Here is a 56,137-nt window from a genome sequence, read left to right as displayed (position 1 = left end):
CGGCACCAACGTCGCGTTGCTCGTGGGCGCCCGCCCGCGCACGAAAGGCATGGAACGCGGTGACCTGCTGGAGGCCAACGGCGGCATCTTCAAGCCGCAGGGCGAGGCCATCAACGCCGGCGCCGCCGACGACGTCAAGATCCTCGTCGTCGGCAACCCGGCCAACACCAACGCGCTGATCGCCCAGGCCCACGCGCCCGACGTGCCCGCGGAGCGCTTCACCGCGATGACCCGGCTCGACCACAACCGGGCGCTCGCCCAGCTCGCCAAGAAGCTCGGCGCCCCGGTCTCCGACATCAAGAAGATGACCATCTGGGGCAACCACTCGGCCACCCAGTACCCGGACATCTTCAACGCCGAGGTCAAGGGCGGCAGCGCCGCCGAGGCGGTCAACGACCAGAACTGGCTGGAGAACGAGTTCATCCCCCGCGTCGCCAAGCGCGGCGCGGAGATCATCGAGGCGCGCGGCGCGTCCTCCGCGGCCTCGGCCGCCAACGCCGCGATCGACCACGTCCACGACTGGGTCAACGGCACCCCGGAGGGTGACTGGGTCTCGATGGGCGTTCCCTCCGACGGCTCGTACGGCGTACCCGAAGGGCTGATCTCGTCGTTCCCCGTGGTCTGCCGGGGCGGCGCCTACGAGATCGTGCAGGGCCTGGAGATCAACGACTTCTCCCGCTCCCGCATCGACGCCTCGGTCGGCGAGCTGACCGAGGAGCGCGACGCCGTCCGCAAACTGGGCCTCATCTGACCGGCACCCGCCGTTCCCGAGTGCCGCGAAGGCCACCCTCGCTGCGTCCAGTGCAGTGAAGGTGGCCTTCGCGGCACTCATCTCGGGGCGAAAGCGTCCCCAACAAAGCCCCGGCGTATAGGGTGTTATACATTTGTGCCGGGTGCGGCTGTCGGCTGTCACGATGGACAGGACGGACAACCACCGGACCGCCGGACCGGACGCCATGGACACGACGCCAGCGCAGTTCACGCCCTACGGCCCCTCCCACTGGGCCGTACTCGCCGTGTTCGCCCTCGGCTGTGCCGCACTCGTACTCACGGGCCGGGCCCACCGGCACTCTCCCGCCGAGCGGCACCTGAGCCGCACCTTCGCCGCCGTCCTGCTCACAATTCACGTCGGCGCGCTCATCTACACGTTCGTCTCCCGTGACTGGGGCCCGCTCGACACGGTGCCGCTGCACCTGTCCGACCTGGCCGGATTCGCCGCCGCCTACGCGCTGTGGAGCCACGCCCGCTGGGCCTACGCCCTCACCTACTACTGGTGCCTGTCCCTGTCCACGCAGGCGCTGGTCTCCCCCGTGCTCGCCAGCCCGGACTTCCCGCACCACGAGTTCCTCGCGTTCTGGGCACTGCACCTGCTGGTCGTGTGGGCCGCCGTCTACCTCACCTGGGGTGTGGGCCTGCGCCCCAGCTGGCGTGACTACCGCGTCGCCGTCGGCCTCACCGCCTGCTGGGCCGCCGTGGCGATGCTGTTCAACACCGCCACGGGCACCAACTACGGCTATCTCAACCGCAAGCCGGCCACCGACTCGCTGCTGGACCTGCTGGGCCCCTGGCCGTGGTACCTGCTGCCCGAGATCGCGCTCATCCTGGCAGCGTGGGCGCTGCTCACCTGGCCGTGGACCCGGACGCGGCGCGACGGAGCTCGACCGCGAGCGCGGTCTCCTCGTCGACCAGGTCGGCGTTGAGCTGCGCCCCGGCCGCCGCACCCGCCGATGCCGCCGCACCCACCTGAGCCATCAGGTCGGTGACGTTGCCCGCGGCCCACACCCCGGGCACCTCGGTCCGGCCCCGCGCGTCCACCACGAGGTGCTCCCCCACCCCCGCCGGATGCGCCACCGGCCGCAATCCCAGCGAGGCCAGGAAACCGGCTCGCGCCACCATCCTCGGCGCCACCGCCAACGCCTCCCGCTCGACCACCGTGCCGTCGCCCAACCGCACCCCGGTCAGCCAGTCGTCGGTGACCTCGACGGCGACGACCTCGCCCGCCACCACCGCGACGCCCCGCGCGGCCAACTGCTCGACCTCCTCCGCCGTCGGCGATCCGGTGTGGGCCAGAAACGTCACGTCGGCGCTCCACTGCCGCAGCAGCAGCGCCTGGTGCACCGACATCGGCCCGCTGGCCAGCACCCCGATCGCCTGGTCCCGCACCTCCCAGCCGTGGCAGTACGGGCAGTGCAGCACATCCCGCCCCCACCGCTCGCGCAACCCCGGGATGGAGGGCAGCTCGTCGCTCAGCCCCGAAGCCACCAGCAACCGCCGCGCCCGCACGACGTCGCCGTCGGCCAGGGAGACGGTGAAACCCTCACCCTCACGGCTCGCCGAGACGACCGTGCCGGAACGCACCTCGCCGCCGTAGCCGGTCACCTCGTCGCGGCCCCGCCGCAGTAACTCACCCGGGCCCATGCCCTCCCGACCCAGCAGGCCGTGGACTCCGGCGGCCACGGCGTTGCGGGGTTCACCCGCGTCGATCACCAGTACCGAGCGGCGCGCCCGCGCCAACATGAGCGCGCCGTTCAGCCCCGCGGCGCCCCCACCGAGCACCACCACGTCGTACCGTTCGTCCTGTCCGGTCATCGCGACCACCTCCGCGCCTCAGCCTGCCTTCACCACCAAGACGGGAGCAAAACATTTTGCCACTGTGGCAAGATGGGGGCATGGACGACGACCTCGGGCGAACCCTCGACACCGTCGGTCCGCGCCTGCGGGCATTGCGCACCGCCCGCGACACCACGCTGGCCGAACTGTCCGAACGCACCGGCATCTCCGTGAGCACCCTGTCCCGGCTGGAGTCCGGAACCCGCAAACCCACGCTCGAACTCCTGCTGCCACTGGCCAAGGCCCACGGCGTCACACTCGACGAACTCGTGGACGCCCCACCCACCGGTGACCCGCGCGTGCACCTGCGCCCGGTCACCCACCAGGGCATGACCATGGTGCCGCTCACCCGCCGCCCCGGCGGCATCCAGGCCTACAAACTCGTCATATCCCACGACCCGGCACGCGACATCGGCCCGCAGACCCACGAGGGCTACGAGTGGCTCTACGTCCTCAACGGCAGGCTCCGGATGATCCTCGGCGAACACGACGTCGTGCTCGCCCCCGGCGAGGCCGCGGAGTTCGACACGCGGGTACCGCACTGGTTCGGCCCCGCGGACGCGGGCCCGGTCGAGATCCTCAGCCTGTTCGGCAAGCAGGGCGAACGTGCCCACCTGCGGGCCAGGCCCGCGACCTGACGGCTCAGGCGCCCCAGCTCCCGGTCACGGCCGGTCCGTTCGCCCTGTCGCGCCTCCGAGTGCCGCGTCGGAGGCCGAGTCCGCCCGCCGTCGGCGCTGGCGGGACCGCTTCGAGGGCTTCGACGGCGCGGGCGGTACGATCCCGCCGAGCTCACCGCCGCAGTCGTTCATCCGCAACACGAACGGCCGGGTCTCCGTGTAGCGGATCACCGACACGGACGCGGGCTCGACCACGATGCGCTGGAACAGATCGAGATGCTGCCCCAGAGCGTCAGCCAGCACCGCCTTGATCACGTCACCGTGCGTACACGCCAGCCACACAGCATCGTCACCGTGTTCGGCGGTGACCCGGGCGTCGTGGTCGCGCACCGCCGCGACGGCCCTGGCCTGCACCTGCGCCAGCCCCTCTCCGCCGGGGAACACCACCGCCGAGGGATGCGCCTGCACCACCGGCCACAGCGGTTCCTTCGCCAGCGACTTCAGCTCCCGGTTGCGCCAGTCGCCGTAGTCGACCTCGGACAACCGGGATTCCGGCCGCAAGGTCAGGCCCCGGTCCTTCACCAGCGGCGCCACGCTCTGCCTGCACCGCAACAGGGGCGAGGTCACCACATCGGCGAGGGAAACCGTCGCCAGCCGCGCGACCAGCGCCTCGGCCTGCGCACGGCCCGTGTCGTCCAGACCCACGCCCGGCGTGCGACCGGCCAGCACACCCGAGCTGTTCGCCGTCGACCGGCCGTGCCGCAGCAGGATCACAGTACCCACGACGCCACCCTACGGGTTCATTCCGGCTCCCCCACCACCGTGGGGCCCGCGTTCGGGTCGAGCACGCCGGCGTAGACCAGCACCAGCACCAGCACACCGAGCACGACCCGGTAGATCACGAACGGAAGGAAGCTGTTCTTCTTGATGTAGGCCATCAGCCACGCGATCACGGCGTAACCCACACCGAACGACACCACGGTGGCCAGCACCGTCGGCCCCACGCCGGGAGCATCACCGGCACCGATGTCGGTCAGCTTGTACACGCCGGAGGCGAGCACCGCGGGCACCGCCAGCAGGAACGCGTACTCGGCCGCCTCGGCCCGCTTGTAGCCCAGCAGCAGGCCACCGGTGATCGTGCCGCCCGAACGCGACACGCCGGGGATGAGCGCCATCGCCTGCGCGAATCCGTAGACCAGGCCGTGCGGCACGGTGAGCTGATCCAGCTCCCGCTGTTTGCGGCCGACGCGGTCGGCCAGCAGCAACAGCAACCCGAACACGATCAGGGTCGTCGCCGTCAGCCGCAGATCGCGGAACACGCTCTCGATGCGCTCCTCGAACAGCAGTCCGAGCACGGCGATCGGCACCGACCCGATGATGATGAGCCAGCCCATCTTCGCGTCCGGGTCCGAGCGGTACTCGCGCTTGCCGAGCGAGAGGAACCAGTGGCGCAGGATGCGCCAGATCTTGCGGCTGAAGTACAGCAGCACCGCCAGCTCGGTGCCGATCTGGGTGACCGCCGTGAACGCGGCACCCGGGTCCCCCCAACCCGCGAACGCCGCCGTCAGGCGGATGTGCGCGCTGGACGAGATCGGCAGGAACTCCGTGAGCCCCTGCACCAGCCCCAGCACGAGAGCCTCGAACCAGCCCATCAGGCCACCCCCGCCCGCTCCAGCGCCGCCACCGCGGTGCGCAGCACCCCGGCACCCGCCGCGGGGTCCGCGAACGGCGCCACGCTCAGCGTCGTGACCCCGGCCTCGGCGAACGCGGTCATCCGCTCGGCGATGCGCTCCTCGGGGCCCAGCAGCGACGTCGCGTCGAGGAACTCCAGCGGCACCGCCGCCCTCGCGCCGTCGTAGTCCTTGGCCAGATAGCGTTCCTGCACCTCGGCCGCCGCATCGGCGAAGCCCATCCGCACCGCGAGCCGGTTGTAGAAGTTCCTGTCCCTGCTGCCCATTCCACCCAGGTACAGCGCCGCATAGCCCCGGACGGCGTCGGCGCACGCCCGCCAGTCCTCGCCCGGCACCAGCGGCACCGTCGGCGCGATGTCGAGATCACCCACCGAGCGGCCTGCCCGCTCCGCGCCGGTCCGCAGGTGGGACAGCTGGGCTTCGGCGTGCTCCGGGGAGAAGAACACCGGCAACCACCCGTCGGCGATCTCACCGGTCAGCTCCAGGTTCTTCGGCCCGATGGCCGCGAGGTACAGCGGAAGCCGTTCCCGCACCGGATGCACGGTCAGCGCCAGCGCCTTCCCTGGCCCGTCCGGCAGCGGCAACCGGAAGTGCCTGCCCTCGTAGCGCACCTTCTCCCTACACAACGCGGCGCGCACGATGTCGACGTACTCGCGCGTGCGGCCGAGCGGCGCGGTGAACCGCACCCCGTGCCAGCCCTCGGACACCTGCGGCCCCGACACCCCGAGCCCGAGCCGGAACCGGCCGCCGGAGAGGGTGTCCAACGTGGCGGCCGTCATGGCGGTGGCCGCCGGTGTCCGAGCCGGAATCTGCAACACCGCACTGCCCACATCGACCGACGACGTCTGCGCCGCCACCCATGCCAGCACCGTCGCCGCGTCGGAGCCGTACGCCTCCGCGACCCACACCACCGAATAGCCGAGCGTGTCGGCCTCCCTGGCCAGCGCCAGATTGGCCGCGTCGTTGCCCGCGCCCCAGTACCCGAGATTCAGACCCAATCGCACGGACGCCGACACTATCGGGCGGTAACGCGCCACCCGACACGACATGGTCCCGGACCCGGCCGCGTGACGGTTAGGCTCTGGCGCTATGGAAAGCCGTCAGCTCGGCACATCCGGTCTGCGGGTCTCCCGTGTGGGGCTCGGCACGCTGTCCTGGTCGACCAGCTCCGACGCCGAGGACGCCGCCAACCAGCTCGCCGCGTTCGTCGACGCGGGCGGAACCCTCGTCGACACCGCCGACATCTACGGCGACGGGGAGGTCGAGCTGCTGCTCGGGTCTCTGCTCGGACACCTCGTTCCCCGCGACAGTGTGGTGCTGGCCACCAAGGCCGTCGCCCGCAGGACGAACGGACCGTTCGGGGGCGGCGCCTCACGGGGAGCACTGCTGCGCGCGCTCGACGGCTCCCTGCGTAGGCTCGGAGTCGATCACGTGGACCTGTGGCAGCTGCACGCCTGGGACGGCGCGGTCCCCCTCGAGGAGACCCTGTCCGCCGTCGACCACGTCGTGCGCAGCGGCAAGGCCCGCTACGTCGGGGTGTGCAACTACACGGGCTGGCAGCTCGCGACCGCCGCCCCGGGATTGAAGGAAGGGCGGATCGTGTCGATCCAGTCGGAGTACTCGCTGCTCGAGCGCGGCATCGAGCGCGAGGTCGTTCCCGCGGCCGCGCACCACGGCATCGGCGTGCTGCCGTGGGCACCGCTGGGCCGGGGAGTGCTCACCGGCAAGTACCGCACCGGCACGCCCGCCGACTCGCGCGGTGCGTCGTCCGACTACGCCGGATACGTCGAGCAGCACCGCACCGAGCGGGCCTCCCGGATAGTGGAGGCCGTCGTCACGGCGGCGGACGGGCTCGGAACGTCGCCGCTGTCGGTGGCGCTGGCGTGGGTGCGGGACCGGCCCGGTGTCGTGGCGCCCATCGTGGGCGCCAGAGACAAGACCCAGCTCGCGGGCTCGCTGGCCGCCGAGTCGCTCACCCTGCCCTCGGCGATCAAGAACGCGCTCGACGACGTCAGCGCCGTCGAGTTCGGCTACCCGGAACGGTGGCTCTCGTGAGGGCCCGGCGTGACGTGCGGACTCTCGCCGTCGCACTCGGCTGCGTGGCCGCGGCCTCACTGGCCGCGTGCGGCAACGACGGCGAGGTGAACGACGAGCTGCAGGTCGTGGCCGACCCGAGCGCGGCGAGCCCCGCCCGGGCACCGGAGCCGACCGCGACCCCGGAGGGCACCGTGTTCGGGGCGGACCAGGGAGCGGTCACCGACCTCGCCACGGATCAGGAGACCGGCACGCTCGCCGTCGCGGTCACCGATCCCCCTCGGGTGCTGCTCTATGACCTCGCCGACCTCGCCGGCCTCCAGGGCGACGAGCCCGGGCGGCCCACGACGGTGGAGCTGCCCGCGCCGGCCGGAGACCTCACCGCCTCGCAGGGCACCCTGCTCGCGTCCGTGCCCGGCGCCGACGTCCTCGCCCGTATCGCGCTGCCCTCCGGGTCGCTCGACACGACCGACGTCCGGGGCGGACCGACCGGTGCCGCCGTACTCGGCGACCGCACCCTGGTGAGCCTGCGGGAGCGCCGCGGCGTCGCCGTGGTGGAGGACGGCCGCGTGACCACCACCGTCGAGGGCGGCCTCAACAGCGCCGACGACGTCGTGGTGGCCGGCGGCGAGCCCGTCGTCCTCGATCGCCTGCGCACCGCCGTGTTCGCCGTCGACCTCGACGAGCAGGAGGTCGGGGAAGGGCTTCGAGCGGGCCAGGGCGCGACGAACGTGGCCACCGACGACTTCGGCCGGGTCTTCGTCGCCGACATCCGGCGCGGCGGTCTGCTCGCCTTCTCCACCGACCCGCTGATGTTGCGGCAGCGCTATCCCGTGCCCGGCGGTCCCTACGACCTCGCCCACGACCCCGAGCGCGACCTGCTGTGGGTGACGCTGACCGCGCGCAACGAAGTCGTGGGCTTCGACGTTCGCGGCGGCGAACCCCGGGAACGCCACCGCTACCCCACCGTCCGGCAGCCCGATTCGGTTACCGTCGAACCACGAACCGGTCAGGTCGTGGTGGGCTCGGCGACCGGGGAAGGGGTCCAGGTGATCACTCCATGACGAACGCGGAAGCGGTGGTCGACGGCGACTGGGAGTACCGCCGGGTGCAGCTGCCGCCCGGCGTGTCGCGGTTGTCCGCCACGGTGCAGCTGTCGATCCAGGCGGAGTTCTCGGGCTGGGAACTGTCCAACGTCCGGCTCTACTCCGACGGCACGCGGAAGGTGTGGCTGCGCAGGCGGCGCTCACTCGCCTCGGCGGCACTGCTGCCCGGCCTCATCACCTGAGGCGTCACCGAGGCGACACTCCCCGCAAACCCCGCCACGGGTGTCAGTGGCACGGGTGACAGCGACTTGACACTACTCCGTTCGATCGAACTATTGTTCGACTTACGGGAGTAGTGCGGGGAGTACACGTGAACCAACCAGCATCAGTGCCGGGACCCTCGGACCCACCGTGGCCGTGGTGGCAGCGCGACGAGAGTTCCACGCCGACCCGGCCGGTGTGGACGCGAGCGCGGGACGCGCCCGAGGGATTCCGGCCCGTCGACCCGCCCCGCTGGGTGTGGGTCGACCTGCGGGCGGCACTGCGCAAGGACGCCTTCACCTTCACCGACGAGGACCCGGGCGGGCTGCAGTACCGCTACGAGGCCAAAGGGCTGCTGCGCGCGTGGATGCCCGCGGTCGACGGGAGCGCGCTGGCGCTGGTGACCTACCAGCTGCTCACGGCCGACCTGGCGTGGCGTACCACCGTGACGGCCTTCGTGCCCGCACACACCGTGCGGTTCCGTTCCCGGACCGGCCGGGAGACCCGGTGACGCGCCGCGTCACCGGAACCGCTCGACGTCTCCGGAGCCCTCGCGCACGATCTCCGGCACACCCTCGGAGAAGTCGACGACCGTGGTCGGCTCCACCCCGCAGTCCTCGGAGTCGAGCACCACGTCCACGACCGAATCGAGGCGCTCCTTGATCTCCCAGCCCTGCGTCATCGGGTCCTCCTCGCCCGGCAGCAGCAGGGTGCTCGACACGATCGGCTCCCCCAGCTCCGCCACGAGTGCCTGGGTCACCACGTGGTCGGGGATGCGCACGCCCACCGTCTTCTTCTTCGGGTGGGCCAGCTGGCGCGGCACCTCCTTGGTGGCGGGCAGGATGAACGTGTAACTGCCCGGCACGGCGGCCTTGATGGCGCGGAACACGGTGTTGTCCATGTGTACGAACTTCGCGAGCTGCGCGAAATCCTGGCACACGAGGGTGAAGTGGTGGCGCTGGTCGAGTCGTCTGATGGAGCGGATGCGATCCATACCCTGCTTGTTGCCGAGCACGCAGCCCAGCGCGAAGCAGGAGTCGGTGGGGTAGACCACGACGCCGTCCGACCGCAGGGCGCGCACCGCCTGCGCGATCGCGCGGGGCTGCGGGTTGCGGGGGTGCACGTCCAGATATCTCGCCACGACCGACAGGCTAGGGGCTCGGTCCGGGGAAAGCCACCAGCCGGGTATGCCCGGGCGATTCGCCGAGTTTGGCAGAATACGCGCCCATGACCGGACGACCGCAACGCCCCACGGTGGATCTGTCCCGGCGGCGGCTGATCTCCGTGGCGCTCATGACCGCCGTCGGGCTGACGATCTTCGTCGTGGCGATGTTCACCACCGAGCCGAACTGGCTGATGTGGTTCTTCGGCGTGCTCATGCTGCTCAGCGCGCTGGCCTTCTGGACGACCTACGTCGTGTACCGCCGCAGGAAACGCGCGGCCGAACGGTGAGTCGCGTCGTCGCACCCGCCGACGGCTACGCGAACCGCAGACACGACGACGCAGACTGCGGACACGGCTACACGGGCTGCGGACACGGCGTTCAGGCGCGCCGCGACGGGCGCACCCGCCGGTACAGGCGGCGCGCGTGGTTGAGCGGGGGCGAGTCGTCGGAGGCTCGCCGGACCGCGTCGAGAACTCCGGCCATGCCCGGCCGGGGTTCGTCAGGTGGCGGGGGCCCGTCGGGCGGCCGGAGCTCCTCCCTCGCCAGCGTCGCGATGGTCTCGACGGCGGCCGCCAGCATGCGGCTCTGGTCCGCCTCGGCCGGTTGCGCGTCGGGGTCGGGCGGTTCGGGCAGCAGGTCGTCGAGGTCTCCGACGACGTGGTAGCCGGAGTCGGTGATGTCGCCGACGAACCGGGTCGCGGCGCGCCTGGCCCAGTCGTGCGCGTCGGCGGGCAGGGCCAGGCGGGGTGACTCGCGCCGCGCCAGGATCGTCGCGGCGACGTGGTCCTTGACGAACTCGGCGTAGCGTGGCCAGTCGAGATCGTCACCGAGCGCGACGTTGACACGCCGCAGCAGTTCGGTCTCGGCGAAGCCGAGCGACTGGTTGTGCCTGCCCACGTCGGTGTGCAGGTGCCGGGCGTCGACGCCGAGCACGGCGGCGAAACGTTCCCACAACACCCGCGTGGAACCGCCCCGGCGGGGCACCGTGACGACGTGCACGCGCTCGGGCGGCAACGACGTGCCCCAGGTGCGCAGCACCCGGGGAAGGTCCTGGAAGTCCCAGAACCCCCGGCTGACGTCGGTCAGCTCGGGTGAGCGCAACGCCGCCAGCAGCTCGTCGAACGAGGTCGTGTGCCGGGTCTTCACGTTCTCCTGCCACACCGACGGCACCTGGCGGGCGAAGTCACGCACCGTACACACCACGTGGATCTCGGCGAAGTGCAGCGCCTCCCGCACCTGCCGCGCCTCGTCCGGGCTGGCGGGAGCGAGCAGCTCCGTGGAGAACACCGCGTCGCCATGCCAGCTGCGGAGGCGCTCCACCAGCGACGACCACGAACCCACGACACCGGGCTCGTGCCACTGCCGGTAGCGCCCGGCATGGACGTCCATGGCGGCCCGGTGCTGCGCCGCCGGGTCCTGGCCCGGATAGAGCAGCCCGCCGTCCGCGAGGGAGTCCCGGTGCAGCCACATCAGCTCCTGGAGCATCGTGGTGCCCGTCTTCGGCAGGCCGACATGGAGGTACAGGCGTCGGCTCGCCCGTGTCGTGGATGTCGCGGTGGTCATGGGCACGGCATCCTATCGCCACCGCTACCCAAGCCACTTCATGTCACTCGGTGGGGTGTTGCCCTATAGTGCGAGCCTCACCCTGCTCGACTGCGGATTGTTACGCAGGTGGGGTCATGGTTCACACCACCGAGGAGGAACTCGCATGTCGCATGAGCCGACCGTCGCACTCGAGCAGGGCGTCACGGTCTGGCTGACCGGGCTCTCCGGAGCCGGGAAGTCAACCGTGGCCTCGACCATCGCCTCGTCGGTCCAGGCCACCGTCGAGGTGGACGTGCTCGACGGGGACGAACTGCGCGGCACCATCTCGTCCGACCTCGGTTTCTCCGCCGACGACCGGCACACGCACGGTGTCCGGGTGGGTTACATCGCCGAGCTGCTGTCACGGCACCGGGTGCTGACGCTGGTGCCGGTGATCGCCCCGTACGCACGGACCCGCGCTGCCGTGCGCGACCACCACGAGCGCAGGGGCACCGCCTTCGTCGAGGTCCATGTGAGCACACCACTGACCGAGTGCGCGCGCAGGGACCCGAAGGGCCTGTACGCGAAGGCGGCGGCGGGCGAGATTCGCGGGCTCACCGGAGTGGACGACACCTACGAACGCCCGGCGGAACCGGACCTGCGGGTCGACACCAGCGCCCTGACTCCGGGCGAGGCGGCCGAGGAAGTGGTCGACCTGCTGCACCGCCGCGGTCTGCTGTCCACAATGCATTCGACCGCACGGGACGCGGCGGTACTGTAGGGCTTTCGCGCCGAGTGCCGTGCGTGCGGCCCGCCGGACCCGCCCCGGCGGGCCGCACGTCCACCGGTCAGAGCCCGAAGAAGTGCGCGACGGCGTTAGCCGCCGTCTTGATCTTGTCCCAGATCCAGGCCGCACCGTCTTTGATCTTGTTCCAGATCCACTCGAGCTTCTGGACCAGCCACTCCGCCGCCTTCTTCACGAAGTTGACGACGGCGGCGACCACCGCGCTGAACCCGTCAGCGATCTTCATCAGGAACGGGCGTTCGTCCGGGTGCGCCAGCCCGCGATCCATGATCTTCTGGTAGAAGGCGTGGTTGGCCGCGAGCAGTCTGTCCCCGCTCTTCTTCTCCTTCTCCTTCATCGACGCGATCCATGCCGCGTCGTCGAGACTCTTGGCGTCCTTGAGTTTGGAGATCTCCTGGTGGATGTCCTCGTCGGTGTCCGTGACGATCTGGTGGAGTTGCTGGCCGGACTCCTTGGCCAGTTGCGTGGCAGGATGATCCGGGTGTGGGAGCGGAGTCGCGGTGGCCGAGTGCAACGTCGCCAGCGCGCGGTCCACTTCGTCGTCCACATCGGACAGTGAACCGAACGGCTCGGGAGAACGGTCGGGGCTGTTCCCGCTGATCGCGGCGAAGCTTTCCGGGTCGCCCACGAGGGCGCTTGTGGCGTTGAGCTTCGCCTCGTGAGCGGCGACGAAGGCGTTCCAGATTTCATCGGACACGGTGGGTTTCGTATTAGTCACGGTGCGTATTTGTACCCAAGGCGGGCCCGGCGACGCGAGAGATGCGCCGCACTCTCACTCAGCCGTGCCCGCGATTGCTCTGTCCGAGGGAGCGGCGAGAGGTCCGGACCAACGCGGCGTGAAATCGCACCCGGTCAGCCCAGCCGGTCGGCCTGGAGCAGCGTCCGCTCGGTCAGCACCCGCGCGAGATGCCGCCGGTAGGCGGTCGTGGCGTGGGGCTCGTCGGCGGGGCTCGTGCCCTCGTCGGCCAGCTTCGCGGCCTCGGCGATCGGGGCACCGTCGGCGAGCGCCCGCTCGGTGACCCCGGCCCTCAGCGGCGTGCCACTCATGTTGATCAGTGCGACCGCGCGGTCGCACACCGCGACACCGACGACGGCCCAGTCGATCGAGCGGCGGGTGAACTTCTCGAACCCCCAGCCCAGGCCGGTGTGTTTCGGAACCCGGATCTCGGTGAGCAACTCGTCCGGCTCGCAGGCGGTGGTGAACGGGCCGGCGAAGAACTCGGTGGCCGCCACACGCCGCTGCCCCGAAGGTCCTCGCAGCACGAACTCCGCGTCGCAGGCCAGCAGGGCGGCGGGGAGGTCGGCGGCGGGATCGCCGTGGACGACCGAGCCCCCGACGGTGCCGCGGTGGCGTACCTGCGGATCGCCGATCACCCCGGCGACGTGCGCGAGCAGCGGCACGTGCTCGGACAGGAGCGAGTCACGGCTCAGGTCGTGGTGCCGGGCCAGCGCGCCGAGCACCACGGCGTCGCCGTCGTCGCGGACACCGGCCAGCTCCCGCAGTCCGCCGATGTCGACGACGATCTCGGGCGCGGCCAGGCGCAGCTTCATCAGGGGCAGCAGCGAGTGCCCGCCCGCGAGCAGCTTGGCGTCGTCGCCGTGCTCGGCGAGCGCGGCGAGTGCGTCGTCCACAGAGGACGCCCGTTGGTAGCGCAGTGCGGCGGGAATCACTGCTGCACCTCCTGGCCGGAGGCGTCCATCACCGCGTTGACGATGTTGTGGTAGCCGGTGCAGCGGCAGAGGTTGCCCTCCAGCCCCTCCCGCACCCGCTCACGCGAGGGCGCCGGATCGCGCTCCAGCAACGACGCCGCTGCCATGATCATCCCGGGAGTGCAGAAACCGCACTGGAGGCCGTGCTGGGCACGAAACGCCCGCCGCAGCGGGTGCTCGCCACCGTCGTTGCCCGCGAGCCCCTCCAGCGTCGTGACCCGCTGCCCCTCGGCCTGCGCGGCCAGCACGGTGCAGGACTTCACCGACTCGCCGTCCAGCAGCACGGTACACGCACCGCACGACGTGGTGTCGCATCCGACGTTGGTGGCCGTGAGGCCCGCCTGCTCGCGCACGAAGTGGACGAGCAGGGTCCGGTCCTCGACCTCGCCGGACACCGTCCGGCCGTTGATCTCGATGGTGACGCGCAACGCTGTCAGTCCGCCTCTCGTACTCGCGTCAGTGCCTCCCACACCCGCAGCGGGGTGGCAGGCAGGTCGATATGGGTCACGCCGAGGTACGCCACGGCATCGACCACCGCGTTCTGCACCGCCGGGGTGGAACCGATGGTGGCGGCCTCGCCGATCCCCTTGACCCCGAGGGGGTTGCGGTCGGTGGGCGTGGCCATGTCCGCCAACTCGAAGTCCGGCAGGTCGGCAGCCGTGACGAAGGAGTAGTCGGCCAGCGTGGCCGTGGTGGGGTTGCCGTCGGCGTCGTAGTGCATGACCTCCAGCAGCGCCTGCGCCACCCCCTGCGCGAGGCCGCCGTGCCGCTGCCCGGTGAACGTGACCGGGTTCAGCACGGGCCCCGCGTCGTCCACGGCGACGATGCGCCGCAGCACGACCTTGCCGGTCTGCGTGTCGACCTCCACCACAGCCAGGTGCGCGCCGAACGGGAACGTGGGCGCCACCTCGTCGAACCACACCTCGGCCGACAGCGCACCGGGCTCGGCGCGGCCCGCCACGTCAGCCCAGCTCACCGTGCCCCCGGAGGCCACGCCCCTGACCCGCCACACGCCGGTGGTGGTGTCCAGTTCGAGATCGTCGGCGGACGCCTCCAGCGCGTCGGCCGCGACGCGGCGCGCCCTCTCCACGACCTCGTCGGCGGCCTTGCGCACCGCCGACCCGCCGAACTGCAACGACCGGGAGCCCATCGTGCCCATGCCCCGGGGGACCTCGTCGGTGTCCCCGTGCCGCACGGTGATCCGGTCCATCGGCACACCGAGCCGGTCGGACAACAGCATCGCGAACGTGGTGTCGATGCCCTGGCCGTGCGGCGACACTCCCGTGTACGCGGTGACGCTGCCGTCGGGGTTGATGTCCACCCTGCCGCTGTCGCCGCGATTGTCGCCGCCGGTGATCTCGACGTAGGCCGACAGTCCCAGCCCGAGCGCCACCGGGTCGCCGTCGGCGCGGCGGCGGGCCTGCTCGGCGCGCAGATCGTCGTAGCCGCCCGCCGCGAGCACCGCGTCGAGCGCGGTGGCGTAGTCACCGGTGTCGTAGGTGGCGCCGGTGGGCGTGGTGTGGGGGAAGGCGTCCGGCGGGATCAGGTTCCTGCGGCGCACCTCGGCCGGGTCGAGACCGGTCTCGGCGGCGAACAGGTCCATCGCGCGCTCCACCGCGGCCGTCGCCTCGGGCCGGCCCGCGCCCCGGTAGGCGGCGACGGGGGTGGTGTTGGTGACCACCGCGCGGCTCATCGTCTCCACGACCGGGAACCGGTACACCCCGCACGCCATCAGTTCGGTCAGCACCGGCAGGTACAGCGCGCGCGGATAGGCACCGGCGTCCTGCACGACCTCCACCCGGAACGCCAGCACCGTCCCGTCCCGGCGCCCGCCGATGGTCACCGTGTTGCGCTGCGCCCGCCCGTGCGTCATCGCGACGAGGTTCTCGCTGCGCGTCTCGGTCCAGCGCACCGGCCGCCCGCACCGGCGGGCCGCCCACGCGAGCACCACCGGCTCGGGATCGGCACCGATCTTGGCGCCGAAGCCGCCGCCGACGTCGGGCGTCACCACCCGCACGGTGGCCGGCTCCACACCGAGGCCCTTCGCGAGCGCCGACCGCGCGAAGTGCGCGTTCTGCGTGGACAGCCACACGGTCACCCGGCCGTCGTCACCCCAGGCGCAGGCCGCACCCCGCGTTTCCAGCGGCGCGGGAGCCACCCGCTGGTTCTCGATCGTCCTGGTGACGACGACCTCGCAGTCGGCGAAGGTGCCGTCCGCGAAGTCACCGCCGTGGGTCTGCGCCACGTTGCCGTCGAGTTCCGGGTGCAGCACGGTGTCCCCGGCCAGGGCCGTCCCGACGTCGGCGACGACGTCGAGCGGTTCGTAGTCGACATCGACGAGTTCGGCGGCGTCGGCGAGCTGGTACGGATGCTCGGTGAGCACCAGCGCGACCGGCTCACCCACGTACCGGACCACCTCGCCCGCCAGCCACGGCTGGGCCACCGGCCCCGCCTTCGCCTCGGCCAGATCCAGGTCGGCGGCCGTGTACACGCCGACCACGCCCGGCGCGGCCTCCGCCTCCGTCGTGTCGATGCCGGTGATGGTCGCGTGCGCGATCGGGCTGCGCACGAACACCGCGTGGGCGGCGCCGGTCAGCGCCTCCTCACGCAGGTCGTCGAGGTAGGTGCCCCCGGTCGAGAGGAGTCTGTCGTCCTCGACGCGGGCCACCCTGGTGCCGACGATGCTCACTCGTCTCGCCTCCGCTCCGTGCTCGGAGCCGATCATGCCGAATCGGCGGGCACCCGCGCCAACGCGACACGGCCCGCGGCCGCGGCTCACCCGCCCGGCAGAGACGAACTCCACCGAGTGCGACACCGGGATTGGCCCGGCCGGGGGGTTGCGTCAGGTGAAGGCGGCGTCGGCGAACCGGCCGTGCAGCCGCCACACCGTCGCCGCCTGTGCCTCGGCGCGAGCGAGCAGCTCGTCGAGCTCGTCGGGGTCCAGCCGCCCGTCGCGGGCGGCGCGAGCCCGGAGGCTGTGCCACAGTGCCGACTTCAGCGTCACCTGCATGGCGAGTCCTTCCAGCTCCAGCACCGGGCTCGACGGCGACGACGCCAGTACCCGCCCGTTGAACTTGAGCCTGCCGACCTTCTCCGCGGCCCACGCCGCCGTCGCCTTGTACGCCCGCACCGGCACGTCCAGCTCTCCCATGATCCGGCGCACGGTTCCGAGGTCGGCGGCGAGTTCCTCGGCGATCCCGGCCAGCTCGGCCGCGTGCGGGGAGTTCCGCTGCTGCGAGGCCAGCCGCCGGGCCAGCTCCGCCCCGCCGAGCGCGGCGGCGTGATGATCGTTGAGGTACGTGGCGAGAACGAGGTCAGCCGAGTCGACACCGAGCATGGCCGCCGGATACCCCACGCGCGGCGATCGACACCCCGCGCTCAGCGCGGCTCGGCGTACAACGCACGATGCAGGGCCCGCATCATCGCCCCGTAGCCCGTGCCCGTCACCCCGCCCCGCGCCAGGGCCGCCTTCGCGGCGTTCGCGCCGGGCCCCCCGTGTACCGCTCCACCGGGGTGAGCCGAGGCCCCTGCCAGGTACAGGCGATCCACCGGAGTGTCCGATCGCCCCAGACCCGGCACCGGCCGGAACACGAGCTGCTGGTGCAACGCGGCCGTGCCCGCGTTGATCGCACCACCCACCAGACTCGGCTGCCACCGGTGCAGATCGGCGGGGCCCAGCACGTGCCTGCGGCGGATCCGCCCCGTGAACCCCGGAGCGTGGCGTTCCACGATCTCCTCCATCAAATCCACGAACCGGCGCAGCCGGTCGTCGTCCCACGCGAGCCCCTGCGGCACGTGCGTGTACGCCCAGGCCACCTCGGTGCCCTCCGGCGACCGCGTGGGGTCGGTGGTGCTCATCTGCCCGAGCACCAGCATCGGCTCTCGGGGCACCGCACCCGAGTCCAGCTCGGCGCTGTAGCGCGTGAGCCCGTCGAGGTCGTTGTCGAGGTGTACCGTGCCCGCGCCCGCCGCGGCCGGATTGCGCCACGGGATCGGACCGGACAGCGCCCAGTCGACCTTCACCGTCGCGTCGTCCCACTCGAAACCGTCCAGGTCGGACAGCAGCCGGGCCGGAAGGTGATCCGGCCCCACCAGCTCCCGGTACAGGATCGGCGCGGGCACGTCCGCCAGCACCGCCCGCTTCGCGCGCACGAACCCGCCCTCGGCGTCCCGCACCCCGGCCGCCCGGCCCCTGGCCACGAGCACCCGGGTCACCGGGCGTCCGCATTCGATCCGGCCGCCCCTGGTCCGCAGCCGGGCGGCCAGCGCGTCGGCGAGGCCGCCCGCACCGCCCTCGGGAACCGGGAAGCCGACGTCCTGTCCGAGCATGGACAGCAGCCAGCCGAACACCGAACTCCCGGCGGCCCCGGGGCCCAGGTCGCTGTGCAGTGCGTTGCCCGCCAGCAGCAGCCGGGCGCCGTCACCCCGGTACGTCTGTTCCCCGAGCGCGCGCACCGGCATCGCGAGCATCCGCGCGAACCTCACCCCGTCGGCGGCTCCGAGCGCCCGCGCCAGCCGCAGCCCAGGCCGCACCGGCGGAAACGGGGTGAACAGGGTGTCCAGCAACGGGTCGCGCACCTGCCGCCACTGCGCGAACTGGGTGCGCCACGCCTCGCCGTCCCCCTCGGCGAACGCCGACACCGACGCCACCGTGGCGTCGAGATCACGCGACAGCACGGCCACCCGGTCGTCGGGCAACACGTGTGCCAGCACCGACGGCGCGTGCCGCCAGCGCAGCCCGTACCGCTCCAGGTCGAGACCGCGGATGACCGGTGAGGCGGCCGACAGCGGGTAGAACGCGCTGAACACGTCGTGCCGGAAACCCGGCTCGGTCAGCTCCGCCGTGCGGACGGCACCGCCGATGTGGGGCGTGGCCTCCAGCACCAGCACGTCCCAGCCGGCGTCGGCCAGCAGGTTCGCGGCCACGAGGCCGTTCTGTCCCGCGCCGACGACGACGGCGTCCACCGTGTCGCCGGGGGTTGAGTTCGAGGGCGCCGCGTTCACGGCCTGTGACGTACCCACTCGCCGGGACACTACACCCGGCCTCCGCACCGTCCCCGCGTTTCCCCGCGACGCGCAGCGGGGATCAGCAGGGGTGTGACGGTCGGCGGAACGGTGGTGGTGACCGGGGCGAGCGGTAACGTCGGGACGGCGTTGCTGCGGAGCCTGGCGCGCGACAGTGGCACCTCCCTCATCGGCGTCGCGCGGCGGGTTCCCGAGCCGGGCACCGAGCCCTACCGGCACGCCGACTGGGTTCCGTGCGACCTGGGCGCCCCGGAGGCGCCGGACACGCTCGACGCCGCGTTCGACGGAGCGACCGCGGTGGTCCACCTGGCCTGGGCGATCCACCCGCGACGAGACGACCCGCCGCTGTGGCGCACGAACACCGTGGGTACCCGCACGGTGTTGCGGGCCGCCGCGCGCGCCGGGGTGGGGCAGCTCGTCGTGGGATCGTCGGTGGCCGCCTACTCCCCCGCGCCCCGGTGGTCCCGCGTCAGCGAGGGCTGGGCGACCGGCGGCATCGCGGGCAGCGCCTACAGCCGGGGCAAGGCGTGGCTGGAGCGGGAACTGGACCACTTCGCCGTCCGGTATCCCGGCATCGCACTGAGCCGGGTGCGGCCGTGCGCGGTCCTGCAACACGACGCCGCGGGCGAGTTCGCTCGCTGGCTACTGGGCGTGGCGCTGCCCGGCCGCTGGACCGGGCGGGCGTGGCTGCCGCTACCGCTCTGGCCGCATCTGCGGGTTCAGGTGGTGCATGCCGACGACGTCGCCGCCGCGATCCACACGATTCTCGACCGGCGAGCCACGGGCGCCTTCAACGTGGCCGCCGAACCCGTACTGCGGGCCGCCGATCTCGCCGCCGCCGCGGGCAGTCCCCGCGTGGTCGTGCCCAGGACGGTGCTGCGCGCGGGCAGTGGCCTGGCGTGGCGCACCGGACTGCATCCGCTGCACCCGGGCTGGCTCGAACTGGCCGATCGCGCCAGCCTCGCCGACACCACGCGCGCCAGGACCGCGCTGGACTGGGTGCCGGCCCACGACGCCGCCGAGACGGTCAGCGGCCTCGCCGCGGGCCTGCGCGACCGGGCGGGCACCGCCAGCGACGCACTGGCACCCGAGACCGCCGCGCCGCTGTGGCGGCGCTGGTGCTCGGTGCCGTGGGGAAGGCCCAGCCACCAGTCCCAGGACTGAACCGGTTCGCCCGTTCACCCCGGCGTTCCGGCGGGACCACCGCGCTCCCGCGAGGTCCGCCCGACCACCATGTCCTGCAACCGTGCCAGCGCCTCGGCATTGCGGGGCCGCAGGTATGCCGCCTGCACCGCGTCCGGCAACGCCGCCGCCGGGCCGCTGACGGCCTCCTCGGCCAGTGTGACGCGCGTAGCGTGCTCGCCCCCGGCGTCGAGGGTGATCCGCACCCGCGCCCGCCCGAAGAACCAGGCCCGCGCGGCCAGCTCGAGCATCCGCCCCGCCGCGACCGCCGTGACCACCGAGACGTCCGGCACGAGCAGCGGCCACATCCCCGCCTTGTGGTGAATGCGGGTGCCCTCGGCGGGAAAGCCCTCGTCGACGTCCCGGACGTGGGCGTTGCCGACCACCCAGCCCGCGTACGTCCACCCGTCGGACAACACGGCCCACACCCGGTCCGGCCGCACGGGCATCACCCGGCTCACCTCGATCATCGCGCGCACCTCCACGTCCCCAGTACCCACCCCGGCGCCCGCCGACGCCTCCGCCGCACAGGTGACGCCCTTCACGGCCCATCGCTGTCACACCCACGCGGGCGACGTCGTCTTGGGAGTACTGGGAATACGACGAAAGGAGCCCGACATGGCAACCCGAACCCGCATCGTGGTGATCGGCGCCGGATACTCGGGGTGGATCGCGGCCCGGTCGCTGGCCCGGCACCGGGACCTGGCCGTGACCGTGGTCAATCCCTCCGACCGGTTCACCGAGCGCGTGCGCCTGCACCAGCTCGCCACCGGGCAGCCCACCCGGGACCTTCCACTGCGCGAACTGGCCCGGGGCGCGAAGGTACGGCTGGTCGTGGACACCGCGACCGCCCTCGACCCCGAGCGGCGCGGGGTGCGCACCGCGGGCGGCGCCGATCTACCCTACGACCAGCTCGTCTACGCGGCGGGCAGCGTCGGTGACCGCAGTGCGGTGCCGGGGGCCGCCGAGCACGCCTTCTCCGTCGACGACACCGCGAGCGCCCGCAGGCTGGCCCGTAGGCTGCGCTCCGGCAGCGGCGACGTCACCGTCGTCGGTGGCGGCCTCACCGGTGTGGAGACCGCCACCGAGATCGCCGAGTCGTTCCCCGGCCACACCGTCCGGCTCGTGACCGACGGGACCTTCGGCGCCGCGCTCTCGGACCGTGGCCGCCGCCACCTGCGAACGGCGTTCACCAGGCTCGGTATCGACGTCCTCGACGAGGTGCGGGTCACCGAGGTCCATACCGACGGCCTCACCCTGACCGACGGCACCGTCCTGCCCACCGGGACGGTGGTGTGGACCACCGGATTCCGGGTTCCCGACCTCGCGGCGCGCAGCGGCCTGGCCGTGGACGACGCGGGCAGGCTGATCGTGGATTCCACCGTCCGGTCGGTGTCACATCCTGAGGTCCACGGAGTGGGCGACGCCGCCGTGCTCCGGGCCGGCGACGGGCGGCCACTACGGATGGCCTGCGCCACCGGTCTGCCCTCCGGCGCCTACGTCGCGAACGCCATCACCGCCCGCCTGCGCGGCGAGTCACCTCGCCCGTGGCGGTTCCGGTACGTCACGCGGTGCATCAGCCTGGGCAGGCGCGACGCGCTGGTCCAGGCCGTGCGGGCCGACGACACTCCGATCGAGGCCGTCCTCACCGGCCGCACCGGTGCCGTGGTCAAGGAGGCCATCGTCCGGGGCACCGTGCTGGTGCAGCGGCATCCGCGGTGGGCGAGCGCCCTCGCGTGAGTCCCCCGGACCACGACCACCCGTAGAGTGACACCGGACATCGACAGGGTTGCTGAGGTGGGACATGGGCGCAGGACGGAGTCCGCTCGCGGCGGTGGCCGGGTTCGCCGGCCGCTGGTTCGCGGTGCTGGTGCTGGCGGGCGGGCTCGTGGGGCTGCTCGTTCCCGAGCAGACGGCATCGCTCGCCGCGTTCGTGCCGCTCCTGCTCGGCGTGATCATGTTCGGCATGGGGTTGACTCTGCGGCCCACCGACTTCGCACTGGTGTTGCGGCGCCCCTGGGCCGTGCTGCTGGGCCTCGGTGCCCAGTTCCTCGTGATGCCGCTCGTCGCCGTGGGAGTCAGCTGGACGTTCGGCCTCACCGGTCTCCTGCTCACCGGCATGGTGCTGGTGGGCTCGGCTCCCGGTGGTACCGCGTCCAATGTGATCGTCTACCTGTCCCGGGGCGACGTGGCACTGTCGGTGACCCTCACCTCGGTCGCCACACTGCTGGCGCCCGTGCTCACTCCGCTGCTCGTGTTGTGGCTGGCCGGATCGAACCTGCCCGTGGGATTCGGCGACCTGTTCCTCTCGATCGTGCAGATCGTGCTCGTCCCCGTGCTGGCCGGCATCCTCGTGCGCGCGCTGGCGGCGCGGCTCGTGGAACGGGTCCTGCCGTACCTGCCGCTGGTGTCGGTCACCGGCATCGTGCTCGTCGTCGCCGCCGTGGTCGGCGCCAACGCCGACGTCGTCACCACGAGCGGCCTGTTGCTCGTCGCCGCCGTCATCGTCCACAACGGCCTGGGGCTGCTGCTCGGCTACTTCGCGGCCAGGGTCGCCGGTCTCGACGAGTCCGCGCGCCGGGCGGTCAGTGTGGAGGTCGGCATGCAGAACTCGGGTTTGTCGGCGAGCCTGGCCACCGCCCACGTCGCGCCGCTGGCCGCGCTGCCTGCCGCCGTGTTCTCGGCCTGGCACAACGTGTCCGGAGCCACGCTGGCCGGCATCTGGGCGCGCAGGCCCGTGAGCGGCGCGGACCGGGCACAGCCGGAACGACGCCGCGTGTGACGGCGCGGTTCAGGCGTCCTCGCCGGTGTCGAAGGGGAAGAATTCGAAGCGCAGCGTCTCGTGCCGGACCACAGCCCTGAGCACACCCGCGATGTCCCGCCGACGCAGGTAGTCCAGCGTGCGCGCCAGTTCCTCCGCGGCCCGCGACGGGTAGCCGTCGGTCTGCGCGAGAGTCCGGTGCAGTTGCGCGATCTCCCAGCCCTCCCGCGTCCCGCTGCCCGCGGGCGCGGCGAGCGTGACGTCGAGCAACCAGCGGGACGCCTTGCCCGTCAGCTCCGGTGTCTGGTGCGCCTCGATACCCGCGACGTGGTCCGCCCTGATCAGCCCGTCGCTGAGCGTGGCGATCCAGATGTTCTCCAGCGCCATACGTGGCCGGGTACCCCGCGTACGGGGGTGACATGCCTAACGACGGTCACCTCCTGCCGCGGGGTATAGGTCGTTATACATCACTGTCACACGATCAGGTCAACCTCCCTGCGTGACCACGGCCGCGCGCCCGTCACCGGAGTGGCCGAGGTTCGACCACGTCTGCCCGGGTACCAGAACCGGAATGATGCTCGATCGATTGCTGCGCAAATCCGAGTCCTTCGACCGCCTCGACCACCTCACCGCGAAGGCCGCCACACAACTCCGGCGCGCGCTGGACGGCCGGGCCGTCGACCGTGCCCTGCGGGGATCGTGGCTCGGCCACCCGGTCCACCCGCTCGCGGTCACCGTTCCGATCGGCGCGTGGGTGTCCTCCGCCGTGTTCGACGCCCTCCGCAAACGCGACGCCGCCCGCCTGTGCGTGGCCGTCGGCGTCGTCACCGTACCCACCGCCGTCGTCACCGGACTGGCGGAGTTCTCCCGCCTGTCCCCCGTGCAACGCCGTGTCGGCGCGCTGCATTACCTGGCCATCGTGGCGGCACAGGCGTGTTACGTTACGTCGCACCGCTGCCGGACCCGCGGCTCCCACGGCGCAGGAGCGTGGTGGGGACTGGCCGGGCTGGCCGCGGTCTCGGCGGGCGGCGCGCTCGGCGGCCACCTCTCCTACGCCCTCGGCGCAGGCGTGTACGAGTGGCAGCGGGGCCCGGAAAGCTGATTCCGGAACACCGTCGCCTCCGCCGTGCGGCCAGCCCCGGCGGGCACGCCCGTCGTCCCCGACAGCGAGCACGCCGAGGAGGTCCGGCATGGCGGTGACCCTCGTCCACGGAACGTCGTTCTGTGTCTGCGGCGACGACGGCGAGTTCGGCGGTGCCCTCGCCGAGGGCACCTTCTACCAGGACACCCGCATCCTCTCGGGGTGGAACCTGCGCATCGACGGCAGGCCGGTCGAACCGATCACCGTCCAGATTCCCGAGCCGTTCCACGCGCGGTTCGTCGGCCGGGCCCACTCCGGCGAGGGCGAGGGCGAGAGCTCGCTGCTCGTGCGCCGCGAACGCTACATCGGCGGCGGCATGCGCGAGGACCTCATCCTGCGCAACTACGGGCGAGTCGACGTCACCTGCACGGTCGGCTTCCGGGTCGCGGCCGACTTCGCCGACGTCTTCGAGGTCAAGGCGGGCCGCATCCGCGACAAGGGGCACCACGCCGTCGAGGTGACCGGCAGCGGCCTCTACCTCGCCCGGTACCTCGACTCCACCAGCCGCGGCGTCCGGATCACCGGGCACACCCTCGACGACACCGCCGCCGAGTACTCCCGCGACCGCGTGAGCTTCCGGGTCACCGTCCCCGCCGGAGCGGAGTGGTACGCCTCCGTGGCCTCGCTGCCGGTCGTCGACGGCACCCCCATCACGCCGCTGTTTCCGCGAGAGCGGCCGGTCGAGCTCTCGCGGCCCGCCGTGCTGGCCCGCCGCTGGCGCGAGGAGAGCCCGGTGCTGCGCTACTCGGACAACCGGTCGGTGGCCACGAGCCTGCAACGCAGCCGCGAGGACCTCGGAGCGCTGCGCATGTTCGACCCGGACCACCCCGACGACGTCGCCATCGCGGCGGGCGCCCCGTGGTTCATGGCGCTGTTCGGTCGCGACTCACTGCTCGCCTCGCTCATGTCGCTGGCCGTGGACCCCTCCCTCGCGCTGGGCACCGTGCAGACGCTGGCGCGCCACCAGGGCACCGCGGTCGACCCCGACAGCGAGGAGGAGCCCGGCCGCATCCTGCACGAGGTACGGTTCGGCGCCGACGTCTCCCTCGCGCTGGGCGGCAGCCACATCTACTTCGGCACCGTGGACGCCACACCGCTGTTCGTGATGCTGCTCGGCGAGCTGAGCCGCTGGGGCATTGGCAGGGACCACGTCGAGGCACTGCTCACGCACGCCGACCGCGCGCTCGACTGGCTCGACCACTACGGCGACCGCGACGGCGACGGCTTCGTGGAGTACCACCGCGCCACCGACCGCGGGCTGGTCAACCAGGGCTGGAAGGACTCGTGGGACGGCGTCAACTTCGCCGACGGCACCATCGCACGTTCGCCCATCGCCCTGTGCGAGGTGCAGGGCTACGCCTACGCCGCGTTCGTGGCCCGCGCGGAACTGGCGGAGAGCTTCGGCGACCGCGACGGCAGCCGCCATTTCCACGCTCGCGCCGCCGAACTGAAACGGCGGTTCAACGAGACGTTCTGGCTGCCCGAACTCGGTCGTTACGCCCTCGGACTCGACGCCGACAAACGCCCCATCGACTCCGTTGCGTCGAATATCGGTCACTGTCTGTGGACCGGAATCATCGCTGAGGACCGCGCGGCCTCGGTGGCCGATTCCCTGCTGGACGAAACCATGTTCAGCGGCTGGGGAATTCGCACCCTCTCCTCGGAGATGGGCGCCTACAACCCCATGAGCTACCACAACGGCTCCGTGTGGCCCCACGACAACGCCATCATCGCGGCTGGGCTCATGCGCTACGGGTTCGTCGATCACGCCCAGCGGGTCGCCGTGGCGACCTTCGACGCCGCCGACGCCTTCGACGGCAGGCTGCCCGAGCTGATGTGCGGGTTCGACCGCTCCGAGTACGCCACCCCCATCCCGTACCCCACCTCGTGCTCACCGCAGGCGTGGGCCTCGGCCGCCCCGATCCACCTGCTGCGGACTCTCCTGCGGTTCCAGCCCGCACTGCCGCATCGCAGACTGCGCATTTCCCCCGCGTTACCGGAATCCTTCGGAGCGTTACTGATCGATGACGTTCCGCTCGGTGGTAGCCGGATTTCCATCGAGGCCAAGGGATCGGGAGTCCGCATCGGACATCTGCCCTCCGGTATCGAATTGGTTCATTAGGTCGAAGGACATTCGCGACGGCACCGTTTACCCCCTCACCCCCCGGGAATGGGGCGAACATGAGTCAACCCAGTATCGCCATGATCGCGCCCCCCTGGTTCGAACTCCCGCCCACCGCGTACGGCGGCATCGAAGCCATGTGCAGCGACCTCATCGAACAGCTCACCCTCCGCGGCCTCGACATCACGCTCGTCGGAGTCGGGCGCAACGGCACTCCCGCCGACTTCGTCCCGACCTACGACCAGCCCAACGAGAACCGGCTCGGCCAGGTGCTGCCCGAGGTCACCCACGCCGCCGCGCTCACCGAGATCATCGAGAAGCTCGATCCCGACGTGGTGCACGACCACAGCCTCGCCGGGCCGCTGATGGCGCGGGGACGCACCGTGCCGACCGTGCTCACCGCGCACGGCCCCGTCAACGGCGAGATGGGCCAGTACTACCGCGGCCTCGGCGACAGCGTGCAACTGGTGGCCGTCTCCGACGCGCAACGCCGCCTCTCCCCCGACCTCAACTGGGTGGGAACCGTCCACAATGCGGTCAGCGTCGAGCGGTTCCCGTTCCAGGAGGAAAAGGACGACTACGCCCTGTTCCTCGGCCGGGCCTGCGTCGAGAAGGGCATCCCTCAGGCCATAGCGGCGGCTCGGCGCGCCGGGATCCACCTCAAGATCGCCGCGAAGTGCCGGGAACCCGAGGAGAAGGCGTACTACGACCGCGAGATCGCGCCGCTGCTCGGACCCGACGTCAAGTGGGTCGGCGAGGCCGACCGCGCGCTCAAGGTGGAACTGCTGCGCTCGGCGCGCTGCCTGGTGTTCCCGGTGTGCTGGGAGGAACCGTTCGGCATCGTCATGGTCGAGGCCATGGCGTGCGGCACGCCCGTCGTGGGATTCCGCAGGGGGTCGGTACCCGAGGTGGTCACCCACGGCCGCACCGGCTACGTGTGCGACGACGTGGAATCACTCGCACTCGCCATCGACCGCGCGGGCGATCTCTCGCCGCACGACTGCCGCCGTGAGGCCGAACTCCGCTTCGACGTGGAGATGATGGCCGACCGCTACGCCCGCATCTACCGCTCCGTGCTCTGAGCGGCCCCACCCGGAAGCTGGGCGATCCCCGCGACCGGGTACCGCAGCCAGGTCCCCAGCAGGCCCTGCTGCTCGATCCCGGGCCGCGTGTAGTCACACACGCCGTCGGGGAAGGTGGCTCGCAACCGCTGCCACTGCCGCTCACTCAGCGGCACGTCGTAGTCGGCGGCATCGACCGGCTTGAGCCGGCACTTGACGATGTCGGCCGCGACACCCTCGCCCGCCACCTCACGCGGGAAGGAGGCCGAAGGGTACCAGCGCTCGCACTCGCTCGCCGGATCCCGGTCCAGCGGTTGGGCCACGAAGACCGGGTTCTCGTCGCGCGAGTAACAGCCCTCGCGTAGTCCGTCCGGTTTCGCCGCGGCGATGTCCGCGACGCCGAAGGGAGCGTCACCGGTGAAGTCCAGATTGGTCAGCCACCGATCCATGCCCTCGATCGCGCTGCGCAGCAGCGGGCTGCGGGTACTGAAGTTCCCGTAGCGGTCGTCCTCGAGCAGGCTCACGTGGTTGGCAGCGGAGGTGTTCGCCGCGCGTAACCGCTCCCGCATCGAGAAGGTGTGGTAGCGCACGTGGATGTCGCCGTTCGGGCTGTCGTCCTGATAGGCCCGGTAGTCGATGATCGGCACCTCGCCGAGCCCGCCACCGCCGTTGGTGAGCCGCCCCGTGCGGTAGGCGATGCGGATCGCCTCCCGGTCACCCTGCGTGCGCCGCGCCACGATGTTGGCGTCGTCGTCGAAACCGCCCACACCGGCGTTGAGGTCGAGGAACTGCTCCACCGTGATGGTGTCGTCGTTGAGAGCGCCCAGACCGTACTGGATGCCCACGTTGTCCAGCGGCCTCCGCGCGAACCCGGTGTCGGGGTCGCGGCCGTAGACGTTGACAGCGTGATCGTACACGCCACAGCGCACGTCGGCCGGATTGGTGTCGGGATGGTAGCGCTCGTCCTCGGGCACCATGTCGCAGAACGCCGTCGGATCGATGCGGCGCGCCCCCGCGGCGACGTTGGGTGCCGTCTCGTAGCGCAGGAAGCCGGTGACCGCGCGCTGTTGCTCGCGCGTCCACTCCACCTCGGAGTCACCGAAGTACTCGTGCAGCAGCCAGGCGTCGGTGATGAAGTTGACGGTGCCGAACCCCACCTCGGGAAACGAGCAGCCCACGATGATGCCGTCGAAGATTCCGGGATAGTTGTCCACGATCTGGTGTGCCTGGTAGCTGCCTCCCGAGCAACCGAAGCCGATCGTGTGCTCGATGGGTCCGTAGCGTTCGACGAACCGCTCCTTGACCATCATCGCGGTCTCCGCCGCCGTCACGTCCGCGCAGTTGGCGCCGTAGACGTTGAGCGACGAGGACAGCACGCCGTAGCCCTCGCGCAGCATGGCGTCGTCGGTGACGCCGCCGGTGGTGTTGCCCTGCCGGTACCAGCCGTTGACACAGCCTCCGCCCAGTGTGTAGAGCACTCGGCCGTTCCAGGCCGACGGCGGTGCGGCATGGCTGGGGGCGGGTTCGGCGAGGGGATCGTGCAGGACCGTGAACTGGTAGATACCCCGGTTGGCCGTGCCCGTCTCCATCCGCACCACGTAGGGAACCCGAGCGCCCCGGGACGTGGTGGTGGTCGCGAGATCGCCGGGATAGGCAGTGGTGCCCTCCGGCCACGGCGCGAAGGCGGCACCGGTGGTGCGGTAGAAGTAGTCCACGCGCGTCGCGATCGAACAGTCGTCGTCAAGGGGACGGCCCAGCGTTGCACCCAGCACGGGCAACCGGAAGTCCGTCGTCTCACACCGGAAGGGCTGCTGGTGCTCCCCCGAGAACACCGGCCCTTCGGCCGGGTGGTTGGTGACGACCAGCTCGGCACGGGGCCTGCCACGCCCCGGAACGGCCGCCACGATCTCGTTGCGCCCCGCACGCAACCCGCCGACCAGCCCCGTCAGCGTCCTGTCCCGACGGTCCACTGTGAACGATTCGGTGACGTCCCTGCCGTTCACGCGCACCGACACCGCGGGAAGCGGGAACCGGCGCGGAACGTCCACGCGCACCAGCGCGTCGCCCGAGGTCACCGTGTCGGGCCTGCTCGACAGGACCCGCACTCCCAGCTCGCGCTCCCCCGCCGCGCTGTGGCCCGGCGCGAGCGCCACCACGAGCGTCGACAGCAGAGAGACCACCAGCGCGGCGAGCAGCCGTCTCCCGGAACCACGTCGCATTCGGACCTCCCACACCCACACCCGGCGAGCTGTACTGTAGTCGATCGAACGCGCTGCGTAATGACCCTTTCGAGCGTCGTCACCAGTGCCGGCGCAGCCGCACCGTGGTGATGGCGTGGCCGCGCACGTCCAGCACCTCGAACGACCACCCCGATACGGTGACCCGGTCGCCGGGCCGCTCCGGGATCTTGTCCAGCAGCACGAGCAGCATTCCCGCGACGGTGGCATACTCCCCGGCGGGCACGTCGGCGAGCTCCACCCCCACACCCGGCAGATCGTGTACCGGGAACACGCCGGGGACGACCAGCGCGCCGTCCAGCTCCGTGCGCACCCCGAGCAGGTCCCGGTCGGTCTCGTCCTGGATCTCGCCGACGATCTCCTCCAGCAGGTCCTCCAGCGTCACGAGTCCCGCCAGAGCGCCCTGCTCGTCGGCAACCAGCGCCAGCTGCTCGTGCTCGGCCTGGAACCGGCGCAGCGCGTCGGAGACGCCGAGCGAGTCGGGAAACACCACGGCCGGGCGCGTCACCCGCGACAGTGCCACCGTGTCGTCCAGCAGATCCCGCAGGTGAACCATGCCCACCAGATCGTCGAGATGCCCGCCGCGCGCGACCGGCGCGCGCGAGTGCCCCGAGGCCGCCAGCCGTGCTCGCACCGTGGGCACGTCGTCCTCGGCGGCGAGCGTGACCACGGACCCGCGCGGGACCAGGATCTCGCGCAGCCTGCGCTGACGGATGTCCAGCGCCCCTGTCATGATCGCGCGCTGTTCGGTGGTGAGGCCGCGCTGCGCCGCGACCAGCTCGCGCAGTTCCTCGGCGGACAGCTGACCGGTGTCGGTCTCCGACCGGCCACCGAACAGGCGCACCACCAGGTTCGTCGACACACTCAGCAACCACACCACCGGGCGGGACAGCGCCGACAGCACCGCCAGCGGGCGCGCCACCACCAGCGCCCACGGCAGCGCGTTCTGCATGGCCAGCCGCTTGGGCGCCAGCTCACCGAGGACGAGGGTGACGAACGTGAGCACGACCGTCACCACGGCGACGGCCACCGCTGCCGCGGCCCCACCAAAGAAGCCGAACAACGGCACCAGCGGCTCGGCCAGCGACACGGCCGCCGTCGCGGACGCGAGGAACCCGGCCAGCGTGATACCGATCTGGATGGTCGCGAGATACCGGTTCGGGTCACGGGCGAGTCGCGCCACCGCCCGCGCACCGGGACGGTGGTCACGCTCCAGCGCCCGCAGCTGCCCCTCCCGCAGCGTGATCAGCGCGAGCTCGCTGCCCGCGAACGCCGCGTTGAGCAGTACCAGCACCCCGACCAGCACCAGGTTCAGCCCGTAGCCGTCCATCACACGCTCCCCGACCGGACAGGCAGGACGGACCCGAACGCTAGTCCACCGGAGTACCGGGCGCCTCGCGTGAGAACCGGCTCGGGGGTCACCCGCAGCGGGGTGCTCGGCTGCGGACGGGTGAGGCCGACGGTGGGATGGACGGTATGGCCGCTCTATCCACGCTGCCCGCACCGCTGGCGCCGATGCTGGCCGTGCCCGGCGGCGTGCCCGAGGGCGAGCAGTGGGCGTACGAGTGGAAGTGGGACGGTGTCCGCGCGGTCGTCGGACTCGCGGGCGACGAGGTCCGGGCGCACTCCCGCACCCTGCGCGAGATCACCGCCAGCTATCCCGAGCTGCGGGCACTCACGACACTGACCCGGCGTCGGCTGCTGCTCGACGGCGAGATCGTCGCGCTCGACGAGCGTGGTCGGCCCGACTTCGCCCGGCTCCAGTCCCGGATGCACGTCCACCGCCCCGCCGCCCGCCTGCTCCGCGACGTGCCGGTGTGCTACTACGTGTTCGACCTCCTCGTGGCGGGTGACGAGGAGCTACTGTCACTGCCCTACCACCGCCGCCGTAGCAGGCTCGCCGACCTCGGCCTCACCGCTCCACCGACCGTGCGCACCCCGGACCACCACACCCGGGTGGCCGGTTCCGACCTGCTCGACGTCGCCGCCGATCACGGGCTCGAAGGGATCGTGGCGAAACGGCTCGACTCGCGTTACCGGCCCGGCGCGCGATCCCGCGACTGGGTGAAGACGCCGCTGCGCACGACTCAGGAGGTCGTCGTCGGCGGCTGGGTGGCCGGTGAGGGCCGTCGCACGGGAACGCTCGGCGCGTTACTGCTCGGTGCGCACCGCAGGGACGAGCCCGGTGCCCTCGCCTACGTCGGCCACGTGGGCACGGGTTTCACCGAGTCCGCGCTGGCCGACCTGCTCACCCGACTTCGGCCGCTGGAACGGCCGTCGAGCCCGTTCGCCACGCCCGTGCCCCGTGACCGGGCCCGCCACGCGCACTGGGTCGAACCCGTGCTCGTCGGAGAGGTCGAACACCGGCAGTGGACGGCCGAGAACCGGCTCCGTCACCCGTCGTGGCGCGGACTGCGGCCCGACCGCGAGCCGGGTGAGATCACGGTTCCCGCGCCCGGGGATCCACCACCGTGACCGTCACACTCGCGCAGCACGCCCCCGCCTGGTGCCATACTCGGTCACAGCGACGAGTCAGCAAGCAAGGCGGCCGCCGCGACGTGTCCGGTGTGGACCGCACCTTCCATCGAGTTGGGCCACCTGCTGTGGTCGGCACCGGCGTAGCGCACGCGCCGTGTGCCGGCCGCGCGTAGCCCCGGCCCGTGGACTGCGAGCTGACCCGGCCGATAGGTGAGGTAGCTGCCGCCGATGTGGGGGCGGGACGTCCAGTTGGTGACCACGGCGGCAGAGAAGTCGCCGGTGGTAAGGCCGAACGCCGCGGCGAGGTCCTCGGTGAGATCCGTAGTCGGCTCGAAACCGGGTCCGGTCGCGAGCCCAGCGAAATGCCGGCCCTGGCGCCAGGCGATGGCCAGGGCGCTTCCTCCGAGGACGACCCGGTGCTCGGCTGGCGGGGCCGTCGCGGCGACAGCGGCGACCTTGGTCGCCTGCCCGTAGCCGAGAGCGTCGACAGCTGTGCGCCAACTGGGGGGCGGCACGGGTTCCAGCCTGAGCGTTCGCAGCGCGGGTACGGGCACGGCGACGACGGCGGCAGCGGCCTGCCAGCGAGCACCGGAGCGGGTGGTGACCTCGACGCCGCGCCCGTGCTCAGCCAGGCCGGTGACCTGTGTGTTCACCCGGATGACCGCCCCGAGGCGTTCGGCGAGCCGCTGCGGAATCAGGTACGCGCCACCGGCCACCACGTTCGCGTGCCCAGAACGCAGGGCCGGGACGAGACCGCCCGCGACCGCGATCCACCGCGCGGCGTGCGCGGCGGAGAGGCTATGGGTGTGGGTCGTGGCGAAACCCCCGACCAGCGCCTCGGTGACCTGGAGACCTCGCGGCGTGACGCCGTGGCCGCGCATCCAGTCGGCCAGGCTGACCGTGTCCAACCGGGCGCCCACGGGCGTGCGCCAGGGCTCACCGGGGTCGAGTTCCAGGGCGTGCCGGCGGAGCCGCCACCAGCCACGGGCCAGGCGCCACAAATCGGCGCGCGGAATGGGCGGAAGCCGCGACGTCCTGGTGAGATCGGGCAACCGCCACCGGATGGGCGAGGTGTCCAGCCCGGCGGGCACGGTGCGCAGTCCGAGCTCGCCGAGCAGGCCGCGAAGTCCGTGATGGCCGGGACCGACGAACTCGGCACCGGTGTCGAGCACTCGCCCCGCGTTTGTGGGCTCCCCGTGGACACGACCTCCGGCGGTGCTGGCGGCTTCCAGGACCTGCACGTCAACCCCGGCGCGGTGCAGTCGCCAGGCCGCGGTGAGTCCGGCGAGCCCCGCTCCGATGACGACCACGTCGCGTCGCCTGCTCCCGCTCATATCCCATTCCCATAGTTGCTTAAACATATCAACGCACGTTAGATTAAGATCATGCGTGACGACCGGTGCGAGCTGCTCTGTATCGACTTCGACCACGCCGAGCGACTGCGTGCGACACTGCCGCAATTCGACGAGGTCACCCGGCGCGCGGAGCGGCTGCGCGCATTGGGCGATCCCACCCGGTTGCGGATCGCGCAGGCTCTGCACGTCGGGGACGAGCTGTGTGTCTGCGATCTGGCCTGGATCGTGGGGTCGTCGCAAGGACTGGTATCCCACCACCTGCGGCAGCTGCGTTCGGCAGGCCTGGTCACCTCGCGCCGGAACGGCAAGCTGGTCATGTACCGGCTCAATGCCGAGGCCCGCCGGCTCCTGATCGCGGTCGCCGCGCCCGCAACGGAGGCGGACCCGGCATGAGCGTCGACTGCTGCGCTCCCGATCCCGGCCACGACAGCCGGGTGCCCGAGGAACCACCGCCGCGACCGTGGCGGGTTCGGGAGATCCAGCTCGCCGCCGGAGCCGGACTGCTCACCGGAGCGGGGTTCGTGGTCGGCTGGTCCGGCTCCCCGACCACCGCACTGGTGCTGCACGCCTGCGCGGCACTCGCCGGTGGAGTGACTTTCGTACCCGGCACTCTGCGAGCTCTGTGGCAGCGCCGCATCGGGGTCGGCACGCTGATGACCATCGCGCTTCTCGGCGCTCTGCTGCTGGGCGAACTCGCCGAGGCCGCACTGCTGGCCTTCCTGTTCTCCATTAGCGAGGCCCTGGAGGACTACTCGCTGTCCCGCACTCGGCGCGGTCTGCGCGCCCTGCTCACTCTCGTCCCGGAGCGGGTCACCGTGCTCCGCGGCGATCGCGAGGCGGTGATCTCACCCGAACACGTGCAGGTGGGCGACCGGATGTTGGTGCGCGCCGGAGAGCGGATCGCCAGCGACGGCACCGTCGCCGCAGGATGGTCCAGTGCGGACACCTCCGCGATCACCGGCGAATCCATGCCCGTGGAGATCGGCCCCGGAGACGAGGTGTTCGCCGGGACGGTCAACGGCACCGGGGTGCTCACCGTCGAGGCCACCGCGACGGTGGCGGACAACTCGCTGTCCACGGTGGTGCGCCTCGTCGAGGACGCCCAGCGGTACAAGGGTGCCCGCCAGCGCCTCGCCGACCGCCTCTCCCGCCCCCTGGTACCCGCGGTCATGGTCCTCGCGGCGCTCATCGCCGGTCTCGGCGCGGTCTTCGGCGACCCGGCCCTGTGGATCGAGCGTGCGCTCGTGGTGCTGGTCGCGGCAGCCCCGTGCGCACTGGCGATCTCGGTTCCGGTCACCGTCGTCGCCGCGGTCGGCACCGCAAGCCGACTCGGGGTTCTGGTCAAGGGCGGCGCAGCATTGGAGGAGCTGGGTGCTGTGCGTACCGTCGCCCTCGACAAGACCGGCACGCTCACCCGCAACAGCCCCGCCGTCGTCGACGTGGTGCCGGTCCCGGGCATCGATCCCGAGCGAGTGCTCACCGTCGCCGCCGCGCTGGAGGTCCGCAGCGAGCACCCGCTCGCCGCCGCGATTCTGGCCGCCACGCCGGACCCGGTCCCCGCGAACGACGTGCGCGCGGTGCCCGGCTCCGGCCTCGACGGCACTGTCGAGGGCCTCCCCGCACGGCTCGGCAAGCCCGGCTGGCTCCCATCCGGACCCCTCCACGCCGACGTGATCCGGTTACAGGATGCGGGAGCCACCGTCGCCGTGGTCGAACACGACCACACCGTGCTCGGCCTCATCGCCATCCGCGACGACCTGCGCCCCGAGGCACCCGAGACCGTGCGAGATCTCCAGAGGGCCGGGGTACGGGTGAGCATGCTCACCGGCGACAACCGCCGCACCGCCACCGCACTCGCCGACGAGGCCGGAGTCACCGATGTCCACGCGGAACTGCGCCCCGACGACAAGGCCGCTCTCGTACGCAGACTGAGCGAGCAACACCGCGGCGCCGTCGCCATGGTCGGTGACGGCATCAACGACGCCCCTGCCCTGGCCACCGCCGACGTGGGCATCGCGATGGGCGCCATGGGCACCGACGTCGCCCTGGAGACCGCCGACGTCGCGCTGCTGGGCACCGACCTGCGCCACCTGCCGCAGGCGCTCACGCACGCCCGCCGCGCCCGCCGGATCATGTTGCAGAACATCGGCTTGTCGGCCGCGATCGTGCTCGCCCTCGTCCCGCTCGCCGCCCTCGGGCTCCTGGGCCTGGCGACCGTGGTGTTCGTCCACGAACTCGCCGAGGTGTTCGTCATCGCCAACGGCGTCCGCGCCGGGCGGCACCGGGCCGCGCTGCCCGCATCCACCGAACGAGCCGACCGGCCACAGGCGACGCCACGGCCGCCGTTGCCCGGCCGCACGTGACCGCCCGCGCCTCACCCCACCCGGCGTCTCCTGGCCGTCCATCCGGCCTCCCCCCACTCCACCACACCCAGCACCATGAGCACGGTCCCGAGCGGCCCGCCTCGGAACCACCAGAACTCGTGCTCGGTGAACCCGACCGCCAGCACCCCGCCGACCAGGATCAGCAACGCACCGAGCAGCACCTTCACAACGAGGGGCATCGCGATCACGACTCCAACCTTTTCCGCACAGCTATATTAAAACACACTTGTGCTAGAAAAGAGCCATGCCCAAGGTCGTGAACCACGAACAGCGCAGGCAACAGATCGCCGAAGCGCTGTGGCGTGTGGTCGAACGGGCCGGGATCGAGGGCGCCACGGTCCGGGCGGTCGCCGACGAAGCGGGCTGGTCGATGGGCGCCCTGCGCTACTACTTCGACTCCCACCAGCGACTGTTGCGTTTCGCCGTGGACGTCCTCGTCGAACGAGTCCTGGCTCGGCTCCAGCGGCATATCGACTCCGGCGTCACGGGACTCGTGCTGGCGCAGCGCCTGCTCGAGGAGCTCCTACCGCTGGACGCCGATCGCGGTGTCGAGGTCACCGTGTGGCTGGCCGCGCTCGAACGCTCCCGCACCGAACCGGACCTGGCCCGGCTTCGCCGCGAGTCGTGGGACGGCACCCGGGCGCTGTGCAGGCTCGCGACGGCGGCAGCTCAGGAGCTGCCGAGACTGGCCGATCCCCACACGCCGCTGCGTCCCTCCTCACTGGAGAAGACCGCGGCACACCTACACATCTTCGTCGACGGTCTCACCCTGCACGCGAGCCGGTATCCCGAGCAGAACCCGCCGGAGGCCGTGCGCGCGGCGCTGGCGCACTACCTGGCCACCGCCGTCGCTCCGCGAGGTCAGGCCGGTGATTCCGGAAGCTCCACGGCCTGACCGCTCACCCGCACCCGTGGGTCGTCCGGATCGACCTCCACCCGCAGCACGCTGGGCCTGCCCATGTCCTCGCCCTGGTGGATGGCGAACCTCGTGGGCGCGGCGATCCGGCCGAGCGCGCGCAGGTAGCCGCCGAACGCGGCAGCGGCGGCCCCGGTCGCGGGGTCCTCCACGACGCCACCCACGGGGAACGGGTCGCGGGCGTGGAAGTCACCGGCGTCACCGGGGCAGAACAGGTGTACGGTCGTCCAGCCCCGCGATTCCATCACCTCGCGCAACCCGGCGAAGTCGTAGTGGAGATCCGCGAGCCGCGCTCGCGACCCGGCGGCGAGCATCAGGTGGTGGTTGCCCGCGAACGCCACATGCGGCGGGAAGGCCGGATCGAGGTCGTCCCAGGACCAGCCGAGCGTGGCCAGCGTCGCCTCGACCGCCTCCGTCGCGGCCGGACGCGACGTGGTGGGCACGCTGGTCAGCGTGACCACGAGTGCCCCGTCGATCTCCGCGAGATCGACCTCGACCTCGCCCGCTCCCGTGGTGACCACCAGCCGCCCTGGCCCCAGTCGCCGCCCGAGTTCCACCGCCGTGGCGACCGTGGCGTGGCCGCAGAAGGCCACCTCGGCGGCGGGGCTGAAGTAGCGGAGGTCGGCGCGGCGCCGCACCGGGTCGGCCCCGACCACGAACGCGGTCTCGGAGTAGCCCACCTCGGCCGCCACCGCCCGCATCTCGCGCTCGCTCAGCGACGCCGCGTCCACCACCACACCGGCCGGATTACCCCCGGCCGGATCGGTGGTGAAAGCGGCGTAGCGCCTGATCGCGACGGCCATCGTCAGACCTTGCGAGCCACTCCCGCCAGACCACGGGCGCGCGCCGGCTCGGCCGCGTACGGGTCGTCCTCGCCGGAGGGACGCCACTCGGGCAGCCACACCAGGCCCGGATCGACCATGTCCAGCCCCTCGAAGAAGGCCGCGATCTCCTCCCTTGGCCTCGGCTGCGCCGGGCTGTTGGTCTTCTTCGCGTAGGAGGCGGACAGCTGCTTCGACTTCTCCAGCGCCGCCGTGTCGGACGGGTCGACGTGGATGTGGGAGAGCACGAGCAGGCTGTCCTTCGGCAGGCGCTGCCGGTAGTAGGCGAGCACCCGGCCCGGGTTGGTCTCCGGCGGCATGAAGTGCAGCAACGCCACCGCGAGCAGCGCGACCGGCTCGTCCTCGTCGATCACACCGGTGTCGAGCACCTGCTGCCACAGCTTCGCGCCGTCGAAGAAGTCCGCGTCGATGGCCCGGTGCCGGTCGGGGTCGGCGGTCTTCTCCAGCAGGATCTCCGCGTGAGCCTGGGCGATGGGCTCGTTGTCGATGTAGACGACACTGCACTCGCCCGGCGCGACCTCGTCGGCGACCTCGTGGACGTTGCCCTGGGTCGGCAGCCCCGAGCCGATGTCCACGAACTGCCGGATGCCCTGGTCTACGGCGTAGCGCACCGCGCGGGCCAGGAAGGCGCGGTTCGAGCGCGCGAAGTCCCGGATGTCGGGCAGCACCCGCAGCTGTTCCTCGGCGAACGTCTGGTCCACCGCGTAGTTGTGGACGCCACCGAGCAGGTAGTCGTACACCCTGCCGACCGACACCTTGTTCACCGACTCCGCGAGCCGGTCGGCGTTACTTGCCGACATACGACACACGCTCCCTCTGCCATGATCATCTCAGCTTACGCCCCACAGTGTGCCCTCTCCGGTTTCGGCGGCGCACACCGCGTGAGGCATCGCAACCAAATCGCGAACCGCCCCCGCCTGTCCAGCCCGACCCGCCGTGTCCGCAGCCTGGGTAGCCGTGTCCGCAGGTTGCGTAGCCGTGTCCGCAGTTCCCGTAGCCCGCAAGCCCCGGGGTATAGGTCGTTATACGCCCGTCACGGCACGCGAGTGCCGGACCGCAGCTCCACGCCGGCCTCCGCGCGATCCTGCCCCGGCACCCGCGCCTCCCGGCGACGCCGAATCTCCTCGACCACGGCGGGCAGCACCTCGTGCACGTCGCCGAGCACCGCATAGGTCGCCCTGGCGACCATCGGCGCCTCGGCGTCGGTGTTGATCGCCAGGATGACCCGCGAATCCATGCAGCCCACCCAATGCTGCGTCGCCCCGCTGATGCCGCATGCCACGTACAACTCCGGCGCGATCCGCGTGCCGGTGAGCCCCACCTGGTCGGAGTGCGGGCGCCAGCCGTTGTTGGTCGCCACCCGCGAGCAGCCGACCGCTCCCCCGAGCAGCCCGGCCAGCTCCTCCAGCACGCCATAGCCCTCCGGGCCGCCCACGCCCCGGCCACCCGAGACGACCACGGGCGCGGTGGCCAGCGTGACACCGCCCGCCGCCGCCGTGCGCCCCACCACGCGGGCCCGCGCGGCGACCGGGTCCGGCTCCACCACGTGCTCCACCACCTCGCACCGGTCCACCGCGGCGGGCGCGGGCGCCTGCGCGGCCCTGCTCACCGTGACCAGGGCGACGGGCGCGGTCAGCCGCGCGTCCTCCAGCAGCACCCCGCCCGCGCGTTCCCTCGTCACCGTCCACTCGCCATCCACGGCGGCATCGACCGTCACGCACTGCGCGGCCAGGGGCAGCCGGGCCCGCGCCGCGGCGTGGGCGAGCACCTCGGCGGCCCGGCCCTCGGCCGGCGCGAGCACGGCGGAGGGCCGTTCGGTGGTCAGCCACCGGGCGAGCGCGGCGCCGCGTGCCTGCGGCGTGGCCTCGGCCGCGCCCGGCCACGACAGCCGGTGCAGCCGGGCCACGCCCGTCGCGGCCAGCGTGGCCAGCGTGTCGCTGAGTCCGGACTCGCCGGCCGCACCCGCCGTCACCGCCTCCACCGGGCCGCCCAGCGTGTGCGCGACGGCGACCGTGGCCTCGGCGTCGGCCGCTGCGTCGACGCCTTCATCCACGAGCACCAGCGTCATCGCTCACACCACCCCGAGTCGTTCGAACACGTCCACCACGGGGCCCGCCGCGTCGGCGCCGTGACCGAGCACCACCGGCCCCGCGCGCGCCGCTCCCGGTGCGCGGAGCCCGAGCGGCACCAGTCCCCCACCGGCCCCAGCTCCGTCGAGCACGTCTATCGCTGCCCGGCGCGCCTTCAGCCGTCCCGGCATGCTCGGGTAGCGCGGCAGGTTCAGCCCCTCGCGCACCGCGATCACCACCGGCGGCTCCACCCGGCACCACTCGACGCCGTCACCGGCCTCGCAGCGCAGGGTCAGCACGCCCGAGTCGCCCACCTCGACGCCCTTGACGCCCGCCACCATCGGCAGCCCGAGTCCGGCCGCCACCCGCGCCCCGACCTGCCCGTGCCCGGCGTCGGCCGAGGCGGTGCCGAACAGCAGCAGGTCGAACGGCCGTGTCCCGGCGTCGGTCAGGACTCCCACGGCGTCCGCGATCGCCGACGCCGTGGCCGACGGGTCGAGTTCGCCTGTCCCGGTCTCGACCACCACGCCGTGGTCGGCGCCCGCCGCCAGTGCGGAACGCACCTGCTCGGCCGCCTCGGCGGGGCCTGCCGAGAGCACGGTGACCGCGCCGCCGTGGGCGGCCACGAGGCGCACCGCCTCCTCGACGGCACACTCCTCGTGCGGCCCGATGGTGAAGCCCAGCTGCCGGGTGTCGATCGCGGACCCGTCGTCGAGCAGCGGCACCGACGCGCCGAACGCGGGCACCCGCTTGACGCAGACCAGCACGTTCATCGCCCACCGCCCTTCATCCGGGTGTCGCCCGGGTCGAACAGCGGCGTGCGGCCCACCCGCGCCACACTTACGGCGTAGCGCTCGGCCATGTACTCCACCGCCAGCGTCGTGCCCTCCACGGCGAACTCCGGTGGCAGGTACGCCATCAGCAGGTACGTCCCCAGCGACGGCGCCGGACCGGCACTCGTGACCTGCGACGGACGTCCCCGCCGATCCACGATGCGCTGCCCGCCCCGGGTCAGCACCGGCTCCCCGCCCTGCGGGTAACGCACAATCCCCGCGGCGTCGGTGTGCTCGGCACCCAGCGACAGCGTGCAGAGCAGCGCGTCCGGACCGCTTTCCCGTGCCCGCAGGTACGCCTGCTTGCCCACGAAGTCCGCCGACTTCACCTTCGGCAGCGCGAGCCCCGCCTCCACCGGGTCGTGCTCGGCGTCGAGTTCGGCACCCATCAACCGGTAGCCCTTCTCCAGCCGCCCCGTCGTGCCGTACACACCGATCCCCGCCGGGACCACACCGTGTGGCGCGGCGGCCTCCGCGACCTCGTCCCACAACCGCAGTCCCTGCTCGAACGGCGCGTGCAGCTCCCAGCCGAACTCACCGACGTACGACACCCGCAGCGCCAGCACGGGCACCGAGCCGACAGTGATCCAGCGCGCCCGGCCGAACGGCAGCGCCGCGTCCGAGACGTCGTCGTCGCTGACGGCCGCGAGGACCTCCGCCGCCCTCGGGCCCCACAGTCCCAGCGTGCACACCGCCGACGTGACGTCGGTGAGCACCACCGAACCGTCCTCGGGCAGGTGCCGCGTGAACCAGAAGGCGTCCCGCGCACCGTCGGCGGCGCCGGTGATGACGCGGAACCAGCGCGGCCCCAGCCGCACCACCGTGAGATCGCTGCGGAAACCGCCGTCCGGGGTCAGCACGGGCGTGTAGACGAGCGTGCCGACCGGGCGGTCCACCCGCGCCACCACGAGGTGCTGCAGGTAGTCCACCGCTCCCGCACCCGCGACGTCGAACTGGGCGAAGGCCGACAGGTCGATCATCGCGCCGCGTTCACGCAGCGCCAGGTGCTCCGCCTCGATGATCGGCGACCACCAGCGCGCGTCCCACTCGTGTTCCCGGCGCGGCACGCGGTCCCCGAACTCGGCCAGCAGCGGCGCGTTGCCGCCGTACCACTGCGGCCGTTCCCAGCCCTTGACCTCGAAGAACTCCGCGTCGAGCGCTGTCTCGCGCACGTGGAACGGTGACACGCGCTGCGGTCGCAGCGACGTCCACTGCTCCCTCGGGTGAACGATGCCGTAGGTCTTGTTGAATCCCTCGGCCGCCCTCGCCCGCACGGCGGCGCGCGTGCGCTGGTGCGGCGCGAACCGCGCGATGTCCGCCCCGTGGAGATCGATCTCGGTGGTGCCGTGCGTCATCCACTGCGCCAGCTGCCGCCCCACCCCGGGCCCTTCCTTGATCCACACGGCGGCGGCCGACCACAGCCCACCCACCTCCGGGGTCTCGCCCAGCAGCGGCGCGCCGTCCGGCGTGAGCGAGAGCAGCCCGTTGATCGCGTGCCGCACTCCCGCGTCCGGGGTGTCCAGCACCGACGCGAACAACGCGAGCGCGTCCTCCAGCTGGGGATCGAAGTCCTCCTGGGTGAACGGCAGCTGCGTCGGCGACAGCGCGGCCGACGCCAGTGTGGGGATCTCGCCGGGATCGTGCAGGATCGGACGGTGTGCGTACGAGCCGATCTCCAGGTCCGCACCACTCTGCCGCTCGTACATCATCGCGTCCATGTCCCGCACGATCGGGTAGGCGATCTCGGTGCGCGTGCGCTCCAGCTCCGGAATCGGGCCCACGTCGATCATCTGGTGTACGGCGGGGGTCAGCGGAATCCGCGCACCGGCGAACTCCGCGATCCGCGGACTCCACACCCCGCAGGCGACCACCACGGTGTCCGTGGCGATCTCCCCCGCGTCGGTCAGGACCGCCCGCACGTGCCCGTGCTCGACCCCGATGCCGGTGATCTCGGTGTTCGGCACCACGGTCAGCGCCCCCAGCTCCGCGGCCTGCGCGCGCAGCAACGCCCCCGCCTGCAACGGGTCCACCACCGCCACCGACGGCGTCCAGAACCCCGCCAGCAGCAGGTCCGTGTCCACGAACGGCACCAGCTCACCGATCCTGCGGGGAGCCACCAGCTCCGCGTCCACCCCGTACGCGCGAGCCGACGCGAGCCGGCGCCGCAGTTCCTCCACCCGCTGCTCGGTGCGGGCCACCTCCACGCCGCCACACGTCGTCAGCACGCCGAGCTTGTCGTACTGGCGCAGGGAATCCAGCGTCAGCGCCGTGATCTCCTTCGAGTGGTCGACCGGGAAGAGGAAGTTCGAGGCGTGGCCCGTGGAACCACCGGGGTCCGGTAACGGTCCCTTGTCGAGCAGCACGACGTCGCGCCAGCCCGCCTGCGCGAGGTGGTAACTCACCGAGTTGCCCACGATCCCCGCGCCGATCACGACGACCCGCGCCTCAGCCGGTACCGCGCTCATGGCCACCTCCTGTGTTCATGCGGGACACCCGCACCCGGTCGGCGGCCACCAGCGCCCCACCACCCTCGCTCATGGCCACCTCCTGTGTTCATGCGGGACACGCTCACGCCAGCCCCACCACCTCACCGGCCTCGTCGATGTCGATCTGCTCCGCCGCCGGGTGCGACGACAGCCCCGGCATCGTGCGCATCTCCCCGCACACGGGGTAGACGAAACCCGCCCCCACCGACGCCCGTACCTCCCGCACCGGCAGCCGCCATCCGGTCGGCGCGCCCTTGCGCATGGGATCGTCCGACAGGGACAGATGTGTCTTGGCGATGCACACCGGAAGGTCGCCGAACCCGCAGCGGGTGTAGGCGTCGAGTTGCCGCCGCGCGAGCGGGCTGAGCTCGATGCCGTCGGCGCCATACAACCGCCGGGCCACCAGGTCGATCTTGTCGGCCAGTGGGAGGTCCTCGGGGTACAGGAAGGCGAACTCGCCGGGTTCCTCGCACGCCGTGGCCACGACGTCGGCCAGCTCGGCCGCGCCCTTGCCGCCGTGCGCGACGTGGGTGCTCACCGCCGCCCGCACCCCCTCCCCGGCCGCGATGTCGAGGATCGCGCGGTGCTCGCTGTCGAAGTCACCGGGGAACGCGTTCACCGCCACCACGGGAGTGACACCGTGGGCCCTGACGTTGGCGAGCTGCCTGCGGAGGTTGGCCGCCCCCGCGTACACGTCCTCCGGGCTCTCCCGCAGCATCGCCTCCGGCAGCGGCTTTCCCGCCACGACGCGATACCGCCCGGAGTGGGTCTTCAGCGCGCGCACGGTGACCACCACCACGGCCGCGTCCGGCACGAGGCCCGACGCCCGGCACTTGATGTTGAAGAACCGTTCGGCTCCCATGTCCGCGCCGAAGCCCGCCTCGGTGACGAGGTAGTCGCCGCACCGGATACCGATGAGGTCGGCGAGCACGGAGGAGTTGCCGTGCGCGATGTTGCCGAACGGTCCGCAGTGGACCAGGACCGGCGTCTGCTCCACGGACTGCAACAGGTTCGGCTTGAGCGCCTCCCGTAGCTGCACGCACAGGGCACCGGCGGCCCCGAGCTGCTCGGCCGTGACCGGATCACCGGCGCGGTCGTAGGCGACCACGATCCGGCCCAGCCGCCGTCGCAGATCCCGCAGCGAGGTCGCCAGCGCCAGCACGGCCATCACCTCGCTCGCGGCGGTGATGTCGAAGCCGGTCTCGCGGGGCACGCCGTCCTGCCTGCCGCCGAGCCCGGTGACGATCCGCCGCAGCTCGCGGTCGTTGACGTCGAGCACGCGACGCCAGGTGATCGAGAACGGGTCGATGCCGAGTGCGTTGCCCTTGTGCAGGTGGTTGTCGAGCAGCGCCGCGAGCAGGTTGTGCGCACTGGTCACGGCATGCAGGTCGCCGGTCAGATGCAGGTTCATGGCCTCCATCGGCACCACCTGCGAGTAGCCGCCCCCGGCCGCGCCGCCCTTGATGCCGAACGTCGGTCCCATCGACGGCTGCCGCAGCGCCACAACCGCACGTTTGCCGAGCTGGGAGAATCCCTGCCCCAGCCCGACGGTGGTGGTGGTCTTGCCCTCACCCAGCGGAGTCGGGGTGATCGACGTGACCACCACGTAACGCGCGGGTGGCCGGTCGGCCAGCTCGCCGACGGCGTCCAGGGACAGCTTCGCGACCGTGGAGCCGTAGGGCTCCACCAGGTGAGCTCCGATGCCCATGTCGGCGGCCACGTCGGCCAGCGGCCTGAGCTCGGCGCTGCGGGAGATCTCCAGGTTCGTCGGCATCGACGCCACCCTCCTCGGTCGGCCTCAGCCGGGCGCTCTCGTCGCGGCGACCCACTCGGCCGTGGCGGTGACCCGGTTGAACGTGTAGAAGTGCAGCCCGCCCGGCGCGCGGGCACCGGCGGCCACGCGCGCGCCGAGCTCGGACAGGAACCGCTCGGGCCGGTAACGCGCGGGCCGGACCAGCGCCGCGACGGCGGCGCGGTTCGCCCGCACGAACGCGAGCGAGTCGCCGACCCCGATCCGCGAGCCCACCCGCAGCAACGTGGCCGCGTCCACCACTCCCGCGAGTCCGACCAGCACCGGCAGGCGCACACCCCGCTCCCGCGCGGTGTCGAGGAACCGGCACACCACGGCCGCGTCGAAGCACAACTGGCTCACGGCGTAGTCGGCGTGGCGTTGCTTGGCCAGCAGTGCCGCCCACAGCCGCCGCTCCGGGATCGCCGGGTGTCCCTCCGGGTAGCACGGCACCCCGACGCGGCGCGGCCGACGGCCGGAGTCTTCGATCTCCCGCAGCAGGGTGAGGCCGTCGGCGAACGGCCCGGCCGGCTGGGCGGCGTCACCGGCCACGACGAAGATCTCGTCGAGTTCGGCACCGGCGAGCCGGTCGAGCAGCTCGTGCAGGTGCGCCCGGTCGCGGATCTGGCGCGCGGCCAGGTGCGCGACGGCTCGCAGCCGCTGCGCGGCGAGCTTCTCGCAGAGGGCGACCGTGGCATCGAGGCCCCGCGACGGTGACGCCGTCACGGTGACGGTCGTGCCCGCGGGCAGTGTTCCCGTCTGGTCGAGCACGCCCGGCAACGGCAGCACCTCGTACCGGGGCGCGGCCAGCCCCGGAGCGAGCACGGCGGGCCACCGGGCCGAGCCGCGCTCACGCGCTCCACGCACCCTCATCGCGACCTCCCTGCCGCACCGCGTCAGCGTTTCGGCGTCTGCTTGCGCGGATCGACGAACGGCTTGTCCACCACCACCGCCGCGCGCCGCCCCGTGGGCGTCTCGACCGTCAGCTCCGTGCCGGTGACACTCGCCTCCACGGGAACCATCGCCAGGCCGATGTTCGCGTCGAGCCGGGGCGAGTAGCAGGCGCTCGTCACCGCCCCCACCGGCCCCGCGCCTGCCGCGAACACCGGGTACGGCTCGATCATCGACCCGTCGTTGAAGCTGCCCAGCGGTGCGCCGTCGAGCCGCAGCCCCACCAGCAGCCTGCTCACTCCCTCGGCGCGGGCCCTGCGCAACGCCGCCTTACCGACGAAGTCGGCCTCCTGGTCCAGATCGACCATCCAGTGGTAGTCGTAGCCGACCTCGAGCGGATTGGTGTCGAGCGTGATGTCGCACCCGTAGGCCAGCATCCCGGCCTCGATGCGCCGGATGTGGCACGGGCCGATGGGCCGCATGCCGTGCGGGCGGCCCGCCTCCCACACGCGGTCCCACAACCGGCCGGCGTGGTGCGAGGCTCCGATGAGGTAGATCTCGTAGCCGATCTCACCGGAGTAGCCGGTGCGGCTCACGACCACGCGCATGCCGTCGAGTTCGTACTCCCGCAGCCGGTAGTAGGGCACGTCGAGGATCGAGGACCCGAACAGCGCCGTCATGACGTCCTTGGCCTTCGGTCCCTGGACCTGCAGGGGCGCCACGTCCGCCTCGCGAAGGGTGACGTCCCAGCCGCCCGCGTGCGCGAGTCCCGACGCCCAGAGACCGACGTCGCTGTCGGCGAGCGAGAGCCAGAACCGGTCGGCCTCCAGCCGCAGCAGCACCGGGTCGTTGATGATCCCGCCGTCGGGCGCGGTGACGAACACGTACTTGCACTGGCCCACGTCGCACTTCGTCAGGTCGCGCGGCACGAGCAGGTTCGCGAAGTCGAACGCGTCGGGCCCGGAGATCTCCAGTTGCCGTTCGACGCCGACGTCCCAGACGGTGACGCCCTCCAGCAATGCCCAGTACTCGCCGACGGGATCGCCGTAGTGGCGGGGGTGGTAGGTGTGGTTGTAGACGCTGTAACACGCGGCGCCGTGGGCGCGGGATTTCCAGAAGTAGGGCGACTTGCGCAGTCGCGGATACAGCAGGATCGACGGCGACGGCACGACGGCGTTCGTGACGTCGCGGTGTGAGCCGGTGTCGCGGGTGCGGGGTGGATTGATGACCTCGGACATGGGGACCTCGATTCACGCCCGGATGACGGCCACGCCGCATCGCGGCGGTTGTTGCGTATCGCGCGTCGAGTTGTGTTATAGACAACTCCAGTGTGAGCCGCGACACGTTCGCCGTCAAGGAATCACGCATCGAGCAGCCCCGGGATCCGCCGTCCGGTGCGGTCGCGCCGCAGCACCTACCGTGGAGAAGTGACGGCGACGTGGTACGAGGTCCTCGCCGAGGTGGTCAACCGGGCGCACCTGGCCGGTGGAGGCGATCTGCCCGCCGTGCTGACCGGCGCCGCCGCGCGCCTCGGCATGGCGGTGGAGGTGTACCTGGCCGATCTGCCGCAACGACAACTGCATCCCCTGGCCGCGGACGGCACCCCGGCGATCACCATCGCCTCCACCGTCGCGGGCCGCGCCTTCCAGCACGTCGAGATCGTCGGCTGGCGCGACCGCGAGACCGGTCGGCCCGCGTTGTGGGTACCGATACTCGACGGCACCCACCGGGTGGGCCTGCTGTACGTGGTGCTGCCGGACAACGCCGATCCGGACGAGGCGGAGCTACGCGGATTCTGCTGGACGCTCGGCGGCATGCTCGGGCACATCGTGACCGCCAAACTGACGCAAAGCGACCTGCTGCACCAAGCGCGCAGGCCCACGGAGCTGTCCGTGTCGGCGGAGCTGCTGTGGCAGATGATGCCCCCGCAGACCTTCGCGACACCGCACATGACCGTGAGCGCCGTCGTGGAGTACTACGACGAGGCCGGTGGTGACGGCTACGACTACAGCGCGGACGGCAACACCGGCTACATCGCCGTCTTCGACGCCACAGGGCACGACCTCCAGGCCGGGCTGGTGTGCTCGACCGCGCTCGCCGCCACCCGCAACGCCCGCCGGTGCGGACACGACCTCGCGACGATAGCCAGCGAAGCCGACGCCGTGGTGCGGGCGAACACCTCGCACAGCCGGTTCGCCACCGCGGTGCTGGCCCGGCTCGACTTCGCCACGGGCCTGCTCACCTACGTCAACGCGGGACATCCACCACCGCTGCTGCTGCGCGGCGGGCGCGCGGCGAAACTGCTCACCGGCGGGCACCGCCTGCCGCTGGGACTACAGCACCTCAACCGGACCTCGGCGGCGGCCGAACCCGCCACGGAACGACTGGAACCGGGCGACCGCCTGCTGCTCTACACCGACGGCGTGACGGAGGCGCGCAACTCCCGAGGCGAGCACTTCGGACCGGACCGCCTGGCGGACTTCGTCATCCGGCACAGCGCTGCCGGACTGCCCGCCCCGGAGACCCTGCGCAGGCTCTCGCACGCAGTGCTCGACCACCAGGCCGGGCACCTGCAGGACGACGCGACACTCATGTTCGTGGAGTGGCCGACGCCGAGCCACCCGCACCTGCTCCCCGCGGAGAGCTCCGATGTCTTGCGGTAACCGAGAAGGGCGGCCCGGCCGTCACGGGCCGGACCGCCGCCCGGCTCAGAAGGGGTAGCGCTCGATCGACGACTGCACGGTGATCCACTGCGTCTCGGTGAACGACTCCAGGTTTGCGCGGGCTCCCCCGAAGTGGCCGCCGACCCCGGAGGCCTTCATGCCACCGAACGGGATCGTGGCCTCGTCGTCGACGGTCTGGTCGTTGACGTGGACCATGCCCGCCTCGATCCGGCCCGCCAGCTCGAAGGCACCGAAGGCGTCGGAGGTCAGAATGCCGACGCTGAGGCCGTACTCGCTGTCGTTGATGATCTCGATGGCCTCGTCCACGGTCTCGTAGGTGACGACCGGCGCGACGGGGCCGAAGATCTCCTCCCGGAACGCGGGGCTGTCCACGGGCACGTCCGCGAGTACCGTCGGCCGGTAGAACAGGCCGTCGTACGTGCCGCCCGCGCGCAGCACAGCTCCCCGCTCCACCGAGTCGGTCACGAGCCGGTGGACCTGGTCCCGCTGGCGTTCGTCGATGAGCGGGCCGAGTGCGTTGCCCTCGTCCGCCGGATCGCCCACCGGCACCGCGCGCGCCTTGTCGGCGAGCTGCGCCGTGAACTCGTCCGCGAGCGAGGCGGGCACCAGGTGGCGGCCCGCCGTCATGCAGATCTGCCCCTGGTGCAGGAACGAACCCCACGCGGCCGCCGACGCGGCGGCCCCGACGTCGGCGTCGGGCAGCACGAGCAGGGCGTTGTTGCCGCCGAGTTCCAGGTGAACGCGCTTGAGCAGCGGCGCGGCGGCCGCACCGATTCTGCGGCCCGCCGGGGTCGAACCCGTGAAGGACAGGCACGGCACCCCCGGATGGCTCACCAGCGCCTGCCCGACGTCCGCCCCGCCGGGGAGGACGGTGAGCAGGCCGTCGGGCAACCCGGCCTCGGCGAGCAGCTCGGCGAGGGCCAGGCCACCGGAGATCGGCGTACGCGGGTCCGGCTTCAGCACCACGGCGTTGCCCACGGCCAGCGCGGGTGCCACCGACCGCATCGACAGGATGCCGGGGAAGTTGAACGGGGAGATGACACCCACCACGCCCAGGGGCACGCGACGGGCCATCGACAGCCTCGGCTTGCTGGAACGCAGCAGCTCACCGTAGGGCTGGGAGGCCAGTGCCGCGCTCTCGTCCAGCTCGGAAACCACCAGCCCCACCTCGAACGACGCCTTGCCGTGCGCGGAGCCCGCTTCGGGGACGAGCCACCGGCGCAGCCTGTCCGGGTCGGCCTCCAGCAGGCGGGCGGCCCGGCGCAGCACCGCGGCACGCTGGTCGTAGGTGGCGGCGGCCCACTCCCGCTGGGCCCGCACCGCCCGGCTCACCGCGCGATCGACGTCCGCTACAGCGGCCTCGGGCACCTCGGCGAGCGCGGTTCCCGTGGCCGGAGCGGTCACCACCAGCGTGCCGCCGGTGGCCGCCTCCGAACGCCACCGCACCCGGCCGTCACCGGATGCGTCCGTCACCGAACCGTCTGCACTGCGTGTCACCTGAATCCTCCTCGTCGAGCCAGGACTGGGTTCGCCCGCGCGAGCACACGCGGGGCTCCACGATGACGGATGCGGCGCGGCTCGTCCCCGGCAGGGCCGCCCCCGAGCCCACGGTCTGACGAGCGGTGCGCGCCCGGTTACCAGGAGTGGCAGCGAGGCGAGAGGTTGCTCACGGCACGCGATCGGGCCACTGCCGCGCGCGGCGCACCGGGTCACCATGAGCCGACCGATTCCCACGCGGAGGAGAAGGGCACGAGATGACCGACGCAGCGGCCCCGAGGCCGACCGCCGACCTCGTCGACACCTACGGCGAGCGGCTGAGGGTGTGCGACACGCAGTTCCGGCAGTTCGGCGGACACCGGACGTTCACCGGCCACGTGCGCACGGTGACCTGCCACGAGGACAACGGCCTGGTCCGTTCGGTGCTGCGTACTCCGGGCGAGGGCGCCGTGCTGGTCGTGGACGGCGGCGGTTCCGTACACACCGCGCTCACCGGTGACCTCATTGCCGCCTCGGCGGTGGAGAACGGCTGGGCCGGGCTCGTGCTGCACGGCGCCGTCCGCGACAGCGCGGCGCTGGCGGAGCTACCGCTCGGGATCAAGGCACTGGGCACCAATCCCCGCAAGAGCGCCAAGGCGGGTCACGGCGCCGTCGACGTGCCGATCGGCTTCGGCGGCGTCACGTTCCTGCCGGGCGACCGGCTGTACGCCGACGACGACGGCGTGGTGCTCCTGCCGCGGGACTGAACCCGCTCGTTCTTGACTTTCCCACCACCGATCGCTGAAGGTTGGATGTCTAGACCAAAACGGATCTCTTCGCGAGGTGGTCGCATGGCACGATCAGGTCGACGTCTGGCCGCACTGTCCGCACTGGTCGTCCTGCTCGGCGCGGGCGGCGCCCCGGCGGTCGCGGACCCGGACACCGGGGGCGGCACGCGGGCCACGGACCCGGTCGTCTCCCCCACGCCGCAGCAGCAGTCCCGGATCGGCTCCGACGTCGTCGTGCCCGGCCGGGTCGACATCGTCGCCGACGACACCACCGACGCCGCCGCGCTGACATCGCTTCAAAAGCTGCTCGCACGCCACGACGTGACCACCGTGCGGACGGTGACCGCCGACGCGCCCCGGCGGGCGCCGCTCGCCGTCCACCTCGGCCCCGCCACCCGCCCCGACGTGGCCGCCGCGTTGCGCGACACCACGGTGCCCGACGCGGCGGAGGGCTACGGTCTGCGGGTCGACGCCACCGGCCACGCACTCGGCACGGTCGCGCTCGGCGGCACCGATGCCGCGGGCCAGTACTACGCCGTGCAGACCCTGCGGCAACTCATCCGGTCGACCGGAGACGGCACCCGACTGGCGGGCCTGAGCATCACCGACCACCCGGCGATGCCGTTGCGCGGCACCATCGAGGGCTTCTACGGCTCACCGTGGACCCACGCGGAACGCCTGGACCAGCTCGCCTTCTACGGTGACGCCAAGCTCAACACCTACATCTACGCGCCCAAGGACGACCCGTACCACCGCGACCGCTGGCGGGAGCCCTACCCCGCCGAGGACCTCGCCCGGCTGGCGGAACTGGTCGAGCGGGCCGACGCGCACCACGTGCGCTTCACCTTCGCACTCTCGCCAGGAACGTCCATCTGCTACTCCAGCGAGCGGGACCGCGCCGCGCTGACCGGCAAGCTCGGCGCCGTGTACGACATCGGGATCCGCAGCTTCTCGATCCCGCTCGACGACATCAGCTACACCCGCTGGAACTGCGACGCCGATCGCGACACCTACGGCGAGCCGGGGCGGGCCGCGGCCGCCGCCGCCCAGACCGAGCTACTCAACGACGTGCAACGTCAGTTCGTCGAGACCCACGACGGCGTCCAGCCGCTGCAGACCGTCCCCACCGAGTACGGCGACCTGACCGACACCGACTACAAGCGCGGGCTGCGCGAGCACCTCGACCCCGCCGTGGTGGTCATGTGGACCGGGCCCGACGTGGTGCCCGCGAGTATCGACGTCGACCAGGCCGAACAGGCGTCGGCGCTGTTCGGGCGCGACGTCTTCCTCTGGGACAACTACCCGGTCAACGACTTCGGGCAGTCGGCGGGACGCCTGCTGCTCGCGCCCTACGACAAGCGTGAGCCCGGCCTGTCCGGCACGCTCTCGGGCATCGTGTCGAACCCCATGAACCAGGCCGCCGCGAGCAAGCTCGCCCTGTTCACCATCGCCGACTTCGCGTGGAACGACCACGCCTACGACCGCGAGCGCAGCCTCGCGCGAGCCGCCGACTACCTGGCGGCCGGTGACCCCGACGGGGTGCGTGCGCTGTTGACGTTCGTGGACCTCAACCACCTCGCTCCGACGTTCGGCTCGCAACCCTGGCAGGAGCAGGCGCCCGAACTGCGCCGCGACCTCGACGACGTCTGGGCCGCCTACGACGGCGGCGATGCGGACGCGGTGCCCATGCTGCGACGAATCGCCGACGGCATCGCGGACGCGCCCGCGACGATCAGGGCGACTGTCGCCGACCAGGGGTTCCTGGCCGACGCGGCGAACTGGCTCGACGCCACCGAGCTGTGGGGGCGGGCGCTGCGCGAGTCCGCGCACGTCCTCGCCGCCATCGCCGCCGACGACGGGGCGGGGGCCGCCGAGGCCCGCGAGCGGATGCGGTCGGCGGCCGACGAGGCCGCCGCGATCCGTTCCGTACCCGGCGAGAACCGGGTGGAAGGGCCCGTGCGCATCGGTGACGGCGTACTCGACGCCTTCCTGGAACGGGTCGAGGCCGAGCACGACGAGTACCTCGGCCTGCCGCCCCTGCACAACGCCGCCCTGCACGGCGAGGCAAGCCAGGTGTCGGACTGGGCCCCCGCGTACTCGGCAGACAAGGCCGTGGACGGCGAGCTCGGCAACTTCTCGACGACCTCCGGCGGCGAGGCGCAGCCGTGGTGGCAGGTCGACCTCGGCGACGCCGCGGCGATCGAGCGGATCGAGTTGTACAACCGCGTCGACTGCTGCGCCGAGCGCGTGCGCGACTACCACGTTCTGGTGTCGGAGAAGCCGCTGCCGGACACACTGGCCGCGGCACTGTCCGATCCGGACGTGACGTCGCGGCACGAGACCGAGCAGGCGGGGCGTCCCACCACCGTCGACCTCGCCACCACGGGGCGCTATGTGCGCGTGTGGCTGGCCACCACCGACCCCACGGAACTGAACCTGGCGGAGGTGCGTGTCCTGGCCCGCTGACGCACCGTGTCCGCAGCCTGCGTAGCCGTGTCCGCAGCTCCCGTAGCCGTGTCCGCAGCTTGCGTAGGCGTGTCCGCAGCGCGCGGTGCGGACACGGCTACATCAGGTGCGAAGACGGCGACGTGGGCTGCGGACACGGCGTCGCTCGGTCAGCGGCACACCCGGTCGACCAGGTCGGCCCAGCCCGCCTCAAGGCGGCCCTCGTCCAGCCCCCGCTGCCGGCGCAGGTGGTAGGTCAGCACCGGATCGAGGTAGCCGAGCAGGCTGTGAGCGAGCAGATCGGCGTCGGCTCCGGGGACGAGAGTGCCCACCAGCATCGCCACGTGACGATGCCGTACCCGTTGGGCAGGCGCCGAGAACCGGCGCTGCGCGTCCGCCACCGCGGCCAGGTACAGGTCCTGGTGCCGCCGCTCATGCCGCAACACGGCGGTACCGAACGCGTGCAGTCGATCACGCGGGGGCGCACCCGGCCCCAGCGGAGGCGGGCCGCTGAGGATGGCGGCCTGCAACTCGTGTTCGGCACGGTCCAGCAGCGCGATCAGCAGCCCGGCGCGGTCGCCGAAATGGCGGAACACCGTGCCCTTGCCCACCGCCGCTTCGGCCGCGACGGCGTCCATCGTGAGGTTGCCCGCACCGCAGCGCGCCGCGATGCGGCTCGCCGCGTCCAGCACCCGGGCACGATTGCGGACGGCGTCGGCACGCTGGCCCCCGTGCTCGTGCCGGGCCACGAGGTCGAGGGCGATCTCGCCACGCTCGCGGTCGGACCACGGCGGCGGAGACGGGACGGACACCTCGGCAGGGTAACCCGGGCCACGTCGCGTTGACCAACCTCCGAACGCCTTGCTACACAGGAAACGGACCGTAGTCCGTTTTAGGTTCCGGCGGTGCCGGAGCACCACCAGCAATGGGGAGAAGTCATGACCGTTCACGTCCTCGCGCTCGTCGGAAGCCTTCGGAGGGGCTCGCACAACCGGCAACTCGCCGAGGCCACCGCGGCACACGCACCGGACGGAGTGCGGATCGAGATCTTCGACGGGCTCGGCGCGTTGCCGTTCTACAACGAGGACATCGACGCCGACGGCGCCCCACCCGCCGAGGCCGCCCGGCTGCGGAAGGCGACAGCGGCGGCGGATGCCGTCCTGTTGTTCTCACCGGAGTACAACGGCACGATGCCCGCGGTGCTCAAGAACGCGATCGACTGGCTGTCGCGCCCGTTCGGCGCGGGCGCTCTCGGCGGCAAGCCGACTGCCGTCGTGGGCACGGCGTTCGGCCGGTACGGCGGCGTGTGGGCGCAGGAGGAGGCCCGCAAGGCCGCCGGGATCGCGGGCGCGCGGATCGTCGACACGGTGTCGCTCGCGATCCCCGGGTCGGTGACCCGGTTCGCCGAGCTGCATCCTCAGAACGACACCGAGGTGGCCGAGGGCCTGCGCAAGACGCTCGAGGCGCTCACCACCGGGGCCGCGGCAGCGTGACCCGCGCGGCCGTGTCCGCAGTTCCCGTAGCCGTGTCCGCACCGCGCGATGCGGACACAGCTACACGGACTGCGGACACGGCTACACCAGGTGCGGACACGGCCGTCCCGGGGCGGTCCAGGCGTAGAACGGCGTGGCCATCGCGTCGGAAGGGCCACGCCAGGTATCCGGGTCGTAGGGGCTGATGTGGGCGTCGAGTTTCCGGCTGAGAGCACGGAAGTCCGGATCGTCCCGGGCCGCCCGGACCCGGCCCTCGATGTCCTCTTCGGACTCGATCAGGTGGAAGTACAGGTCGTGGAAGTGGAACAACGTCCGGGCTCGGACACCGATCCGATGGGGCAATCCGCCCGCGTCGGACTCGCCGAACAGGCCGGCCACCGCGCGCTCGCTCCCGGCCGACATCCGGGCGACGATCAACGTGTGTGCCATGACTCCTCCTCTCTCAGCTCGCGGCCCGCTGCGCGGCCTCGGCCTCCAGCCGCTGCTTGATCGCGGACAGCTGGACGGGTGTGTTGGTGTTGATGCGCGCCACCATGCCCGCGTCGTCGACCGGGGCATCGGGTTTCATCGCGAAGTCCTGCGTCCAGCGCATCAGCACTCCGCCGTCGACGACGTGGTAGGTCCAGCGGATGTGCATGTACTCGAAGGGCCCGGTCTCGATCCGGCGGGCCACGACCGTGCGGGTCTCCTCGTCCAGTTCCCGTTCCGACACCCACGACCAGACCCGGCCCCGCTCGTCCGGGAACATCGTCAGCCGGAACCGGACGCGGGTCCCGGTGTCTTCCAGTACCTCGGCGTTCGCGTACTCCGTGAACAGGTTCGGCCAGTCCGCGACGTCGTTGGTCCGTGACCACACCAGGTCCATCGGGGCGTTGACGACGATCTCGTTCATCGTGTGTCCGGACATGTCAGGCCGCCTTTCGCAGTGTGTCGTTGACGAGCGAGAGAAACCCCAGCACCGACCGGGTCTCCTGGGCCTCGGAGGGCAGGAGGACTCCCCTGGCCCGCTCGATGGTGGCGATGACCCCCAGCAGTGCGAGCGAGTCGAGGCCGAGGTCGTCGAACGTGGTCGCCGCCGTCACCGCCCGGGTGTCGATGCGCACCCCGCTGCCCGTCGCCAGCAGTTCACGGAGCTGCTCCAGTGTGATGTCGGGTCCGGTCATTCCCGCCTCCTTGACGAGTCGTGTTGTGTGGTCGAACTGAGCACCAGCGCCGAACTGAACCCTCCGAATCCCCTGGCGAGCAGCAGCACGTGCCGCAACTCCACGGGTCTGGCGCGGCCGGTGACGACGTCGGCGTTGACGGCGATGTCGCACTGCGCGAGCCCGGCGGCGGGCGGGACGACGCCGTCCCGCAGCGACAGCGCGGCGGCGGCGAGGTCGAAACAGCCCGCGGCCGAGTAGGCCCGGCCCAGGGCCGGTTTCGACACCGTGACCGGCACGCGGTCCAGCGAACGGCCGAACACGGCACGCAGGGCGGCGATCTCGGCCCGGTCGGCGTCCCGCTGCCCGAGCCCGTCGGCGAACACCGCGCCGATCTCCTCCGGCCACACCCGGGCGTCGGTGAGCGCGAGCCGGATCGCGGCGGACAGCGCCTCGGTCTCCCGCTCCCTCCTGCCGCGTTCGTCCACCGCCCACTGCGGTCCGGTGAACGTGGCCGCGTGCCCGGACACGGTGGCCAGTGCCCGCACTCCGCGCCGCCGCGCGTGCGCGGCGTCCTCCAGTACCGCGACCGCACCGCCCTCCCCCGGCACGTGTCCCGAGGCGTCGCGGGTGAACGGCCGGTAGCAGTCCGGCTCGCCCCCGCGCGTGCTCAGCAGGCCCGAGCGCCAGTGACAGGTCAGCGCATACGGGCTGAGCGGGGCCTCGGCACCACCGCAGACCTGCACGCGGCAGCCCCGCCGGATCGCGCCCCGCGCGTGCGCGACCGCGTCGAGCCCGCCCGCGGACTCGCTGCTGACCACCGCGCACGGACCGCGCATCCCGTGCCCGATGGAGATCTGTCCCGTGGACGCGGCGTAGAACCAGGCGATGGACTGGTACGGGCCGACGTGGCGAGGCCCCCGCGCCCACAGCGCTTCGATCTCGCGCTGGCCGAACGCGTTGCCGCCCGAACCCGCCGAGGTGGTGACCCCGATGTCGAAACCGTCGAGCAGGCCGGGGTCGAGCGTGGCCCAGCCCAGTGCCTGCCGGGTGGCGTCGAGCGCGAACTGCGTC

At 71.9% G+C, this 56,137-nt stretch carries 55 protein-coding genes (2 of these 55 cut by a window edge); 23 read left to right on the top strand and 32 right to left on the bottom strand.

Annotation, left to right across the window (positions count from 1 at the left end):
• Together FFT09_RS01135 and FFT09_RS01130 are read left to right on the top strand one after the other, a co-directional pair.
• On the top strand, positions 1-751 hold the 3' portion of the coding sequence (locus FFT09_RS01135; protein ID WP_138381534.1) for a malate dehydrogenase. The gene continues 239 nt to the left of window position 1, outside the view; the window shows 751 of its 990 coding nt (coding positions 240-990); the start codon falls outside the window, past its left edge; the stop codon is at positions 749-751.
• A 205-nt stretch (positions 752-956) separates the two neighbouring features.
• Entirely contained in the window at positions 957-1,700 is a 744-nt protein-coding gene (locus FFT09_RS01130; protein ID WP_138381997.1) for a YwaF family protein, read from the top strand.
• On the opposite strand, the gene FFT09_RS01125 is transcribed toward FFT09_RS01130, so the two are convergent.
• The gene (locus tag FFT09_RS01125; RefSeq protein ID WP_138381533.1) at positions 1,621-2,589 is read right to left on the bottom strand and encodes an NAD(P)/FAD-dependent oxidoreductase; all 969 of its coding nucleotides are present in this window, start codon (positions 2,587-2,589) and stop codon (positions 1,621-1,623) included. The genes FFT09_RS01130 and FFT09_RS01125 overlap by 80 nt on opposite strands.
• An 80-nt stretch (positions 2,590-2,669) precedes the next feature.
• Here FFT09_RS01125 and FFT09_RS01120 point away from each other — a divergent pair, with 80 nt between their 5' ends.
• Entirely contained in the window at positions 2,670-3,248 is a 579-nt protein-coding gene (locus tag FFT09_RS01120) for a helix-turn-helix domain-containing protein (RefSeq protein WP_037333285.1), read from the top strand.
• A gap of 24 nt (positions 3,249-3,272) precedes the next feature.
• Here FFT09_RS01120 and FFT09_RS01115 read toward each other — a convergent pair whose 3' ends face one another.
• From FFT09_RS01115 to FFT09_RS01105, 3 genes are read right to left on the bottom strand one after another with little or no spacing between them, the layout of a single operon-like run.
• Positions 3,273-4,010 (bottom strand): histidine phosphatase family protein, encoded by a 738-nt coding sequence (locus FFT09_RS01115; RefSeq protein ID WP_081190200.1) that lies wholly within the window; start codon positions 4,008-4,010, stop codon positions 3,273-3,275.
• A 17-nt stretch (positions 4,011-4,027) separates the two neighbouring features.
• Positions 4,028-4,879, bottom strand: coding sequence for an undecaprenyl-diphosphate phosphatase (locus tag FFT09_RS01110; protein WP_081190201.1), 852 nt, complete (start codon positions 4,877-4,879; stop codon positions 4,028-4,030).
• Positions 4,879-5,922: an LLM class F420-dependent oxidoreductase gene (locus FFT09_RS01105; protein WP_138381532.1), complete on the bottom strand. Its 1,044-nt coding sequence runs from the start codon at positions 5,920-5,922 to the stop codon at positions 4,879-4,881. Before FFT09_RS01105 ends, FFT09_RS01110 begins: the two co-directional genes overlap by 1 nt.
• 85 nt (positions 5,923-6,007) lie before the next feature.
• Between FFT09_RS01105 and FFT09_RS01100 the strand changes: the two genes are divergently transcribed.
• The 4 genes from FFT09_RS01100 (at position 6,008) to FFT09_RS01085 (ending at position 8,770) form a co-directional block, all read left to right on the top strand.
• Positions 6,008-6,973, top strand: a complete 966-nt coding sequence (locus tag FFT09_RS01100) for an aldo/keto reductase (RefSeq protein ID WP_138381531.1) — start codon at positions 6,008-6,010, stop codon at positions 6,971-6,973.
• Positions 6,970-8,016 (top strand): YncE family protein, encoded by a 1,047-nt coding sequence (locus FFT09_RS01095; protein ID WP_425273034.1) that lies wholly within the window; start codon positions 6,970-6,972, stop codon positions 8,014-8,016. The genes FFT09_RS01100 and FFT09_RS01095 overlap by 4 nt, the downstream gene beginning before the upstream one ends.
• A complete protein-coding gene (locus tag FFT09_RS01090; RefSeq protein ID WP_024873840.1) occupies positions 8,013-8,240 on the top strand; it encodes a DUF5703 family protein in 228 nt (75 codons plus the stop codon). Before FFT09_RS01095 ends, FFT09_RS01090 begins: the two co-directional genes overlap by 4 nt.
• 128 nt (positions 8,241-8,368) lie before the next feature.
• Entirely contained in the window at positions 8,369-8,770 is a 402-nt protein-coding gene (locus FFT09_RS01085) for a hypothetical protein (protein WP_244231130.1), read from the top strand.
• A 9-nt stretch (positions 8,771-8,779) separates the two neighbouring features.
• Here the strand turns inward: FFT09_RS01085 and FFT09_RS01080 are convergent, their stop codons facing one another.
• The gene (locus tag FFT09_RS01080; protein ID WP_081190205.1) at positions 8,780-9,400 is read right to left on the bottom strand and encodes an L-threonylcarbamoyladenylate synthase; all 621 of its coding nucleotides are present in this window, start codon (positions 9,398-9,400) and stop codon (positions 8,780-8,782) included.
• A gap of 86 nt (positions 9,401-9,486) precedes the next feature.
• Here FFT09_RS01080 and FFT09_RS01075 point away from each other — a divergent pair, with 86 nt between their 5' ends.
• Positions 9,487-9,711: a hypothetical protein gene (locus FFT09_RS01075; protein ID WP_024873837.1), complete on the top strand. Its 225-nt coding sequence runs from the start codon at positions 9,487-9,489 to the stop codon at positions 9,709-9,711.
• A 91-nt stretch (positions 9,712-9,802) separates the two neighbouring features.
• Here FFT09_RS01075 and FFT09_RS01070 read toward each other — a convergent pair whose 3' ends face one another.
• Positions 9,803-10,987 carry a hypothetical protein gene (locus FFT09_RS01070; RefSeq protein ID WP_138381530.1) on the bottom strand — a complete coding sequence of 395 codons (1,185 nt, stop codon included), beginning with the start codon at positions 10,985-10,987 and terminating at the stop codon, positions 9,803-9,805.
• A gap of 145 nt (positions 10,988-11,132) precedes the next feature.
• Here FFT09_RS01070 and cysC point away from each other — a divergent pair, with 145 nt between their 5' ends.
• A complete protein-coding gene (cysC, locus tag FFT09_RS01065) occupies positions 11,133-11,729 on the top strand; it encodes an adenylyl-sulfate kinase (protein ID WP_138381529.1) in 597 nt (198 codons plus the stop codon).
• A 67-nt stretch (positions 11,730-11,796) separates the two neighbouring features.
• Here cysC and FFT09_RS01060 read toward each other — a convergent pair whose 3' ends face one another.
• The 6 genes from FFT09_RS01060 to FFT09_RS01035 all read right to left on the bottom strand — a co-directional run bounded on the left by FFT09_RS01060 (position 11,797) and on the right by FFT09_RS01035 (position 18,485).
• Positions 11,797-12,450 (bottom strand): hypothetical protein, encoded by a 654-nt coding sequence (locus FFT09_RS01060; RefSeq protein ID WP_138381528.1) that lies wholly within the window; start codon positions 12,448-12,450, stop codon positions 11,797-11,799.
• 155 nt (positions 12,451-12,605) lie between these two features.
• Positions 12,606-13,424 carry an FAD binding domain-containing protein gene (locus FFT09_RS01055; protein ID WP_138381527.1) on the bottom strand — a complete coding sequence of 273 codons (819 nt, stop codon included), beginning with the start codon at positions 13,422-13,424 and terminating at the stop codon, positions 12,606-12,608.
• Positions 13,421-13,891, bottom strand: a complete 471-nt coding sequence (locus FFT09_RS01050; RefSeq protein ID WP_081190210.1) for a (2Fe-2S)-binding protein — start codon at positions 13,889-13,891, stop codon at positions 13,421-13,423. Before FFT09_RS01050 ends, FFT09_RS01055 begins: the two co-directional genes overlap by 4 nt.
• A gap of 5 nt (positions 13,892-13,896) precedes the next feature.
• On the bottom strand, positions 13,897-16,152 hold the full coding sequence (locus tag FFT09_RS01045; RefSeq protein ID WP_138381526.1) for a xanthine dehydrogenase family protein molybdopterin-binding subunit: 2,256 nt from the start codon (positions 16,150-16,152) through the stop codon (positions 13,897-13,899).
• A 153-nt stretch (positions 16,153-16,305) separates the two neighbouring features.
• Positions 16,306-16,800, bottom strand: coding sequence for a hypothetical protein (locus FFT09_RS01040; protein ID WP_081190529.1), 495 nt, complete (start codon positions 16,798-16,800; stop codon positions 16,306-16,308).
• Between the two features lie 41 nt (positions 16,801-16,841).
• Complete coding sequence (locus FFT09_RS01035) at positions 16,842-18,485, bottom strand: phytoene desaturase family protein (protein ID WP_081190211.1); 1,644 nt, start codon at positions 18,483-18,485, stop codon at positions 16,842-16,844.
• 75 nt (positions 18,486-18,560) lie between these two features.
• On the opposite strand from FFT09_RS01035, the gene FFT09_RS01030 reads away from it, so the two are divergent.
• Positions 18,561-19,652, top strand: a complete 1,092-nt coding sequence (locus FFT09_RS01030) for an NAD-dependent epimerase/dehydratase family protein (RefSeq protein WP_138381525.1) — start codon at positions 18,561-18,563, stop codon at positions 19,650-19,652.
• Between the two features lie 14 nt (positions 19,653-19,666).
• Here the strand turns inward: FFT09_RS01030 and FFT09_RS01025 are convergent, their stop codons facing one another.
• Positions 19,667-20,140, bottom strand: a complete 474-nt coding sequence (locus FFT09_RS01025) for an SRPBCC family protein (RefSeq protein WP_138381995.1) — start codon at positions 20,138-20,140, stop codon at positions 19,667-19,669.
• A 148-nt stretch (positions 20,141-20,288) separates the two neighbouring features.
• Here FFT09_RS01025 and FFT09_RS01020 point away from each other — a divergent pair, with 148 nt between their 5' ends.
• Positions 20,289-21,410 (top strand): NAD(P)/FAD-dependent oxidoreductase, encoded by a 1,122-nt coding sequence (locus FFT09_RS01020; RefSeq protein ID WP_138381524.1) that lies wholly within the window; start codon positions 20,289-20,291, stop codon positions 21,408-21,410.
• Between the two features lie 64 nt (positions 21,411-21,474).
• Positions 21,475-22,452, top strand: a complete 978-nt coding sequence (locus tag FFT09_RS01015) for a bile acid:sodium symporter family protein (protein WP_138381523.1) — start codon at positions 21,475-21,477, stop codon at positions 22,450-22,452.
• 9 nt (positions 22,453-22,461) lie between these two features.
• Here FFT09_RS01015 and FFT09_RS01010 read toward each other — a convergent pair whose 3' ends face one another.
• On the bottom strand, positions 22,462-22,818 hold the full coding sequence (locus FFT09_RS01010) for a hypothetical protein (protein WP_024873824.1): 357 nt from the start codon (positions 22,816-22,818) through the stop codon (positions 22,462-22,464).
• 184 nt (positions 22,819-23,002) lie between these two features.
• Here FFT09_RS01010 and FFT09_RS01005 point away from each other — a divergent pair, with 184 nt between their 5' ends.
• From FFT09_RS01005 to FFT09_RS00995, 3 genes are all read left to right on the top strand, one after another.
• Positions 23,003-23,533 (top strand): DUF2231 domain-containing protein, encoded by a 531-nt coding sequence (locus FFT09_RS01005; RefSeq protein ID WP_138381522.1) that lies wholly within the window; start codon positions 23,003-23,005, stop codon positions 23,531-23,533.
• Between the two features lie 88 nt (positions 23,534-23,621).
• Positions 23,622-25,694 carry an amylo-alpha-1,6-glucosidase gene (locus FFT09_RS01000; RefSeq protein ID WP_024873822.1) on the top strand — a complete coding sequence of 691 codons (2,073 nt, stop codon included), beginning with the start codon at positions 23,622-23,624 and terminating at the stop codon, positions 25,692-25,694.
• A 59-nt stretch (positions 25,695-25,753) separates the two neighbouring features.
• Positions 25,754-26,776, top strand: coding sequence for a glycosyltransferase family 4 protein (locus FFT09_RS00995; RefSeq protein ID WP_138381521.1), 1,023 nt, complete (start codon positions 25,754-25,756; stop codon positions 26,774-26,776).
• Here the strand turns inward: FFT09_RS00995 and FFT09_RS00990 are convergent.
• Both FFT09_RS00990 and FFT09_RS00985 read right to left on the bottom strand, forming a co-directional pair.
• On the bottom strand, positions 26,758-28,974 hold the full coding sequence (locus FFT09_RS00990) for a DUF6351 family protein (RefSeq protein ID WP_138381520.1): 2,217 nt from the start codon (positions 28,972-28,974) through the stop codon (positions 26,758-26,760). The two genes, FFT09_RS00995 and FFT09_RS00990, sit on opposite strands and share 19 nt — an antisense overlap.
• A 79-nt stretch (positions 28,975-29,053) precedes the next feature.
• Positions 29,054-30,322 carry a hemolysin family protein gene (locus tag FFT09_RS00985; RefSeq protein ID WP_081190216.1) on the bottom strand — a complete coding sequence of 423 codons (1,269 nt, stop codon included), beginning with the start codon at positions 30,320-30,322 and terminating at the stop codon, positions 29,054-29,056.
• 185 nt (positions 30,323-30,507) lie between these two features.
• On the opposite strand from FFT09_RS00985, the gene ligD reads away from it, so the two are divergent.
• Positions 30,508-31,467, top strand: coding sequence for a non-homologous end-joining DNA ligase (ligD, locus tag FFT09_RS00980; RefSeq protein ID WP_138381994.1), 960 nt, complete (start codon positions 30,508-30,510; stop codon positions 31,465-31,467).
• A gap of 44 nt (positions 31,468-31,511) precedes the next feature.
• On the opposite strand, the gene FFT09_RS00975 is transcribed toward ligD, so the two are convergent.
• Entirely contained in the window at positions 31,512-32,804 is a 1,293-nt protein-coding gene (locus FFT09_RS00975) for a flavin monoamine oxidase family protein (RefSeq protein WP_081190217.1), read from the bottom strand.
• 51 nt (positions 32,805-32,855) lie between these two features.
• Here FFT09_RS00975 and FFT09_RS00970 point away from each other — a divergent pair, with 51 nt between their 5' ends.
• Positions 32,856-33,218 carry an ArsR/SmtB family transcription factor gene (locus tag FFT09_RS00970; RefSeq protein WP_081190218.1) on the top strand — a complete coding sequence of 121 codons (363 nt, stop codon included), beginning with the start codon at positions 32,856-32,858 and terminating at the stop codon, positions 33,216-33,218.
• Positions 33,215-35,188: a heavy metal translocating P-type ATPase gene (locus tag FFT09_RS00965; RefSeq protein ID WP_138381518.1), complete on the top strand. Its 1,974-nt coding sequence runs from the start codon at positions 33,215-33,217 to the stop codon at positions 35,186-35,188. The genes FFT09_RS00970 and FFT09_RS00965 overlap by 4 nt, the downstream gene beginning before the upstream one ends.
• A gap of 11 nt (positions 35,189-35,199) precedes the next feature.
• On the opposite strand, the gene FFT09_RS00960 is transcribed toward FFT09_RS00965, so the two are convergent.
• Positions 35,200-35,397, bottom strand: coding sequence for a hypothetical protein (locus FFT09_RS00960; protein ID WP_081190220.1), 198 nt, complete (start codon positions 35,395-35,397; stop codon positions 35,200-35,202).
• A gap of 56 nt (positions 35,398-35,453) precedes the next feature.
• On the opposite strand from FFT09_RS00960, the gene FFT09_RS00955 reads away from it, so the two are divergent.
• Positions 35,454-36,104: a TetR/AcrR family transcriptional regulator gene (locus FFT09_RS00955; protein ID WP_138381517.1), complete on the top strand. Its 651-nt coding sequence runs from the start codon at positions 35,454-35,456 to the stop codon at positions 36,102-36,104.
• Here FFT09_RS00955 and FFT09_RS00950 read toward each other — a convergent pair.
• The 8 genes from FFT09_RS00950 to FFT09_RS00915 all read right to left on the bottom strand — a co-directional run bounded on the left by FFT09_RS00950 (position 36,071) and on the right by FFT09_RS00915 (position 46,273).
• Positions 36,071-36,928, bottom strand: coding sequence for a PhzF family phenazine biosynthesis protein (locus FFT09_RS00950; protein WP_138381516.1), 858 nt, complete (start codon positions 36,926-36,928; stop codon positions 36,071-36,073). The two genes, FFT09_RS00955 and FFT09_RS00950, sit on opposite strands and share 34 nt — an antisense overlap.
• A gap of 2 nt (positions 36,929-36,930) precedes the next feature.
• Entirely contained in the window at positions 36,931-37,767 is an 837-nt protein-coding gene (locus FFT09_RS00945; RefSeq protein ID WP_138381515.1) for an SAM-dependent methyltransferase, read from the bottom strand.
• A 233-nt stretch (positions 37,768-38,000) separates the two neighbouring features.
• Positions 38,001-39,035, bottom strand: a complete 1,035-nt coding sequence (locus tag FFT09_RS00940) for an electron transfer flavoprotein subunit alpha/FixB family protein (protein WP_138381514.1) — start codon at positions 39,033-39,035, stop codon at positions 38,001-38,003.
• Positions 39,036-39,038: 3 nt separating this feature from the next.
• Positions 39,039-39,809 (bottom strand): electron transfer flavoprotein subunit beta/FixA family protein, encoded by a 771-nt coding sequence (locus tag FFT09_RS00935; protein ID WP_081190225.1) that lies wholly within the window; start codon positions 39,807-39,809, stop codon positions 39,039-39,041.
• Positions 39,806-42,334: a GcvT family protein gene (locus FFT09_RS00930; protein WP_138381513.1), complete on the bottom strand. Its 2,529-nt coding sequence runs from the start codon at positions 42,332-42,334 to the stop codon at positions 39,806-39,808. Before FFT09_RS00930 ends, FFT09_RS00935 begins: the two co-directional genes overlap by 4 nt.
• Positions 42,335-42,437: 103 nt before the next feature.
• Positions 42,438-44,129 carry a formate--tetrahydrofolate ligase gene (locus tag FFT09_RS00925; RefSeq protein WP_138381512.1) on the bottom strand — a complete coding sequence of 564 codons (1,692 nt, stop codon included), beginning with the start codon at positions 44,127-44,129 and terminating at the stop codon, positions 42,438-42,440.
• 24 nt (positions 44,130-44,153) lie between these two features.
• On the bottom strand, positions 44,154-45,017 hold the full coding sequence (locus FFT09_RS00920; protein WP_138381511.1) for a methylenetetrahydrofolate reductase: 864 nt from the start codon (positions 45,015-45,017) through the stop codon (positions 44,154-44,156).
• 23 nt (positions 45,018-45,040) lie between these two features.
• Positions 45,041-46,273: a glycine cleavage T C-terminal barrel domain-containing protein gene (locus FFT09_RS00915; RefSeq protein WP_138381510.1), complete on the bottom strand. Its 1,233-nt coding sequence runs from the start codon at positions 46,271-46,273 to the stop codon at positions 45,041-45,043.
• 189 nt (positions 46,274-46,462) lie between these two features.
• Here FFT09_RS00915 and FFT09_RS00910 point away from each other — a divergent pair, with 189 nt between their 5' ends.
• Entirely contained in the window at positions 46,463-47,698 is a 1,236-nt protein-coding gene (locus FFT09_RS00910; protein WP_244231128.1) for a PP2C family protein-serine/threonine phosphatase, read from the top strand.
• A gap of 45 nt (positions 47,699-47,743) precedes the next feature.
• Here FFT09_RS00910 and FFT09_RS00905 read toward each other — a convergent pair whose 3' ends face one another.
• Positions 47,744-49,216, bottom strand: coding sequence for an aldehyde dehydrogenase family protein (locus FFT09_RS00905; RefSeq protein WP_425273033.1), 1,473 nt, complete (start codon positions 49,214-49,216; stop codon positions 47,744-47,746).
• A gap of 257 nt (positions 49,217-49,473) precedes the next feature.
• On the opposite strand from FFT09_RS00905, the gene rraA reads away from it, so the two are divergent.
• A complete protein-coding gene (gene rraA, locus FFT09_RS00900; RefSeq protein WP_081190231.1) occupies positions 49,474-49,962 on the top strand; it encodes a ribonuclease E activity regulator RraA in 489 nt (162 codons plus the stop codon).
• Positions 49,963-50,046: 84 nt separating this feature from the next.
• Entirely contained in the window at positions 50,047-52,449 is a 2,403-nt protein-coding gene (locus FFT09_RS00895; protein WP_138381509.1) for a glycoside hydrolase family 84 protein, read from the top strand.
• Between the two features lie 149 nt (positions 52,450-52,598).
• Here FFT09_RS00895 and FFT09_RS00890 read toward each other — a convergent pair whose 3' ends face one another.
• Positions 52,599-53,240: a TetR/AcrR family transcriptional regulator gene (locus FFT09_RS00890; protein ID WP_138381508.1), complete on the bottom strand. Its 642-nt coding sequence runs from the start codon at positions 53,238-53,240 to the stop codon at positions 52,599-52,601.
• A gap of 126 nt (positions 53,241-53,366) precedes the next feature.
• Here FFT09_RS00890 and FFT09_RS00885 point away from each other — a divergent pair, with 126 nt between their 5' ends.
• Positions 53,367-53,921 (top strand): NADPH-dependent FMN reductase, encoded by a 555-nt coding sequence (locus FFT09_RS00885; protein WP_138381507.1) that lies wholly within the window; start codon positions 53,367-53,369, stop codon positions 53,919-53,921.
• 81 nt (positions 53,922-54,002) lie between these two features.
• Here FFT09_RS00885 and FFT09_RS00880 read toward each other — a convergent pair whose 3' ends face one another.
• The 4 genes in view from FFT09_RS00880 to FFT09_RS00865 are tightly spaced (at most 13 nt apart) and all read right to left on the bottom strand, a layout consistent with a single transcriptional unit that may run on beyond the window.
• Entirely contained in the window at positions 54,003-54,350 is a 348-nt protein-coding gene (locus tag FFT09_RS00880) for a TcmI family type II polyketide cyclase (protein WP_138381506.1), read from the bottom strand.
• Between the two features lie 13 nt (positions 54,351-54,363).
• Positions 54,364-54,828 (bottom strand): SRPBCC family protein, encoded by a 465-nt coding sequence (locus FFT09_RS00875; RefSeq protein WP_081190236.1) that lies wholly within the window; start codon positions 54,826-54,828, stop codon positions 54,364-54,366.
• A 1-nt stretch (position 54,829) separates the two neighbouring features.
• The gene (locus FFT09_RS00870; RefSeq protein WP_024873796.1) at positions 54,830-55,084 is read right to left on the bottom strand and encodes an acyl carrier protein; all 255 of its coding nucleotides are present in this window, start codon (positions 55,082-55,084) and stop codon (positions 54,830-54,832) included.
• On the bottom strand, positions 55,081-56,137 hold the 3' portion of the coding sequence (locus FFT09_RS00865) for a beta-ketoacyl synthase N-terminal-like domain-containing protein (RefSeq protein WP_138381505.1). The gene runs 233 nt beyond the window's last position; the window shows 1,057 of its 1,290 coding nt (coding positions 234-1,290); its start codon lies beyond the right edge, outside the window — the gene reads right to left on this strand; its stop codon occupies positions 55,081-55,083. Before FFT09_RS00865 ends, FFT09_RS00870 begins: the two co-directional genes overlap by 4 nt.

It is taken from the genome of Saccharomonospora piscinae (genome assembly GCF_005862235.1).
GTDB lineage: Bacteria > Actinomycetota > Actinomycetes > Mycobacteriales > Pseudonocardiaceae > Saccharomonospora > Saccharomonospora piscinae.
This window is presented reverse-complemented; position numbering and strand designations above follow the sequence as displayed.

Bases quoted from the DNA above. Each gene is read 5' to 3' on its own strand.
- FFT09_RS01130 (WP_138381997.1), top strand. From the start codon at position 957: ATGGACACGACGCCAGCGCAGTTCACGCCCTACGGCCCCTCCCACTGG.
- FFT09_RS01125 (WP_138381533.1), bottom strand. From the start codon at position 2,589: ATGACCGGACAGGACGAACGGTACGACGTGGTGGTGCTCGGTGGGGGC.
- FFT09_RS01120 (WP_037333285.1), top strand. From the start codon at position 2,670: ATGGACGACGACCTCGGGCGAACCCTCGACACCGTCGGTCCGCGCCTG.
- FFT09_RS01110 (WP_081190201.1), bottom strand. From the start codon at position 4,879: ATGGGCTGGTTCGAGGCTCTCGTGCTGGGGCTGGTGCAGGGGCTCACG.
- FFT09_RS01100 (WP_138381531.1), top strand. From the start codon at position 6,008: ATGGAAAGCCGTCAGCTCGGCACATCCGGTCTGCGGGTCTCCCGTGTG.
- FFT09_RS01090 (WP_024873840.1), top strand. From the start codon at position 8,013: ATGACGAACGCGGAAGCGGTGGTCGACGGCGACTGGGAGTACCGCCGG.
- FFT09_RS01075 (WP_024873837.1), top strand. From the start codon at position 9,487: ATGACCGGACGACCGCAACGCCCCACGGTGGATCTGTCCCGGCGGCGG.
- FFT09_RS01070 (WP_138381530.1), bottom strand. From the start codon at position 10,987: ATGACCACCGCGACATCCACGACACGGGCGAGCCGACGCCTGTACCTC.
- cysC (WP_138381529.1), top strand. From the start codon at position 11,133: ATGTCGCATGAGCCGACCGTCGCACTCGAGCAGGGCGTCACGGTCTGG.
- FFT09_RS01040 (WP_081190529.1), bottom strand. From the start codon at position 16,800: ATGCTCGGTGTCGACTCGGCTGACCTCGTTCTCGCCACGTACCTCAAC.
- FFT09_RS01025 (WP_138381995.1), bottom strand. From the start codon at position 20,140: ATGATCGAGGTGAGCCGGGTGATGCCCGTGCGGCCGGACCGGGTGTGG.
- FFT09_RS01020 (WP_138381524.1), top strand. From the start codon at position 20,289: ATGGCAACCCGAACCCGCATCGTGGTGATCGGCGCCGGATACTCGGGG.
- FFT09_RS01015 (WP_138381523.1), top strand. From the start codon at position 21,475: ATGGGCGCAGGACGGAGTCCGCTCGCGGCGGTGGCCGGGTTCGCCGGC.
- FFT09_RS01010 (WP_024873824.1), bottom strand. From the start codon at position 22,818: ATGGCGCTGGAGAACATCTGGATCGCCACGCTCAGCGACGGGCTGATC.
- FFT09_RS01005 (WP_138381522.1), top strand. From the start codon at position 23,003: ATGATGCTCGATCGATTGCTGCGCAAATCCGAGTCCTTCGACCGCCTC.
- FFT09_RS01000 (WP_024873822.1), top strand. From the start codon at position 23,622: ATGGCGGTGACCCTCGTCCACGGAACGTCGTTCTGTGTCTGCGGCGAC.
- FFT09_RS00995 (WP_138381521.1), top strand. From the start codon at position 25,754: ATGAGTCAACCCAGTATCGCCATGATCGCGCCCCCCTGGTTCGAACTC.
- FFT09_RS00990 (WP_138381520.1), bottom strand. From the start codon at position 28,974: ATGCGACGTGGTTCCGGGAGACGGCTGCTCGCCGCGCTGGTGGTCTCT.
- FFT09_RS00985 (WP_081190216.1), bottom strand. From the start codon at position 30,322: ATGGACGGCTACGGGCTGAACCTGGTGCTGGTCGGGGTGCTGGTACTG.
- ligD (WP_138381994.1), top strand. From the start codon at position 30,508: ATGCTGGCCGTGCCCGGCGGCGTGCCCGAGGGCGAGCAGTGGGCGTAC.
- FFT09_RS00975 (WP_081190217.1), bottom strand. From the start codon at position 32,804: ATGAGCGGGAGCAGGCGACGCGACGTGGTCGTCATCGGAGCGGGGCTC.
- FFT09_RS00970 (WP_081190218.1), top strand. From the start codon at position 32,856: ATGCGTGACGACCGGTGCGAGCTGCTCTGTATCGACTTCGACCACGCC.
- FFT09_RS00965 (WP_138381518.1), top strand. From the start codon at position 33,215: ATGAGCGTCGACTGCTGCGCTCCCGATCCCGGCCACGACAGCCGGGTG.
- FFT09_RS00955 (WP_138381517.1), top strand. From the start codon at position 35,454: ATGCCCAAGGTCGTGAACCACGAACAGCGCAGGCAACAGATCGCCGAA.
- FFT09_RS00950 (WP_138381516.1), bottom strand. From the start codon at position 36,928: ATGGCCGTCGCGATCAGGCGCTACGCCGCTTTCACCACCGATCCGGCC.
- FFT09_RS00945 (WP_138381515.1), bottom strand. From the start codon at position 37,767: ATGTCGGCAAGTAACGCCGACCGGCTCGCGGAGTCGGTGAACAAGGTG.
- FFT09_RS00940 (WP_138381514.1), bottom strand. From the start codon at position 39,035: ATGACGCTGGTGCTCGTGGATGAAGGCGTCGACGCAGCGGCCGACGCC.
- FFT09_RS00935 (WP_081190225.1), bottom strand. From the start codon at position 39,809: ATGAACGTGCTGGTCTGCGTCAAGCGGGTGCCCGCGTTCGGCGCGTCG.
- FFT09_RS00930 (WP_138381513.1), bottom strand. From the start codon at position 42,334: ATGAGCGCGGTACCGGCTGAGGCGCGGGTCGTCGTGATCGGCGCGGGG.
- FFT09_RS00925 (WP_138381512.1), bottom strand. From the start codon at position 44,129: ATGCCGACGAACCTGGAGATCTCCCGCAGCGCCGAGCTCAGGCCGCTG.
- FFT09_RS00920 (WP_138381511.1), bottom strand. From the start codon at position 45,017: ATGAGGGTGCGTGGAGCGCGTGAGCGCGGCTCGGCCCGGTGGCCCGCC.
- FFT09_RS00915 (WP_138381510.1), bottom strand. From the start codon at position 46,273: ATGTCCGAGGTCATCAATCCACCCCGCACCCGCGACACCGGCTCACAC.
- rraA (WP_081190231.1), top strand. From the start codon at position 49,474: ATGACCGACGCAGCGGCCCCGAGGCCGACCGCCGACCTCGTCGACACC.
- FFT09_RS00895 (WP_138381509.1), top strand. From the start codon at position 50,047: ATGGCACGATCAGGTCGACGTCTGGCCGCACTGTCCGCACTGGTCGTC.
- FFT09_RS00885 (WP_138381507.1), top strand. From the start codon at position 53,367: ATGACCGTTCACGTCCTCGCGCTCGTCGGAAGCCTTCGGAGGGGCTCG.
- FFT09_RS00880 (WP_138381506.1), bottom strand. From the start codon at position 54,350: ATGGCACACACGTTGATCGTCGCCCGGATGTCGGCCGGGAGCGAGCGC.
- FFT09_RS00875 (WP_081190236.1), bottom strand. From the start codon at position 54,828: ATGTCCGGACACACGATGAACGAGATCGTCGTCAACGCCCCGATGGAC.
- FFT09_RS00870 (WP_024873796.1), bottom strand. From the start codon at position 55,084: ATGACCGGACCCGACATCACACTGGAGCAGCTCCGTGAACTGCTGGCG.